Origin of the sequence: Acinetobacter sp. 1566109, from assembly GCF_000582255.1 — a bacterium.
Lineage (GTDB): Bacteria > Pseudomonadota > Gammaproteobacteria > Pseudomonadales > Moraxellaceae > Acinetobacter > Acinetobacter nosocomialis.
Map to the genome: position 1 here is coordinate 1 of NZ_JEYB01000001.1, position 57,671 is coordinate 57,671.

The 57,671-nt window shown below is 38.9% G+C and carries 59 protein-coding genes and 2 pseudogenes (1 of these 61 running past the window's edge); 18 read left to right on the forward strand and 43 right to left on the reverse strand.

The genetic code is table 11. From position 1 onward, the window contains the following. The coding region (gene rho / locus J582_RS05700; RefSeq protein WP_032047463.1) for a transcription termination factor Rho at window positions 1–1,077 on the forward strand (1,077 nt) is incomplete at its 5' end. A gap of 183 nt (window positions 1,078–1,260) precedes the next feature. On the opposite strand, the gene J582_RS25740 is transcribed toward rho, so the two are convergent. Then, window positions 1,261–1,395, reverse strand: coding sequence for a hypothetical protein (locus J582_RS25740; RefSeq protein WP_017393480.1), 135 nt, complete (start codon window positions 1,393–1,395; stop codon window positions 1,261–1,263). 93 nt (window positions 1,396–1,488) lie between these two features. Between J582_RS25740 and J582_RS05705 the strand changes: the two genes are divergently transcribed. Then, on the forward strand, window positions 1,489–1,752 hold the full coding sequence (locus tag J582_RS05705; protein ID WP_004698569.1) for a hypothetical protein: 264 nt from the start codon (window positions 1,489–1,491) through the stop codon (window positions 1,750–1,752). A gap of 169 nt (window positions 1,753–1,921) precedes the next feature. Here J582_RS05705 and J582_RS05710 read toward each other — a convergent pair whose 3' ends face one another. Genes J582_RS05710 through pheS form a run of 3 tightly spaced genes read right to left on the reverse strand, consistent with a single transcriptional unit; the run spans window position 1,922 to window position 5,609 of the window. After that, window positions 1,922–2,218 (reverse strand): integration host factor subunit alpha, encoded by a 297-nt coding sequence (locus J582_RS05710; protein WP_000126166.1) that lies wholly within the window; start codon window positions 2,216–2,218, stop codon window positions 1,922–1,924. Further along, window positions 2,215–4,596: a phenylalanine--tRNA ligase subunit beta gene (pheT, locus tag J582_RS05715; RefSeq protein ID WP_032047464.1), complete on the reverse strand. Its 2,382-nt coding sequence runs from the start codon at window positions 4,594–4,596 to the stop codon at window positions 2,215–2,217. The genes J582_RS05710 and pheT overlap by 4 nt, the downstream gene beginning before the upstream one ends. A 32-nt stretch (window positions 4,597–4,628) precedes the next feature. Continuing rightward, a complete protein-coding gene (gene pheS, locus J582_RS05720) occupies window positions 4,629–5,609 on the reverse strand; it encodes a phenylalanine--tRNA ligase subunit alpha (RefSeq protein ID WP_032047465.1) in 981 nt (326 codons plus the stop codon). A 157-nt stretch (window positions 5,610–5,766) separates the two neighbouring features. Here pheS and J582_RS05725 point away from each other — a divergent pair, with 157 nt between their 5' ends. Further along, the gene (locus tag J582_RS05725) at window positions 5,767–6,768 is read left to right on the forward strand and encodes a hypothetical protein (RefSeq protein ID WP_032047466.1); all 1,002 of its coding nucleotides are present in this window, start codon (window positions 5,767–5,769) and stop codon (window positions 6,766–6,768) included. 6 nt (window positions 6,769–6,774) lie between these two features. On the opposite strand, the gene J582_RS05730 is transcribed toward J582_RS05725, so the two are convergent. From J582_RS05730 to J582_RS27210, 5 genes and pseudogenes are all read right to left on the reverse strand, one after another. Then, on the reverse strand, window positions 6,775–7,278 hold the full coding sequence (locus J582_RS05730) for a GNAT family N-acetyltransferase (RefSeq protein WP_032047467.1): 504 nt from the start codon (window positions 7,276–7,278) through the stop codon (window positions 6,775–6,777). A gap of 59 nt (window positions 7,279–7,337) precedes the next feature. Continuing rightward, window positions 7,338–7,895: an NADAR family protein gene (locus J582_RS05735; RefSeq protein WP_020992366.1), complete on the reverse strand. Its 558-nt coding sequence runs from the start codon at window positions 7,893–7,895 to the stop codon at window positions 7,338–7,340. A gap of 91 nt (window positions 7,896–7,986) precedes the next feature. Continuing rightward, window positions 7,987–8,346: a 50S ribosomal protein L20 gene (rplT, locus tag J582_RS05740; RefSeq protein ID WP_000124858.1), complete on the reverse strand. Its 360-nt coding sequence runs from the start codon at window positions 8,344–8,346 to the stop codon at window positions 7,987–7,989. An 11-nt stretch (window positions 8,347–8,357) separates the two neighbouring features. Beyond that, window positions 8,358–8,552 carry a 50S ribosomal protein L35 gene (gene rpmI, locus J582_RS05745; protein WP_002054552.1) on the reverse strand — a complete coding sequence of 65 codons (195 nt, stop codon included), beginning with the start codon at window positions 8,550–8,552 and terminating at the stop codon, window positions 8,358–8,360. 11 nt (window positions 8,553–8,563) lie between these two features. Beyond that, window positions 8,564–8,671: pseudogene (locus J582_RS27210) on the reverse strand (hypothetical protein); the annotation flags it as partial. A gap of 129 nt (window positions 8,672–8,800) precedes the next feature. Between J582_RS27210 and nreB the strand changes: the two are divergent. After that, window positions 8,801–10,051 carry a nickel resistance MFS transporter NreB gene (gene nreB, locus J582_RS05750; RefSeq protein WP_032047468.1) on the forward strand — a complete coding sequence of 417 codons (1,251 nt, stop codon included), beginning with the start codon at window positions 8,801–8,803 and terminating at the stop codon, window positions 10,049–10,051. A gap of 40 nt (window positions 10,052–10,091) precedes the next feature. On the opposite strand, the gene J582_RS05755 is transcribed toward nreB, so the two are convergent. From J582_RS05755 to thrS, 4 genes are all read right to left on the reverse strand, one after another. After that, a complete protein-coding gene (locus J582_RS05755) occupies window positions 10,092–10,520 on the reverse strand; it encodes a YqaA family protein (RefSeq protein WP_032047469.1) in 429 nt (142 codons plus the stop codon). A gap of 52 nt (window positions 10,521–10,572) precedes the next feature. After that, the gene (locus J582_RS05760) at window positions 10,573–11,193 is read right to left on the reverse strand and encodes a glutathione S-transferase N-terminal domain-containing protein (protein ID WP_002054551.1); all 621 of its coding nucleotides are present in this window, start codon (window positions 11,191–11,193) and stop codon (window positions 10,573–10,575) included. Between the two features lie 210 nt (window positions 11,194–11,403). After that, window positions 11,404–11,955 (reverse strand): translation initiation factor IF-3, encoded by a 552-nt coding sequence (gene infC, locus J582_RS05765; protein WP_079377112.1) that lies wholly within the window; start codon window positions 11,953–11,955, stop codon window positions 11,404–11,406. Window positions 11,956–11,960: 5 nt separating this feature from the next. Continuing rightward, a complete protein-coding gene (gene thrS / locus J582_RS05770; RefSeq protein WP_032047470.1) occupies window positions 11,961–13,883 on the reverse strand; it encodes a threonine--tRNA ligase in 1,923 nt (640 codons plus the stop codon). A gap of 412 nt (window positions 13,884–14,295) precedes the next feature. On the opposite strand from thrS, the gene J582_RS05775 reads away from it, so the two are divergent. Continuing rightward, window positions 14,296–15,924, forward strand: a complete 1,629-nt coding sequence (locus J582_RS05775; protein WP_032047471.1) for an acyl-CoA synthetase — start codon at window positions 14,296–14,298, stop codon at window positions 15,922–15,924. Between the two features lie 60 nt (window positions 15,925–15,984). On the opposite strand, the gene yjgA is transcribed toward J582_RS05775, so the two are convergent. The 9 genes from yjgA to mazG form a co-directional block, all read right to left on the reverse strand. Beyond that, complete coding sequence (yjgA, locus tag J582_RS05780; protein WP_004710561.1) at window positions 15,985–16,521, reverse strand: ribosome biogenesis factor YjgA; 537 nt, start codon at window positions 16,519–16,521, stop codon at window positions 15,985–15,987. A gap of 2 nt (window positions 16,522–16,523) precedes the next feature. Next, window positions 16,524–16,793 (reverse strand): HPr family phosphocarrier protein, encoded by a 270-nt coding sequence (locus J582_RS05785; RefSeq protein ID WP_016804447.1) that lies wholly within the window; start codon window positions 16,791–16,793, stop codon window positions 16,524–16,526. Beyond that, the gene (gene rapZ, locus J582_RS05790) at window positions 16,790–17,641 is read right to left on the reverse strand and encodes an RNase adapter RapZ (RefSeq protein WP_002054547.1); all 852 of its coding nucleotides are present in this window, start codon (window positions 17,639–17,641) and stop codon (window positions 16,790–16,792) included. Before rapZ ends, J582_RS05785 begins: the two co-directional genes overlap by 4 nt. A 22-nt stretch (window positions 17,642–17,663) precedes the next feature. Continuing rightward, entirely contained in the window at window positions 17,664–18,512 is an 849-nt protein-coding gene (gene panC / locus J582_RS05795) for a pantoate--beta-alanine ligase (RefSeq protein ID WP_016804448.1), read from the reverse strand. 3 nt (window positions 18,513–18,515) lie between these two features. Then, window positions 18,516–19,325: a 3-methyl-2-oxobutanoate hydroxymethyltransferase gene (gene panB / locus J582_RS05800; RefSeq protein ID WP_032047472.1), complete on the reverse strand. Its 810-nt coding sequence runs from the start codon at window positions 19,323–19,325 to the stop codon at window positions 18,516–18,518. A gap of 43 nt (window positions 19,326–19,368) precedes the next feature. Next, on the reverse strand, window positions 19,369–19,851 hold the full coding sequence (folK, locus tag J582_RS05805; protein ID WP_006581366.1) for a 2-amino-4-hydroxy-6-hydroxymethyldihydropteridine diphosphokinase: 483 nt from the start codon (window positions 19,849–19,851) through the stop codon (window positions 19,369–19,371). Beyond that, window positions 19,848–21,311: a polynucleotide adenylyltransferase PcnB gene (pcnB, locus tag J582_RS05810; RefSeq protein WP_004710567.1), complete on the reverse strand. Its 1,464-nt coding sequence runs from the start codon at window positions 21,309–21,311 to the stop codon at window positions 19,848–19,850. Before pcnB ends, folK begins: the two co-directional genes overlap by 4 nt. A 125-nt stretch (window positions 21,312–21,436) precedes the next feature. Beyond that, window positions 21,437–21,847, reverse strand: coding sequence for a ComEA family DNA-binding protein (locus tag J582_RS05815; RefSeq protein WP_031982038.1), 411 nt, complete (start codon window positions 21,845–21,847; stop codon window positions 21,437–21,439). Continuing rightward, on the reverse strand, window positions 21,816–22,622 hold the full coding sequence (mazG, locus tag J582_RS05820) for a nucleoside triphosphate pyrophosphohydrolase (RefSeq protein ID WP_032047473.1): 807 nt from the start codon (window positions 22,620–22,622) through the stop codon (window positions 21,816–21,818). Before mazG ends, J582_RS05815 begins: the two co-directional genes overlap by 32 nt. 111 nt (window positions 22,623–22,733) lie before the next feature. Here mazG and J582_RS05825 point away from each other — a divergent pair, with 111 nt between their 5' ends. Continuing rightward, the gene (locus tag J582_RS05825) at window positions 22,734–23,507 is read left to right on the forward strand and encodes an SDR family oxidoreductase (protein ID WP_032047474.1); all 774 of its coding nucleotides are present in this window, start codon (window positions 22,734–22,736) and stop codon (window positions 23,505–23,507) included. Between the two features lie 42 nt (window positions 23,508–23,549). Here J582_RS05825 and J582_RS05830 read toward each other — a convergent pair whose 3' ends face one another. The 4 genes from J582_RS05830 to cysM are packed head-to-tail and all read right to left on the reverse strand — an operon-like array spanning window position 23,550 to window position 29,051. Then, on the reverse strand, window positions 23,550–25,856 hold the full coding sequence (locus tag J582_RS05830) for a RelA/SpoT family protein (protein WP_002054537.1): 2,307 nt from the start codon (window positions 25,854–25,856) through the stop codon (window positions 23,550–23,552). Window positions 25,857–25,886: 30 nt separating this feature from the next. Continuing rightward, window positions 25,887–27,278, reverse strand: a complete 1,392-nt coding sequence (rlmD, locus tag J582_RS05835) for a 23S rRNA (uracil(1939)-C(5))-methyltransferase RlmD (protein ID WP_032047475.1) — start codon at window positions 27,276–27,278, stop codon at window positions 25,887–25,889. 9 nt (window positions 27,279–27,287) lie between these two features. After that, complete coding sequence (locus J582_RS05840) at window positions 27,288–28,106, reverse strand: 3'-5' exonuclease (RefSeq protein ID WP_004710576.1); 819 nt, start codon at window positions 28,104–28,106, stop codon at window positions 27,288–27,290. 12 nt (window positions 28,107–28,118) lie between these two features. After that, a complete protein-coding gene (cysM, locus tag J582_RS05845) occupies window positions 28,119–29,051 on the reverse strand; it encodes a cysteine synthase CysM (RefSeq protein WP_002054567.1) in 933 nt (310 codons plus the stop codon). 172 nt (window positions 29,052–29,223) lie between these two features. Between cysM and J582_RS05850 the strand changes: the two genes are divergently transcribed. The 6 genes from J582_RS05850 to J582_RS05875 all read left to right on the forward strand — a co-directional run bounded on the left by J582_RS05850 (window position 29,224) and on the right by J582_RS05875 (window position 36,148). Then, window positions 29,224–32,031 (forward strand): ATP-binding protein, encoded by a 2,808-nt coding sequence (locus J582_RS05850; protein ID WP_032047476.1) that lies wholly within the window; start codon window positions 29,224–29,226, stop codon window positions 32,029–32,031. A gap of 96 nt (window positions 32,032–32,127) precedes the next feature. After that, complete coding sequence (locus tag J582_RS05855; RefSeq protein ID WP_032047477.1) at window positions 32,128–32,916, forward strand: crotonase/enoyl-CoA hydratase family protein; 789 nt, start codon at window positions 32,128–32,130, stop codon at window positions 32,914–32,916. 11 nt (window positions 32,917–32,927) lie between these two features. After that, the gene (locus tag J582_RS05860) at window positions 32,928–33,794 is read left to right on the forward strand and encodes an NAD(P)-dependent oxidoreductase (RefSeq protein WP_032047478.1); all 867 of its coding nucleotides are present in this window, start codon (window positions 32,928–32,930) and stop codon (window positions 33,792–33,794) included. A 16-nt stretch (window positions 33,795–33,810) separates the two neighbouring features. Beyond that, a complete protein-coding gene (locus J582_RS05865; RefSeq protein WP_032047479.1) occupies window positions 33,811–34,605 on the forward strand; it encodes a hydroxypyruvate isomerase family protein in 795 nt (264 codons plus the stop codon). An 81-nt stretch (window positions 34,606–34,686) separates the two neighbouring features. Beyond that, window positions 34,687–35,088: a ribosome silencing factor gene (gene rsfS, locus J582_RS05870; RefSeq protein ID WP_001047580.1), complete on the forward strand. Its 402-nt coding sequence runs from the start codon at window positions 34,687–34,689 to the stop codon at window positions 35,086–35,088. Window positions 35,089–35,326: 238 nt separating this feature from the next. Continuing rightward, complete coding sequence (locus J582_RS05875; RefSeq protein ID WP_032047480.1) at window positions 35,327–36,148, forward strand: SDR family NAD(P)-dependent oxidoreductase; 822 nt, start codon at window positions 35,327–35,329, stop codon at window positions 36,146–36,148. 51 nt (window positions 36,149–36,199) lie between these two features. On the opposite strand, the gene J582_RS05880 is transcribed toward J582_RS05875, so the two are convergent. From J582_RS05880 to J582_RS05890, 3 genes are read right to left on the reverse strand one after another with little or no spacing between them, the layout of a single operon-like run. Beyond that, on the reverse strand, window positions 36,200–37,654 hold the full coding sequence (locus J582_RS05880; RefSeq protein ID WP_000394402.1) for an NAD(P)(+) transhydrogenase (Re/Si-specific) subunit beta: 1,455 nt from the start codon (window positions 37,652–37,654) through the stop codon (window positions 36,200–36,202). 12 nt (window positions 37,655–37,666) lie between these two features. After that, window positions 37,667–37,981, reverse strand: coding sequence for a proton-translocating transhydrogenase family protein (locus J582_RS05885; protein WP_000230434.1), 315 nt, complete (start codon window positions 37,979–37,981; stop codon window positions 37,667–37,669). 11 nt (window positions 37,982–37,992) lie between these two features. Further along, on the reverse strand, window positions 37,993–39,120 hold the full coding sequence (locus tag J582_RS05890; protein ID WP_004883185.1) for a Re/Si-specific NAD(P)(+) transhydrogenase subunit alpha: 1,128 nt from the start codon (window positions 39,118–39,120) through the stop codon (window positions 37,993–37,995). 239 nt (window positions 39,121–39,359) lie between these two features. Here J582_RS05890 and J582_RS05895 point away from each other — a divergent pair, with 239 nt between their 5' ends. From J582_RS05895 to J582_RS05905, 3 genes and pseudogenes are all read left to right on the forward strand, one after another. Further along, entirely contained in the window at window positions 39,360–40,286 is a 927-nt protein-coding gene (locus J582_RS05895; RefSeq protein ID WP_032047481.1) for a DMT family transporter, read from the forward strand. A gap of 68 nt (window positions 40,287–40,354) precedes the next feature. Next, window positions 40,355–40,762, forward strand: a complete 408-nt coding sequence (locus J582_RS05900) for a RidA family protein (RefSeq protein ID WP_032047482.1) — start codon at window positions 40,355–40,357, stop codon at window positions 40,760–40,762. An 18-nt stretch (window positions 40,763–40,780) separates the two neighbouring features. Beyond that, window positions 40,781–41,971 (forward strand): annotated as a pseudogene (locus J582_RS05905) (MFS transporter). 343 nt (window positions 41,972–42,314) lie between these two features. Here J582_RS05905 and J582_RS05910 read toward each other — a convergent pair. The 12 genes from J582_RS05910 to cadR all read right to left on the reverse strand — a co-directional run bounded on the left by J582_RS05910 (window position 42,315) and on the right by cadR (window position 52,267). Beyond that, window positions 42,315–43,445, reverse strand: coding sequence for a beta family protein (locus J582_RS05910; protein ID WP_000975797.1), 1,131 nt, complete (start codon window positions 43,443–43,445; stop codon window positions 42,315–42,317). 2 nt (window positions 43,446–43,447) lie between these two features. Beyond that, window positions 43,448–44,671, reverse strand: a complete 1,224-nt coding sequence (locus tag J582_RS05915) for an ImmA/IrrE family metallo-endopeptidase (RefSeq protein ID WP_000394714.1) — start codon at window positions 44,669–44,671, stop codon at window positions 43,448–43,450. Beyond that, window positions 44,661–44,933: a type II toxin-antitoxin system HigB family toxin gene (locus J582_RS05920; RefSeq protein WP_000770669.1), complete on the reverse strand. Its 273-nt coding sequence runs from the start codon at window positions 44,931–44,933 to the stop codon at window positions 44,661–44,663. Before J582_RS05920 ends, J582_RS05915 begins: the two co-directional genes overlap by 11 nt. 407 nt (window positions 44,934–45,340) lie before the next feature. After that, window positions 45,341–46,159 carry a hypothetical protein gene (locus J582_RS05925; RefSeq protein WP_032047483.1) on the reverse strand — a complete coding sequence of 273 codons (819 nt, stop codon included), beginning with the start codon at window positions 46,157–46,159 and terminating at the stop codon, window positions 45,341–45,343. Between the two features lie 296 nt (window positions 46,160–46,455). Further along, window positions 46,456–47,523 carry an ArsO family NAD(P)H-dependent flavin-containing monooxygenase gene (locus tag J582_RS05930; protein WP_000080828.1) on the reverse strand — a complete coding sequence of 356 codons (1,068 nt, stop codon included), beginning with the start codon at window positions 47,521–47,523 and terminating at the stop codon, window positions 46,456–46,458. A 104-nt stretch (window positions 47,524–47,627) separates the two neighbouring features. After that, window positions 47,628–48,581, reverse strand: coding sequence for a thioredoxin-disulfide reductase (gene trxB, locus J582_RS05935; RefSeq protein WP_001191832.1), 954 nt, complete (start codon window positions 48,579–48,581; stop codon window positions 47,628–47,630). A gap of 18 nt (window positions 48,582–48,599) precedes the next feature. After that, window positions 48,600–49,304 carry an arsenical resistance protein ArsH gene (arsH, locus tag J582_RS05940; protein ID WP_001052988.1) on the reverse strand — a complete coding sequence of 235 codons (705 nt, stop codon included), beginning with the start codon at window positions 49,302–49,304 and terminating at the stop codon, window positions 48,600–48,602. A gap of 4 nt (window positions 49,305–49,308) precedes the next feature. Then, complete coding sequence (arsB, locus tag J582_RS05945) at window positions 49,309–50,349, reverse strand: ACR3 family arsenite efflux transporter (RefSeq protein ID WP_000068658.1); 1,041 nt, start codon at window positions 50,347–50,349, stop codon at window positions 49,309–49,311. Between the two features lie 7 nt (window positions 50,350–50,356). After that, window positions 50,357–50,830 (reverse strand): arsenate reductase ArsC, encoded by a 474-nt coding sequence (locus tag J582_RS05950; protein WP_000670223.1) that lies wholly within the window; start codon window positions 50,828–50,830, stop codon window positions 50,357–50,359. Window positions 50,831–50,836: 6 nt separating this feature from the next. Beyond that, window positions 50,837–51,160: a metalloregulator ArsR/SmtB family transcription factor gene (locus tag J582_RS05955; protein WP_000373080.1), complete on the reverse strand. Its 324-nt coding sequence runs from the start codon at window positions 51,158–51,160 to the stop codon at window positions 50,837–50,839. Window positions 51,161–51,215: 55 nt separating this feature from the next. Beyond that, window positions 51,216–51,650, reverse strand: a complete 435-nt coding sequence (gene arsC / locus J582_RS05960; RefSeq protein WP_032047484.1) for an arsenate reductase (glutaredoxin) — start codon at window positions 51,648–51,650, stop codon at window positions 51,216–51,218. 224 nt (window positions 51,651–51,874) lie between these two features. Beyond that, window positions 51,875–52,267: a Cd(II)/Pb(II)-responsive transcriptional regulator gene (gene cadR / locus J582_RS0104315; RefSeq protein WP_000480874.1), complete on the reverse strand. Its 393-nt coding sequence runs from the start codon at window positions 52,265–52,267 to the stop codon at window positions 51,875–51,877. Window positions 52,268–52,342: 75 nt separating this feature from the next. Here cadR and J582_RS05965 point away from each other — a divergent pair, with 75 nt between their 5' ends. The 3 genes from J582_RS05965 to feoB are packed head-to-tail and all read left to right on the forward strand — an operon-like array spanning window position 52,343 to window position 55,741. After that, window positions 52,343–53,650 (forward strand): cation transporter, encoded by a 1,308-nt coding sequence (locus J582_RS05965; protein WP_032047485.1) that lies wholly within the window; start codon window positions 52,343–52,345, stop codon window positions 53,648–53,650. A gap of 11 nt (window positions 53,651–53,661) precedes the next feature. Further along, entirely contained in the window at window positions 53,662–53,922 is a 261-nt protein-coding gene (locus J582_RS05970; protein ID WP_001048218.1) for a FeoA family protein, read from the forward strand. Beyond that, complete coding sequence (feoB, locus tag J582_RS05975; protein ID WP_001086233.1) at window positions 53,912–55,741, forward strand: ferrous iron transporter B; 1,830 nt, start codon at window positions 53,912–53,914, stop codon at window positions 55,739–55,741. Before J582_RS05970 ends, feoB begins: the two co-directional genes overlap by 11 nt. Before the next feature lie 71 nt (window positions 55,742–55,812). Here the strand turns inward: feoB and J582_RS05980 are convergent, their stop codons facing one another. Together J582_RS05980 and J582_RS05985 are read right to left on the reverse strand one after the other, a co-directional pair. Further along, window positions 55,813–56,175 (reverse strand): copper-binding protein, encoded by a 363-nt coding sequence (locus tag J582_RS05980; RefSeq protein ID WP_000911302.1) that lies wholly within the window; start codon window positions 56,173–56,175, stop codon window positions 55,813–55,815. A 33-nt stretch (window positions 56,176–56,208) separates the two neighbouring features. Beyond that, a protein-coding gene (locus J582_RS05985; protein WP_000561666.1) for an efflux RND transporter permease subunit crosses the window boundary here: on the reverse strand, window positions 56,209–57,671 show its final stretch. 1,684 nt of this gene lie beyond the right edge of the window; the window shows 1,463 of its 3,147 coding nt (coding positions 1,685–3,147); its start codon lies off the right edge, out of view; the stop codon is at window positions 56,209–56,211.

Here is a 57,671-nt window from a genome sequence, read left to right on the forward strand (position 1 = left end):
TTGCGCTCTGCCGCAGGTTCGTATTTAGCTGGTCCGGATGATATTTATGTGAGCCCCTCACAAATCCGACGCTTTAACTTGCGTACAGGTGATACCATCACAGGTACTATTCGCCCTCCGAAAGAAGGTGAGCGTTATTTTGCGTTGCTCAAAGTTAACCAGATTAACTATGACACGCCAGAAAATTCTCGAAATAAAATTTTATTTGAAAACTTAACTCCCCTTTTCCCAACCGAACAATTGGTTATGGAACTTGGTAATGGTACAACAGAAGACTTAACTGCTCGTGTTGTCGACTTAGTTGCGCCAATTGGTAAAGGACAACGTTCTATTATTGTTGCACCGCCAAAAGCGGGTAAAACAATGTTACTTCAAAACATTGCACAATCTATTGTGAGAAACAATCCGGAAGTGTTCCTTATTGTTTTACTTATTGATGAGCGTCCAGAAGAAGTAACTGAAATGGAACGTACCGTACGCGGTGAAGTCGTTGCCTCAACATTTGATGAAGCACCAGCACGTCACGTACAAGTAGCTGAAATGGTCATTGAAAAAGCAAAACGTCTTGTTGAACATAAAAAAGATGTTGTGATTTTACTTGACTCTATCACACGTTTAGCTCGCGCATACAACACTGTAATTCCTTCATCAGGCAAGGTATTGACCGGTGGTGTAGATGCACATGCATTAGAACGCCCAAAACGTTTCTTCGGTGCTGCTCGTAACATCGAAGAAGGCGGTTCTTTAACAATCATCTCTACTGCTCTTATTGAGACTGGCAGTAAAATGGACGATGTAATTTACGAAGAATTCAAAGGTACTGGTAACCAAGAAATTACACTTGATCGCCGTATTGCTGAGAAGCGTGTCTTCCCTGCCATGAATATTAAGAAGTCAGGTACACGTCGTGAAGAACGTTTAATGGATGAAGATAAATTACGTAAAGTCTGGATCCTCCGTAAACTCCTTCATCCTATGGATGAGTTGGCTGCTATGGAATTCTTACTTGACCGTATGAAAGAAACCAAAACAAATGATGATTTCTTTGATCAGATGAAACGTAAAGCTTCAACTTAATCATTATGTTGTTTCCAAAAAGCTACTCTCATGAGTAGCTTTTTTATTTGGTTGACATGCTTTACACAAAAATACATTTTGTTAAACCTTATGTAAGGATATATTTAAGTTTTTGAAAACAAATATTTTTAATATAAAAAAATTATGTTTTTTAGTAGCTTACTTATACCTTTTCCAATATATCTAATCTAATTGATTGTTTTTTTCTGTTAAAAAACAGGCTGTTTTTTCAATTTTTCTGCGCTTTTTTGACAGGTGACAGTAGTATTTCAACATTTGCAGTGATAGCATAGCGGCAGACCAGTTAGACTGCTCCATGCGTTGTTACCTAGCTACGTTTAGGAATAATAAAAGCAAAACAGCCTAACTTAGGTTTTTTTAATCTCAAATTTTTTTTGTGAGAGTGATGCCATGTTATTCAAAAAATTCGCTGTTGCTGCTGCTGTTGCCGCTACTTTAGCTTTCGTTGGTTGTTCTAAGAAAGAAGAAGCTCCTGCTGCTGCTGCTGCTTCTGAAGCTGTAGCTGCTGCTTCTGAAGCTACTGCTGCTGCTTCTGAAGCTGCTGTTGCTGTTGACGCTGCTGCTTCTGAAACTGCTGCTGCTTCTGACGCTGCTGCTTCTGCTTCTGACGCTGCTGCTGCTGCTACTGACGCTGCTGCTTCTGCTGCACACTAATCTAGAATCTAGATTAGATAAAAAGAGGACGTTATGTCCTCTTTTTTTATGCTTAAATTTTATGATTTAAACAAATATATATTCGATATATGATTTAAATGAATTTGATCGCTCCATAAAACATGTTAATTCTAAAGCTATAAAAAAATTATAAATAAAAAAAAGCAGATCAATCGATCTGCTCATTTCCAACGCGTTGTCTAAATTTCTGACCTGCTCTGAAGGTCACTACACGACGGGCAGAAATCGGAATTTCTTCGCCTGTTTTAGGATTACGTCCTGGACGCTCGCGTTTATCTCTAAGCTCGAAATTACCAAAACCAGAAAGCTTAACCTGCTCACCCGCGATAAGCGCTTGGCTAATTTCGTCAAAGAACAACTCGACCATTTGTTTTGCTTCACGGCGATTTAAGCTGGTTAACTCACTTAAATGATCAGCCATGTCTGCTTTAGTTAGTGCTGTCATGAGGCCCTCAATGTCGCTTGATAAGTGTTTTCCAACACTTGGATTATATTGTCCATACCAGATTTAATTTCAGCATCTTCAAGCGTACGTGAAGGATGTTGCCATAATAGTGCAAACGCTAATGAACGTTTACCTTCTTCGACACCCTGCCCCGTATACACATCGAATAACCAAGTAGAGTCTAAAAGCTCTCCACCAGTTTTTTCGATTAACTGCTGAATATCTCTAACATTTATATTATCAGAGATTAAAAGCGCAATATCACGTCTAACCGAAGGAAAACGTGATAATTCTGTAAAATTAGATACATAAGATTGCAAAACTGCTGCCTGATCAAGCTCAGCAACCCAAGTTGTGCTCAAATCGAGCTGATTTTCTAAAGATGGGTGCAAACGACCTAGGTAACCAATTGATTTACCATCAACTAAAATTTCAGCAGACTGTCCTGGATGTAACCATGAACGCTCTGAACGTACATATTCAACTTTGACACGTCCAGCAGCTAAAACTTCCTCTACTTCACCTTTAAAATCGAAGAAGTCCATTGGTTGTGGCTTAGCATGCCATGATTCTGGTTCACGAGAACCTACAGCAATTAAAGCTAATGTCGGGATTTGCTTTAAGTCTTGAATAGAATTGGCATCTTGATAATCAAAACGTAAGCCAAGCTCAAAGAAACGTACACGGCTTTGCTGACGATTTAAATTATATTGCACACAAGGAATTAAACTAGAAAGCAAAGTGCTACGCATTGCTGCCAAATCACTTGAAATTGGATTTGCCAGCATAAGTGGATTGACTTGCGGGTTTAACTGCTTTTCAAGTTTTGCATCAGCAAAGCTAAAGCTGATTGCTTCTTGGTAACCTAAAGTAACTACCGTTTGGCGTAGCTGTGCAATTTCAAAACGATCTTGGTACTTAGCAAGCTGAACATCCATGCTTGGTAAGCTGATCTGAATATTGTCATATCCATCAATACGTGCAACTTCTTCAATCAAATCTTGATAAATTGCCATATCATAACGATGTGATGGTGGAACTACGCTCCATTCGCCATCAGCCTTAACAGTTACTTCACAACCTAGTCGGGTTAAAGCATCTGTAATAAATTCAGCAGCAACTTGATATCCCAATAATTGGTCTACCTGAGCTTGATTAAGTTCGATCGCTTCACGTTTAGGAAGTAAATCAGATTTTTCAGCTATAGTAATTGGACCAAACTCACCTCCTGCCAACTCTTGAATAAGCTGGGAAGCACGGTTCATCGCAATCAAAGGTAATTCGAAATCTACACCGCGTTCATAACGTTGCGAAGAGTCTGTGTGTAAACCAAAACGACGAGCACGCCCGGCAATCGCAAGCGGAGCAAAGAATGCACTTTCTAAGAAAATGTCTGTCGTATCATCAGTTACACTTGACGCTAGACCACCCATAATACCGGCAATTGCTAAAGCTTTCTGGTCATCAGCAATAACCATCACATCTTCTTGCAATTCAACTTCTTGATCATTCAAAAGTTGCAACTTTTCTTGCGGCTTAGCTTGGCGAACTTGTACAGTACCTTCGATTTTAGCTAAATCAAAAGCATGCATTGGCTGGCCTAATTCCATTAGAACGTAGTTCGTTACATCAACTAAAATACTGTGTGTACGAATACCTGAACGTGCTAAAGCTTGTTCCATCCATTCAGGAGTAGCAGCTTTCACATTTACATTTTTAATGACACGTCCTAAATAGCGTGGAGCACCCTCTGTGCTGATAACAACCTTTTTCTCATCAGTGATTGTCGCATCAACCGATTTAATTTCAGGTTCATTCATTTGCAGTTGGTTAATCACTGCAATTTCACGTGCGATACCACGGATACTGAAACAGTCACCACGGTTTGGCGTAATACTAATATCGATGACGTTATCATCAAGTTTTAAGTATTCACGGATGTTTACCCCTACTGGAGCATCATCAGGTAGCTCAAGCAAACCATCGATTTTATCTTCAAGATCAATTTCAGAAGCGCCGCACAGCATACCTTGTGACTCGACACCACGAAGCTTACCTTTTTTGATTTTAAAATCGCCTGGTAATACTGCGCCAATAGTTGCCACAGGTGCTTTCATTCCAGCACGAACGTTAGGAGCACCACATACAATTTGTAGAGGCTCACCTGAACCAATATTCACTGTTGTTACACGCAGACGGTCTGCATCTGGATGCTGTTCAACTGTTAGAACTTCACCAACTACAACTCCGGTAAATGGCTTAGCAACAGGCGCTAGTTCATCTACCTCAAGACCAAGCATAGTCAACTGATCAGATAATGTATCACTATCAATTGCAGGGTTAACCCATGTGCGTAACCAATTTTCGCTAATCTTCATCTTTATAAACCTTATTTAATCCTGAAAAAATGTTAGGCAAATTGGCGCAAGAAACGCACGTCATTTTGATAGAACATACGCAAGTCATTAATGCCATAACGCAACATTGCAAAACGTTCTACCCCTAAACCAAAAGCAAAGCCTTTGTATTTATCAGGATCAATACCCGCAGCACGCAATACATTTGGATGCACCATGCCACAGCCTAATACTTCTAACCAACGTCCACGCTCATCCATGATATCTACTTCTGCACTAGGCTCTGTAAATGGGAAATATGATGGGCGGAAACGTACTTTTAAATCTTTCTCAAAAAACTCATTAAGTAGGTTAATTAATAAACCTTTTAATTCAGCAAAACTGGTGTTCTCAGCAACGTACAAACCTTCGATTTGATGGAACATTGGCGAATGCGTTTGGTCTGAGTCACAGCGGTATACACGGCCCGGACATACAATACGAATTGGCGGCTGACTTGTTTCCATGGTACGAATTTGCACACCAGAGGTATGCGTACGCAACAAATGGTTTGCATCAAAATAGAAAGTATCGTGCATGGCACGTGCAGGGTGATGCCCAGGAATATTTAATGCTTCAAAGTTATGATAGTCATCTTCAACTTCTGGCCCTGTTGCAACCGTAAAACCAGCTTTAGTAAAGAATTGGCAAATACGTTCTTGCACTTGAGTAACAGGATGAACTGTACCAATACGCTGTCCACGACCTGGCAAAGTAATATCAATGGTCTCATTTGCTAGTTTTTGTGCTAGCGCAGCTTGTTGTAATGCCGTTTGACGCTCAGTTAAAGCACTATTAATCGTTTCTCGAACAGCATGAATCGCAGCACCTTGTACTTTACGTTCTTCAGGGCCCATTTTCCCTAATGCTTTCGATTGTTCTGCAAGCTGGCTTTTTTTCCCTGTAAATTGCACACGCACCTGATCAAGTGCAACAAGGTCTTGAGCTGCTGCAATGGCAGCAAGCGCTTCTGTGGTCAGGGCTTCCAGTGACATATTAACTCTCAAAGCAACAAATTTAAAAATATAATAAAACACTGCATTCTAACAGTTTTTCACCGTATTGATGAAGTTTATCCATCATGAAAAATGTATTAGGCAACAAAAAGATAAAACGTATAAAATAATAGCATCGTCAATGAGATCAATTATTATGGCGCTCAATCAGATTTGGAAACAACAACTTACACTTGTGACCTACGGTAATGAATACCTTCGCCAGAATTTAAGCTTCAACCAATGGCGACAACATCATATTTTTGACCAGCATAGTTTTCAATTTCGCGACTTAATTTCACAGCATTTACTTGCTCAACATTTCCAAGTTTGGTTAGAAGCACTCAAAAAACAAGGGACAACTCAAATCTCTCTTCACCTATCTACTATTTTAAATGAAGAGCAAAACCCGAATAGTAATGTCGAGCTTTTACCTTATGCTCATTTTATTGTAAGCCACCAAAACAATAAAAAAATCGCATGGATTTTTGGTCATGAGCTTGCAGAGTGGTACAGTAGCGATAACGAATTTGAACCACCTTTAAATCAGCGTAGCGATTTACGCTTAGAAACTTTCTGGCGTTTTGAATTGAATGAAAAATTATCTAAGAAAGTTGAAGCTGACTTAAAGGCACCTCAATGGGATGAAATTGCTGACTTTATGGAAACCGAGTTATTTCGGAGTAAGTATACAGCAGGTTTTGAAGAACCCGAATTTCAGAAAAAATATTTTGATGGATCAACTCATCAAATTTCGGTAGATCATCAACCAACACTTTCACTTATACCTGAAAACTACCCAGCAGATTGCGCGCATCAACTCCTCTATCGCACCCAAGCTCTATCTGACTATTTAGAGCAGAAAAAACGCAGCGCAAATGATCCTTTAGGGGAAGACCTAGACCAAGAACAAATTATTAACTTAAGAAACTTTACCCACAAAACTGATGATCTATTTGCAAAGCTCATTGTGAAAGCAGCCAATCATTATCAAACTGCACAATTAAAACCAGTTGAAAAACCTTCTCCTTTTGATGCAACGAATGAATCCGCAACTCATTTAAAAACACCTCATCATAAGGCTGGAGGAACAGGTGTAATTAAGCTTATTGTACTAACGGTAATTATTTGTGCCTTAGCTTATTATTTTGGTCTTTAATCAAGATTAAACTTTCCATTGATAAAGTAATTCTGTTATTCCGAAGCCGAACTCTGGTAGTTCGGCTTCATTAATTAACTGTGCTCCCATTTTTTCATAGAAGAAACGGCTCGGATTTTTATTAAAGACCTCTAAACGAATAAAAGCATAACCTTGATTTAAAGCGCATTGATAGAACTTTTGGAATAATTCACGGCCTATGCCTTGCTTTTGAACTTCTTTTAAAAGATAAAAAGCTAGAATTTCAGCAATATTATTTTCTGGGTTTAAATAACCATCAAGAAAGCCTTTCACTACCCCATTTTCAGTATAGATAAATAACTTATGATCAGGACTTCTGCTTATCTCTTTCCATAACTGTTCTTTATCTAGTACGTTAAGCTCATCTAATATTTCTTGCTTAACCATACTGGCATAGGTTTCTTTCCAACCTTGCACATGTACTTCTGCAATAGATAATGCATCGTTAAATGATGCTATACGAATATCTGAATTATTTAATGACTTCAATTTGCTCCCCTCACCTTACTACTTTTTTAAAGTGAAGCATTGGTTGATCTCACACCAACCTATTCAGTTAAAAGCCGCTCTCGAACATGCATTAAAGCAAACCCCAACAAATTTAGACCTTGCCATAGAGATGGATCTTGGACATGTGGATGGTCTTGCGCCATACCAATACCCCAAATTTTATCGACAGGAGATGCTTCAACCAAAATACGGTCTTTCGTTGCTAATAAGAATTTTTTCAATTCAGAATGCTGTGAGAATTTCGCAAAATTCGCCTGCACCACTATGTCAAAACGATTTTCTTGCCATATCTGTTCATCATAGTTACGCACTTTACGACCGAGTTGCTTTGCTTCATTCGGATGTTTAACCTGCAAAATCTGTGCAAAAATTTCTTCATCATTAAATAATTTTGCTTTTTGCGCCATCATATAGTGTTCAGCAGTAAAATACTCGACACCTTCTACTTTGAATTGCGCTGGGAACCACTGGCTAAAACAGCTTTTATCAACAAGATCAGCTTGTTTAGGAGTATGTCCCCAAAAATATAAGTATTTATACTGGTGACCTTGCTGTACTTTTTGAATTAAGTCATTTAGAAATTTTTCATCTTTCATCATTTATCTCTGATTATTTTCTCTTTTTAAAATAGAACCATTAAAAATAAAAAAGACCGCTAAAAAGCGGCCTCTTTTTGAATCTCTAAGCTTATGCAGCTAATGCACCTTTAGCTTTTTCAGCTAAAGCAGCAAATGCTACTGCATCATGCATAGCGATGTCAGCTAATACGCGACGGTCGATGATCACTTGAGCTTTTTTCAAGCCATCGATCATACGGCTGTAAGACAAACCGTTTTGACGAGCACCAGCATTGATACGCGCAATCCATAGAGCACGGAATTGACGTTTCTTTTGACGGCGGTCACGGTAAGCGTATTGACCAGCTTTGATTACCGCTTGGAACGCTACGCGGTAAACGCGTGAACGAGCACCATAGTAACCTTTAGCGCGAGCAAGAATTTTTTTGTGACGACGATGAGCCACTACACCACGTTTTACACGAGCCATTTATAATCTCCTTAGATGTATGGGCACATACGACGAACTGAATTCATGTCAGAAACATGAACCATTACACAGCCTCGTAATTGACGGATACGTTTAGCAGATTTTTTGGTCAAGATGTGGCGCTTGAACGCTTGTTTACGCTTAAAACCGTTTGCAGTCGCTTTGAAGCGTTTAGCTGCACCACGGCGAGTTTTTAACTTAGCCATAGTAACCTCTTTTAGGCACCTGTTCGGCGCGATTGCACCATTGCAAAATCGACCTGCAGGTAAGGAAGCGCGTATTTTATAGTATGCTGACTAAAATTAAAACTACTCGTAGTGCTTTTTTAGATGAATGTCTTAACAAATTAAAAATTCATATCGTTTTTTTAGAGATTGGTCACTGCTAATAAATTCAACATTATGGCTTGTTTAGCTCTATAATATGTTCAAATTATCAACATACGATATTTCAAATGCAGAAACATGATGCATTAGCTGCACTGCGCTATAGAGATTTCTCTATTGTTACCATTAATCAATTTTGCTTAACGTTAGCAATTTTGATTCAAGAAATTATTGTTGCTTATTCACTTTATCAAATTACCAAAGATCCTCTAACTTTAGGTTTAATTGGACTAGCAGAAGCCATTCCATTTATTGCCCTATCCCTTTGGGGTGGCTATTTTGCTGATAAATTTAATAAACAGGTCATAATGAAAATCTGTTTATTTTTCTCGGTACCTCTACCTTTAGTTTTGTGGTTGCTGTTTCATTTGCATGGTTTAGGTCATATCAGTGTAAATTTCCTTTCGTGGGGTATTTACGCAGTCATCTTTGGCTTAGGTACGATACGTGGGTTTTATAATCCCTCTGCCACCTCGTTGAAACCATTCTTAATTCCACGCGAACTTTATGCCAATGGTGCAACATGGACAACAATTGGTTGGCAAAGTGGCGTGATTATTGGGCCTATGCTAGGCGGTTTTATGCTTGCTTACTTAGGCAGAGAAACCAGTCTTTTTAGTGTTGCTGCCCTACTCAGCATCTGTTTTATTCTTATTAATTTATTACAAAAACGAAGCTTTCCTAAAATTGAAACTGCGAATGTATTAGAAAGCTTAGGTGATGGTTTCCGCTTTATTTGGAAAACAAAAATCGTTCTCTGGACTATTTCTTTAGACTTAGCCTCCGTTTTATTTGGAGGTGTGATTGCCTTACTGCCGATCTTTGCTGAAGATATTTTAAAAGTAGGGCCAGAAGGCTTAGGTTATTTGCGTGCAGCGCCTTCTATTGGTGCACTTATTACCATGATTGCTTTGACCCGTTTTCCGCCAACTCAGCACGCATGGCGTAACATGCTACTTGCAGTTGCCGGATTTGGTGTATTTACGATCCTTTTCGCTTTCTCAAACAATATGTGGTTATCCCTATTTGCACTGGCCATGACAGGTGCTTGTGACAGTATTTCAGTTGTGGTTCGACAAACCATTTTGCAAATATTCCCACCAGAAAATATGCGTGGTCGGGTAGCGGCTGTAAATGGCATGTTTGTGTCATCCAGTAATGAGCTGGGTGCATTTGAATCAGGGTTGGCTGCTAAATATTTGGGGACTATTGCAGCGACTATTTTTGGTGGTTGTATGACGCTTGCAGTGGTCACGTTCTGTTGGTTAAAAACCAATGACCTATTTAAAGTCGACATTACCAAAAGCTCGGAAGACTAAATAAATAGTTTTAATATAAGCATCTTCGGATGCTTGTATTTTAAATAAAGTCTGTAATTACCCAATAAATGAAAATATAACGCCCAGCCTTAGCAATAAGAACCATAAATAAGAAGCGCCAAAAATTTTCTTTGAGTAAGCCAGCAACCAAAGTAATAGGGTCACCAATCACAGGTGTCCAACTTAAAAGTAGCGAATAAAAGCCATATTTATGATAAAAACGTTGAGCTTGTTCTAGACGTTTTTCAGAAACTGGAAACCATTTTTTATGTTTAAATTGTTCTATTTTTAAACCTAACCACCAGTTCACACATGAACCGAGTACATTTCCAAAAGTAGCAATCGAAATAAGAAGGAAAGCGGACTGTTGATTTTTTAATAATAAAGCAGCGAGTACAGCTTCTGATTGTAGTGGTAATAATGTAGCAGCCCCCAAAGCACTCAAAAAAAGTAAAAAGTAACTTAGCATTCTAATTAAACCAAACTACCTTTCACTTTATTCATTGTGCTACCAAGCAAAATTAGATAACTTTAATTGATAAAGCTTTTTGTACCGCAGGACGTGCTGTTAGGCGGACAATGTATTCTTGTACATAAGGATAATCCTCTAATTGAATCCCCTGCCATTCATAGCGCAGAATCCAAGGTAAAATTGCCATATCAGCAATTGAGTATTCCCCCGCAACAAACTTCTGACCAATAAGCTGTTTGTTTAATACGCCATATAAACGCTTAGTTTCATTCACATAACGTTCAATTGCATAAGGAATTTTCTCTGGCGCAAAGCGGTTAAAATGATGATTCTGCCCAAGCATAGGCCCTAGCCCACCCATTTGCCACATGAGCCATTGTTCAACTTCAACTCGCTCTTGTTCATCTGTTGGATAAAACAATCCGGTTTTTCGACCTAAATATTGTAAGATCGCGCCTGATTCAAATACTGAAATTGGCTCACCACGTGGACCGTCCTGATCAACAATTGCGGGGATTTTATTATTCGGGGAAATTTTCAGGAAATCTGGTTGAAATTGATCATTTTCTAAAATATTAATTGGATAAAGGGTGTAATCCAGTCCCATTTCTTCTAAGGCAATTGTGATTTTATGTCCATTGGGTGTTCCCCAATAATATAGATCAATCATTCTATTTTCCTATTCATCGTTATCATGACTGCGTCTTGCGTTATATCATGTTTTGACTAATACAATGATATGTCCAACACCAAAAAACACATAAAATTTGAGAATAACTTTGGTTTAAAAAGTTATTAAATCGCACTTTACTTTAAAGGAATTAAATCAAGAAATGACGGGCATAAAAAAGCACTGCGTTTGCAGTGCTTTTTTTGAGTATTACTTTTTCTTTTTCGGTCCAAGTAACATACCCATTTGTCGACCTTCCATTTTCGGAGCTTGCTCTACAATACCAAACTCAGCTACGTCTGCTTCAATCTTTTGCAATTGAGCTAAACCAAGTTGTTGGTGAGCCATTTCACGACCACGGAAACGTAAAGTGATTTTGACTTTGTTACCTTCTTCAAGGAACTTCAAAATAGCACGAAGCTTAACTTGATAATCACCTACATCAGTTGCTGGGCGTAGTTTGATTTCCTTCACTTGCACTTGATGCTGTTTTTTCTTGGCATCTTTTTGCTTCTGTTTCAGGTCAAACAAGTGCTTGTTGTAATCCATGATTTTACAAACAGGCGGCTCAGCGTTTGCGACAATCTCAACAAGGTCAAGATCTGCATCCTCAGCAGCACGCAGTGCTTCATTTAATGAAACAATTCCTTTTTGCTCACCATCAGCAGCGACGAGGCGTACTTCTTTTGCACGGATCTCATCGTTAATTGCTGGACGGTTACTCTTTGCACCTTGTTGTTGGTTACGGTCAGGCTGTTTAATCTTTCTTACTCCACAATATACCGGCCACGTTCGGCGACGGCAGATTTCACTAAGTCAATGAAAGCATCCACTGACATAGTACCTAAATTTTTTCCTGAGCGAGTACGTACATTCACTGTACCTTCTTCAACTTCTCGATCACCAAGAACTAACAGGTAAGGAATGCGCTCTAGAGTACGCTCACGAATCTTAAATCCGATTTTTTCATTTCTCAAGTCAGAAATAGCGCGAAGGCCATTTTCCTTGAGTTTTGCCACAACTTTCTCACTTGCTTCAGCTTGAGCATCGGTAATGTTCATGACACATGCTTGTACAGGTGACAACCAAGGTGGCATGAAACCAGCGTAGTGTTCAATTAGTATACCAATAAAACGCTCAAAACTACCAAGAATTGCACGATGCAACATTACAGGCTGATCACGTTCGTTTTCTTCAGTTACATAAGAAGCGTCTAAACGAACTGGCAAGTTGAAGTCACATTGAATGGTACCACATTGCCATACACGACCAAGACAGTCTTTTAAAGAGAACTCAATCTTTGGACCATAGAATGCACCTTCACCCGGCTGCAATTCCCATTTAAGACCAGCTGCATCTAAAGCATCTGCTAAAGATTTTTCAGCTAAATCCCAAAGAGCGTCATCACCTACACGTTTTTCTGGGCGAGTAGACAACTTCATTTGAACTTCTTCAAAGCCAAAGTCTTTATAAACGTCTAAAGTAAGTTGAATAAAATCTGCAACTTCTTTACCAATCTGTTCTTTAGTACAGAAGATATGTGCATCATCTTGTGTAAAGCCACGAACACGCATAATACCGTGTAAAGAACCAGATGGTTCATTACGGTGACAAGAACCAAACTCAGCTAGACGAATCGGTAAATCACGGTAAGATTTTAATCCTTGGTTGAACACTTGAACATGACAAGGACAGTTCATTGGTTTTACAGCATAGTTACGACTTTCTGAATGAGTCGTAAACATGTTTTCTGCATAGTTTGCTGCGTGACCAGATTTCTCCCAAAGCGTAAAGTCTACGATTTGCGGAGTTTTAATTTCTTGGTAACCATTGTCTTGCTGAACTTTACGCATGTACTGCTCTAGTACTTGATAAATAGTCCAACCGTTTGCATGCCAGAACACCATACCCGGTGCTTCTTCTTGCATATGGAACAAGTCTAACGCTTTACCAATTTTACGATGGTCACGCTTTTCAGCTTCTTCAATACGCTTGATATAAGCTGCTAACTGTTTTTTATCAGCCCAAGCAGTACCATAAATACGTTGAAGCTGTTCATTCTTCGCATCACCGCGCCAGTAAGCGCCAGAGATTTTGGTAAGTTTGAATGATTTTAAAAATTTAGTATTTGGTACGTGCGGACCACGACACATATCTAAATAATCTTGATGGTAGTACAAGCCCATTTGTGTTTCTTCAGGCATGTCTGCAATCAAGCGTAATTTGTATTCTTCACCACGAGCAGTAAATTCAGCAATAACTTCATCACGTGGAGTCATTTTTTTAACAACGTCGTAATCTTGATCGATGAGCTTTTTCATACGCTCTTCGATTGCTGCCATATCATCTAATGTAAAAGGACGTGGCATCCAGATGTCGTAATAGAAACCTTCTTCGATGACCGGACCAATCACCATCTTTGCTTCAGGGAAAAGTTGCTTTACTGCATGCCCTACAAGGTGTGCACAAGAGTGGCGAATGATCTCAAGACCTTCTTCATCTTTTGGAGTGATAATTTGTAAGGTCGAGTCTTCGGTAATTAAGTCACATGCATCAACTAAGCGATCATTTACTCGTCCAGCAACGGTATTTTTTGCTAAACCAGGCCCAATACTTTGAGCGACTTCCATAACAGATACAGGGTGATCAAAATTCTTTTGATCGCCATTTGGCAATGTGATAATTGGCATAGAAAAATCCTTAAGGAGTGATGCCCTATACGAAGGAGCATTTCACCGCGAGATTATGATCGAGGCAAGCCTCAAAATATAAAAACGGTGTAAATCAAAATTAAAAAACCTGAAAGATTTTACACTTGTTCAAGCCAAGTGAAAACCTTTGTACTCATAAAATCATAAATACATTTTGCTTATACGGTAAACAGCAATAAGTGACTTTAATAAGTGCTCTACCTAAATTTTAAGAAATACATAAATAGGATAATTATTCATCAGAACTGTTTTAAGATGTTGAAAATAGCATTTGTGCTCATTTCCTGACTGAGGGGTATTTCTGTTTAAGACTAAAGCATTAATGCTTTGATTAATATTAAGTCATATTTTCAAAGAATGAATTAAAAAATAGAACATGGAGTTATTTCACATGGTTAGTGCATACGATGAATTACCACGCACACCCGCAAACTTTGTTGCGTTATCCCCTCTGCGCTATTTAGAACGTGCAGCTTATATCTATCCAGACCAAGCGTCTATCATTCATGGTAATCGTCAGATTTCATGGAAAGAAACTTATCAGCGCTGCCGTCAATTTGCATCTCAGCTTCAACAATTAGGCATAACTAAAAACGATACCGTTTCAGTTTTATTGCCAAATGTACCAGCAATGATTGAAGCCCATTTTGCTGTCCCTATGGCAGGGGCCGTTCTTAATACACTAAACACCCGTTTAGATGCTAAAACCATCGCTTTTATGCTAGAGCATGCTGAGACGAAAGTGCTTTTGGTTGACCCCGAGTTTGTTAATTTAGCCCGAGAAGCCCTATCACTCATTCCAAACCAACATATCATTGTGATTGATGTAGCTGATGAAGAATATGAAGGTGAAAATCAATTTCTTGGTTCGTTTGAATATGAAGAATGGATAGCTCAAGGCGATGCTAATTTCGAATGGCTTTTACCGCAAGATGAGTGGGATGCAATTAGTTTAAATTACACATCAGGAACAACGGGTAATCCTAAGGGAGTGGTTTATCACCACCGAGGTGCTTATTTAAATGCAGCTAGTAATATTTTAGCTTGCGGTATGAAACCTCGAGCTGTTTATTTATGGACACTTCCTCTTTTTCACTGCAATGGTTGGTGCTTTGCGTGGAGTATTGCAGCAAGTGGCGGAACCAATATTTGTTTACGCAAAGTTGACCCCGAACTGGTGATGCAGCTTATTGCTAAACATAAAGTTGATTACTTCTGTGGCGCTCCAATCGTCTTATCCATGATTATTAATCTACCGAAAGAAAAGCAGCCAATCATAGAACATCATGTTGAAGTTATGGTGGCAGGTGCTGCTCCACCTGTCGCTGTAATTGAAGGTATGCGAAATATTGGGATTAATGTCAACCATGTGTATGGTTTAACCGAAACCTATGGACCATCTGCCCTTTGTGCCTCTCAAGCAGGATGGAGCGACCTGTCAATTACTGAACAAGCGCAACTGCATTCTCGTCAGGGTGTGCCTTATCCACTTCAAGATAGTATGCGAGTACTAGACCCTAAAACGATGCAACCAGTTCCAAATGACGGTGAAACCATGGGAGAAATTATGTTCCGTGGCAATATTGTTATGAAAGGATATTTAAAAAATCCAAAGGCAACCGAAGAAGCTTTCGCTGGTGGCTGGTTTCATACTGGAGATTTAGCTGTTTGCCATCCAGATGGTTACGCAAAAATTACTGACCGCTCTAAAGATATTATTATCTCGGGCGGAGAGAATATTTCATCTTTAGAAGTTGAAGATGTTTTATATAAACACCCTGCGGTTTTAACAGCGGCTGTTGTGGCAAAACCTGATGAACGTTGGCAAGAAGTACCATGTGCATTTATTGAATTAAAAACGGGTGCTACAGTGACTCCTGAAGAAATTATTGCACATTGTCAAAAAGAACTGGCGCGTTTTAAAGTCCCCAAAGATGTAGTGATTACAGAAATTCCAAAAACCTCAACAGGCAAATTGCAAAAATTCATTTTGCGTGAATGGGCAAAAGAACGCGTTTAAACAATATAAGAAATAAAAAAAGCGACGTATTAAACGTCGCTTTTTTTAGTTAAAACGAAATTAACCTTGATCTGACAATAAAGCGACTTGTTGCACGTAGTTAATAAACTTACCTTTAGATGCTTCAAGATCTGCTTCTGGAACTTGCTGAGTCTTATCACGGTTAATCCTTAACACATGCTGACGCAAAGTATGACGTTCTGATGCATTATAGATTTTACTAAACTCGTTAATTGCAGGATCACCTTGCTCGATCATACGATCTACCCAACGCATAAGTTGAGCTTGCTTTTTCGCACCTTGTTGAGGAGTCAAATAAGATAAAATGACTGTCTCATCTTCATTACGCAAGAGTTTACCAACACGTTGAAATTGGCGACGGCGTGCTTCAAACGAACTAATATTCTGGACTTCTAAAAGAGCATCAATTAAACGCTCATCAACCGGAAGTTTTTGAATCTGTTTGATAGAAAGTTGTGCTAACTGCTCACCTAAAGCAGCCATACGTTGAACTGCTTTTTTCTGTTCGGTTTTACTTGCACGTCCTTCTAAAGAATCAAAATCTTCTTCAGTATAACGCTGGGGACGACGTGCCACGATTAATCTGCCTCATAAAATTTTGCGGCGAATAACGCCTGTACTTCATTTAATGCCTGTTCTTCGTCAGTGCCCTCAATGACCAAACGTAAAGTGGTCCCTTTTCCTGCACCTAACATCAGTAACGACATAATATTCTTAGCATCTACTAAATGATCGCCCTTACCAATCTGAATTGACGAACGAAACTTTGTAGTGACCTCTATCAGTTTTCCTGATGCACGTGCATGTAAACCGAGTTTATTAATTACATCAACAGTTGTGTCTATCATGACCAGTGCTTCATTTCTCTGTGTAAGACCTGAACAGACCATTCTGCCTCAAGTGCTTGTTTTAGTCTATCTACCATATAAACTGAACGATGCTGGCCGCCAGTGCAACCTATTGAAACCGTCATATAATGACGATGCCCTTCAGCAAATGCCGGCAGCCATTTTCTTAAGAAGTGGTGTATATCCTCAAACATTTCATTTGCTTGCGGACTTGCTTCTAAAAACTGCTTAACTGGCTCGTCTAAACCAGAAAAGCGGCGTAATTCTAAATCCCAATGCGGATTTGGTAAATGCCGTACGTCAAAAACATAGTCAGCATCTAAAGGAATGCCATGTTTATAGCCAAATGACTGCAATATAACAATCAGATTATCTGACTGCCCTAATTTTGACAGCAAGATATGTTTTAAATCATGAACACTTTTATCAGTGGTATCAATATGAACCGTTGCTCGGAACTGAATTGGAATCAGTAACTGCTTTTCTTCATGAATACATTGCAAAAGGCTTTTGAAGCGATTCGCCAACGGATGTGGACGACGCGACGCACTAAATCGTGCAATCAAATCCTGATCTTGTGTCGTCAGATAAATCACATCAACCGTACCATGTTTTTGTAATTGCTCAAAAACATGGTCGAACTCTTGCATATCAGCCCGAGTACTTCGGACATCTACACCTAAAGCCAGCTGTTCAAGATTATTTTCATGATCTAGCTTTGCCACAATTTCAGGCAGCAATGCCAAAGGTAAATTATCAATACAGTAATAGCCCAAATCTTCTAATACTTGAAGAGCTGAAGATTTTCCTGAACCAGACTGTCCTGTCACGATAAGTATACGCTTCATGGCATGGCTGTCCTTTTATGTATTATTGAGGTGTAAAGGCAACTTGTAAATTATCAATTAAACGTGTTCCGCCCAACTTAGCCGCGACAAACAACACAATATCACGATCAAATTGAGACACAGCCAACAAGTTTGGCTGACGAGCTTCCACATAATCCACAACAAAACCATTGTCTGTCAACAACGTTTTTAAATCTGCCAAGACTTGTTGTAAATCTTTACCTTGGTGTAATTGCTCTTCAGCTTGCTTTAGACCTTGATAGATGACTGGTGCAGTTTGACGTTGTTCAGGAGTCAAATAACCATTTCTTGAACTCAGTGCTAAACCATCTGCTGCACGAACAATGGGTACGCCAATCACTTCTAATGGAATATTTAAGTCTTGTACAAATTGGCGAATCACCGCCAACTGTTGATAATCTTTTTGACCAAAAAAAGCATAATTCGGTTGCACAATATTAAAGAGTTTTGTGACAACCAGCGCTACACCGTCAAAGTGCCCAGGACGTGAACTACCGCATAAGTCATCTGTAATCTGGCTGACACTAATATTAGTTAAACGAGGTTGTGTACCGTACATTTGCTCAACTGAAGGCGCAAAAATAATATCACAACCAACATCAGCAAGTAGACGACTGTCCTGCTCTAAAGTACGTGGATAGTTATCAAAATCTTCACCTGGACCAAATTGGGTCGGGTTCACAAAGATACTCACAACTACTACATCACATAACTTTTTCGCTTCACGAACAAGTGTGAGATGTCCTTCATGTAGATTTCCCATAGTTGGGACAAAACCAATGATTTTACGTGCAGCTCTAGCAGGATTTAAAGAAGCAGCTAAGCCTTGTATAGTGGTTTCTGTTTTCATGAATTACAGCTCAACTTGGAAAGTATGTTCTTTGGCTGGGAACGACTGGTCCTGTACAGCAGCATGAAAAGCCTTAAACGCATCTAAAATTGCTGTTTCACCAGATTGTTCTTTCATAAAGTTACGCACAAAACGTGCAACCTTGCCAAATGTCAAACCTAACATGTCTTGTACTACAAGTACCTGACCATCAGTCGCATTACCCGCCCCAATACCAATTACAGGAGTATTCGGGAATAACTCAGCAATTTCTTGGCCCAATTGTGCAGGAACGCATTCAAGTAATAATACTGCCGCGCCCGCTTCAACTACAGCCGTACAGTCAGCAATAAGTTGATCAGCAGCTTCACGGGTTCTAGCTTGTAGTTTATAACCACCAAATACATGTACAGACTGAGGGGTTAAACCTAAATGTACGCATACAGGTACACCATTACGTGTTAACACTTGTACGGTTTCACTTAGCCATGCACCGCCTTCGATTTTGATCATCTGGGCACCAGCTTGCATAACTGTTTTCGCATTCTGCAAAGCATCGTTTAAAGTGGCATAACTCATAAATGGTAGATCAGTCATAATCAATGCATGCTGATTACCACGGCGCACCGCCGCTGTATGATAAGCCATGTCTTCAACAGTTACAGGTAAAGTTGAATCACGACCTTGAATTGCCATTCCAAGAGAATCACCAATTAAGATAGTATCAATTTCAGCAAGTTCCATTGCTTTTGCCATACTTGCATCGTAACAAGTTAGACAAGAGAACTTACGTCCTTCGGCTTTAAATTTTCTTAAGTCACTTAGACTAATCATGATGGTATCCTCTACAGGAGTTTGCAGAACGTATAAGTCAGGCTTAAGCCCAAGACTCATCAGCAAGTACAGTCAGCGTTGGCTGCTGTAAGAGTTCTAAATTCTTAAGTGGCTGATCATTGATATGTAAATCAGCGTCTAAATCTAATAAAGGAATCACAACAAAATCTCGTTGCATTATTCCTACATGCGGCACCGTTAAGCGCTCATTTTGTATTTTTTCATCACCATAAATCAGCAGGTCTAGGTCCAAAGTTCGCTCCCCCCAATGACGGAGTCTTACTCGCCCAGCTTCTTGCTCAAAACGCTGTAAATGATCGAGCAAGTCAAGCGGAAGTAACTCAGTTTTTAGCTGAGCTACTGCATTTAGATAATTGGGTTGATCTTGGGGACCCATTGGTGGGCTTTGGTACAGTTTGGATACCTTCACTTCACCAATAGTTTTAAGCTTGGCTATCGCTTCAGACAAAATCTGGCGTGAGTCACCTAGGTTACTTCCTAAGCCAATATATGTGGTTACTGTCATTGTGTCGGCCCAAAAATAACTTGGCTCAAATCACGTTGTACCCGCTTGCGCTTTAAAATTGGGTGATCGCTCGTCATATTGGTTTGTGATGTGGAAGATTTTTCCATAAAACGATCAACAGACTGCTCTTGTCGTGCACGTTCTTTCTTACCACGACGGCTTCGAGGCTCTGGAACATCCACCAAAGGCTCAATTTCTGCATCAGCTCTATTGTTTTCAATAGGTTCAACAGCAACCTTACGACGACTTTTAGCTTTTTGACGATTATATTGGCTAATCGCAGCTTCTTTTTCATCGTTTGACATTTCTTGGTAAGCATCCCACCAGCTTCCCATTCCTTGTGTTGTGTCATCTCCTGACTTTTCACGAAGTAATAAGAAGTCAAAGCCTGCACGGAAACGCGCATGGCTTGCCAATGCTTCAATTTGCTGTGGCTTTGGATTAAGCAATCGGGTTTGCATTTCCCAAACTTCACGAATAAAAGTTTCGGCAAAACGAGGAATGACTGTACGTGTCGCTTGACGTTTTAAAACATCTAAACCTGCTTGAGCACGTGCTTCGGCTGGAACAACGCCTTTTGATAAATAAAAGTCACAACGCTCTAAAAATGGTTGCCACAATAAAACTGCATAGAAAAATGCAGGGTTAATGGTTTTGCCAATTTGAATGCGTTGATCTGTATTTTTTGCAGCGCGTTGAATAAATGGGGTGAGATCTGGACGAATATCAGCAAAAAGCTGCTTCCACACGCCAAATTCAATTAGCATTGGTAATACACGTGCCAAATGACCCATTGTGAAAAGCTTCTGAGACTCATCGTATAAACGGTGCGGAGAAACATCACGAAGCAATTGTGTCATCTCAACATCAAAAATATCGAGAATTGCTGGATCAATTTTAAAATTTAGCTTAGCTGCAAAACGTAACGTCCGTAGCATACGCACCGGATCTTCTTCAAAACGTTGCACAGGATCGCCCAATAAACGCAAAGTCTTATTCTTGACATCATCAATTGCTTTACAAAAATCGAGCACAATACCCTTACGTGGTTGGTAATAAAGCGTATTGATAGAAAAATCGCGTCGAGCAAAGTCCTGTTCGATGGTTCCCCAGTTATTGTCACGCAAAATCATGCCAGAAGCATTGGTAACTGCTTTTTTAGGAGGAGCACGGAAAGTCGCAACTTCGATCAGCTCACGTCCTGAATAGACATGTGCCAATTCAAATCGACGACCAATAATTCGGCATCGACGACCAAAAACTTCTTTAATTTGAGAAGGTGTTGCATTGGTGACTGCATCGAAATCTTTAGGATTGAGTCCTAGCATTAAATCACGGACACCACCCCCAACAATATAAGCTTCATAGCCTGCTTTGGTCAGACTATCGATCACATCTAAAATCGAAGAAGGAAGTTGGGCTGTGGACAAACCACATTTTGACGCTCGCAAGGTTTGCAAAAGACGCTGTCTCCTACGTCAGGACGTAAATAACAAGTTGTCGCTAATCATAGCTCTAACACACACAAAGGGCAATTTGATTCTCTTTAGATTGCGCAGGAAATGATAATTGACGAACAGAACTTTTATAAGGCTAAACGTGATTTATTTTTTTCAAAAATAGCGGGGCCGATTCCTTTGACGTTTTTAATTTCATCAATATTTTTAAAACCCCCATTCTTTTGTCTGTATTCCACAATTGCTTGAGCCTTTTTCTCACCTATACCTTTTAGCTGCCGAAACTCATTTACAGTGGCCTGATTTAAATGAATCTGCCCAGTAGAATCATTTAAACTGTTCGTTTGAGAAATTTTAGAACCATAAGAATGAGAAGACTTAGAGACGTTTAACTTTTGGTCGTACATCTGCTGCTTAGCCTTCCATTCCTGAAAATTCTGATCAAACGATTGAGCAAAAACCGAAGGTGAAATCACACCTAAGCACAACATCATTAAAATAAAACAATTATTTTTCCAAAGTCTCATGCTGTATCGCATGTCGTTTTTCCCCTGAATGTAATTGTCGTTTTGCTTGGTTCCACAATTCATCCATCTCGGACAAGGTCATGTCTTCTAATGTTCTTTGCTGTTTTATAGCTTGCTCTTCAATAAAAGCAAAACGACTTCTAAATTTATGTATGGTTGATAAAAGTGAAGTTTCACTTGAAATGTTAAGTTTACGTCCTACATTGACTAATGAAAACAGACAATCCCCAAATTCGTCTTGAATTTCATCAATATTTTGATTTTTAAGCGCCTCTTTGAACTCACCTAATTCTTCTTCTAATTTTACATAAGCATCTTCTACTGTTTCAAAATCAAATCCGACTTTTGCAACATTCTTTTGAATTTCGTGTGCTTGAGTCAGTGCAGGACCATGTTTAATTTCATCTAATCTTGATTTCGGCTTGCCTTGCTTCTCTTGTTGTTTAATTTGTTTCCATAACTCGCTTACTTGTTCTGGTGTTAAGTTATTAAATTGATCAGCCTGGAAAACATGTGGATGACGTCTTATCAATTTTTCACTAATTGCCTCAACTACATCATGAAAATTGAACGCCCCTTGTTCGCTAAACATTTGCGATTGAAATACAACTTGTAATAACAAATCACCCAACTCATTTCGAATTTCATCAATATCGCCCTGACGGATAGCAGCTTCGACTTCATATGCTTCTTCAATTGCATATTTAGTCAGTGACATTGGGGTTTGCTCTTGATCCCACGGACATTTTTCACGTAGCTCTTGCATAATTTTAAGCAATTTATCCATGTAACCCTCAAGTTTAAAAAGTTGGTCAGTAAATTTAAAATCTTAATTTGCTATGATCAAAATTAAAGCGGCAAATCATTCGTCATATTGTAACGATAAAGAGAAAAAAAGATGAAACATAGCATTCTGATTAGTGGCGCAGCTCAAGGTATTGGAGCAGAAATTGCACGAGTATTTTACAACCAAGGATATAAAGTAGGCATTTATGATATTAACGAATCACTTGCTCAAAGCTTAGCAACAGAGTTAGGACCTAATGCATGCGCTGGCTATTTAGATGTTAGTGATTACAGCCAGTGGCAACTTATATTAAAAGAATTTACCGACTGGGCTGGCGAGCTTAATATTTTAGTGAATAACGCAGGGATTTTATATTCCGGAGCCTTTGAAAATATCGATATTCAATCACATCAAAGAACAATCAATATTAATGTAAACGGCGTCATCAATGGCTGCCATGCTGCTCTTCCTTATTTAAAGCAAGCTTCTTTTGCACGCGTCATTAATCTCTCTTCAGCTTCTGCAATTTATGGGCAAGCTGATCTCATTTCATATTCAGCCAGTAAGTTTGCAGTTCGCGGAATTACCGAAGGTTTAGATGTGGAATGGAAAAAATATGGTATTCGTGTTTTAGATGTGATGCCTTTATTTGTACAAACCGCAATGGTCAATAATATGGATGCAGGTAGTATTCAAAATATGGGCGTTGACTTAACTCCAAATGATATTGCTCAGCAGGTCCTTTCACTTGTCGAGAAAAAAGCTCATTTCTGGACTCCTACTCATACTCCTGTTGGCATAAAAACTAAATTGCTTTATCAACTCTCAACAATAAGCCCACAGTTTCTAAATCGTTTAACTAATATTTATTTATCGAGAAAATAGCTTATAAAAAAGGCCGTCAAATGACGGCCTTTTTTAATTTAATTAAACACCTTGAATCATACGTCGTGCGCTAATAATTCCAGGTTGTTGCTCTAAACGAGCTAACAAACGTGAAAGTTGAGCCAAACCTTTCACCTCAATAAGCAACTTCATATTGGCAATACCATCTGCCTCAGAAATTGTATTCACCTGACGGATATTAATTTGGTCAGAGAAAATCACTTGAGTTAAGTCTTTGAGCAAACCACGACGATCGTAAGCTTCAACCACAATTTGAACACTTTGACCACGAGTTGGCTGCATTTCCCAATCGGCTTCAACAGCACGTTCTGGTTCTTGCTTGATCATGCGTTGATAATCAGAGCACAAGACTTTGTGAATACTTACACCACGATTCAATGTGATATAGCCAGCAATTGACTCCCCGTGAACCGGTTGGCAACACTGCGCAATATGTAACTCAACATTGTCTAAACCATCAATTAGGATGCCATGCGCAGACAAAGTATGACTGGCGCGCGGATTTAATGTTGGTTTAAGTACCAGCTCAGGCTCATCCTGATCTAGATGCATTTGACGATTAATCTGATTAATCAAGGCATGCAAGCTGATATCACCGCTGACCAGACTAACTAAAATGTCGTCCCCTGTTTTCACATTAAAATGTGATGAGTAGTCGTTCAGGTCGATACTCTTAGGGTGAATCGCCAATCGAGACAATTCTTTGTTTAATAACTCACGGCCAACTTCAAGGTTCTTGCTACGATCTTGCTGTCTGAACCAATGACGTAGTTTGTCACGTGCACGAGCTGTCTTGATATACCCTAAAGAGTTCACCAACCAGTCACGGTTAGGCTCACGGTCTTTTTTGGTTAAAATCTCGACCTGTTCACCAGTTTTTAGCGTATAGGTTAATGGTACATAACGTTGGTTAACACGTGCCGCATAACACTTGTTTCCTACTTCTGTATGCACATGATAAGCAAAGTCTAAAACCGTTGAACCACGTGGTAATTCTTTAATATCACCATCACGGCTAAACACATAAATCTTTTCAAAACCTTCAAAGTCTTGAAGCTGATCAAAGCCTTCCGTCTCATCTTCGTTTTGGTGTACTGTGGTTTCATTACGTTCTTGGTAATGTTCCAAAACGGCACGAAGCGAATGTAAACGATGGTTAAAAGAATGGTCGGTATTCTTTGAGCCTTCTTTGTAGTTAAAGTGCGAACATACACCTAATTCTGCTTCATCATGCATCTCATGAGTACGGATTTGTACCTCTAAAGATTTATTTTCAGCAATTACAGCAGTATGTAATGAGCGATAACCATTGGCTTTCGGGTTGGTAATATAGTCATCAAACTGGTGTGGAATATGGCGCCAGATTTGATGAACAATACCTAGTGAGTGATAACACTCCGGCACGCTATTGACTAACACACGTAAGGCACGAATGTCATAAAGCTGATCGAAACTCAGGTTTTTACTTTTCATTTTTCGATAAATCGAATAAATGTGTTTTGCTCGACCTGTAATTTCCGCCTCAATACCGTAAGATGCCAATTCATTTTTTAAGCGGTCGATTACGAACTGAATATAGTGTTCGCGCTCAAGACGCTTTTCATTGAGTAATGAAGCAATCTCTTTATAACGGTCTGGTGCCAAATAACGAAAGGCTAAATCTTCTAGTTCCCACTTAAGCTGTGCAATACCAAGGCGATGCGCCAATGGCGAATAAATAGTAAGAATTTCACGCGCCACACGCTCTTGACGTTCACGTGACGAGTTTGCGAGCTCTCGTAAAGAATAAGTACGCTCAGCTAACTTAATTAAAACAACACGGACATCTTCAGTCACTGAAATCAGCATTTTATAAATGCCGCTTAAATGTTCCCTCTGGTTGTTATTAAAATGGTCTTCTAGTCGTTTATTTTTTTCAATGAGTTCTGAAAGCTTACCCATTGCCAAAGTACCTTTGACAAGGTTATAGACTTGCTCACCAAACTTGCGCTTTACTTCTTCTATATCAGTAATGTCTTCACGAACACTACGATAAAGCATTGCAGCAGATAAAGTATCTTCATCTACATGTAAATGCGCCAGAATATCCGCCATTCCAACACCAGTAGCAAATGTATTGGAACGATGATTAACCGTTGAATCTAACTCTTTTTGCAGGGTTAAATGCGCAACCTCTTCGAGTTGTTTAAGCTCTGCCCCATCTAATATTTCACGAACCCGATCCAACCATGAGGCTAAACCGACTTGTGTTTCGGCGGCATGCTCTACAGTCGTTTCCTCTGACAACTCAGTTAGTTGTTCAGGTAACTGTTCACGTACTGTGACCATACCATTCTCCTGGATATGTAACTCATGTTTTTAATCGTTTATCTCTTGAATTTTTTCAAATAAAGCAATTGATTCAACATGTTCTGTATGCGTAAACATGTCCATAACCGCTGCTTTTTTTAACTGGTACCCATGTTGAGCCAAAACACCTGCATCCCTTGCTAGTGTTGCTGGATTACATGATACATAAACGATTCTTTTTGCTCCAAAGTTTGGTACATACTGCATAATTTCATATGCACCAGCACGAGGAGGATCAATCAATAATGCATCAAATCCTTGATTTGCCCAAGAATGATGCGAAAAATCTTTTGTTAAATCTTGTGAAAAGAAGCTCGCTTGCACCAGATTGTTACACTTGGCATTATCCGTTGCTCGTTGCACCATTTCTTCACTTGCTTCCACACCCACAACTTGTCCATTTGCACCAACACATCGTGCAAGTGGAAGCGAAAAATTACCTAATCCACAAAACAGATCCAGTACCCTTTCGCCCTGCTGCAATTGAAGCAATTCACATGCCAATTGCACCATTTGTTCATTTACTGTGCCATTGACCTGCGTAAAATCCAATGGCGAAAAAGCAAAATTTACCTCAAATGCATTTAAAGCATAATGTAACCGCATAGCGCCTTGCTCTTCATCAATACGACGAAGACTTTCAGGCCCTTTTGGTTGCAAATACAATTGCCAGCCTTTGTGTAACGCGAATTGTCTTAATTGGTTGACATCAGAATTGTTTAATTTTTCTACATGGCGAACCAATAAAGAAGTTTCCTCATCACCTTTTGCTAATTCTACATGACCAATATGTGCTTTGCCTTTTAGACTTTGGAGTAAAGTACGCAATTCTGGCAGGCTAGCTGATAACTTTTTATCCAAAACACTACAGGTATGGATAGAAGTTAAACGATTACTATGATGCTCACGGAAACCTAAAATCAAACGGTCCTGTTTTGGCAAATAGCGCACACCAATACGCGCTCGACGGCGATAATCACTTTGTAAAGATCGAATTGGCTCTAACCACTGTTCAGGTTGAATACCCGCAAAGTGTTGTAAATGTGACTGGAGTACATTTTGCTTTAAGCGAATTTGCTCATCTGGATGAATGTGCTGCATGCTACAGCCGCCACAAATACCATAATGAGGACAAACAGCCTCTACGCGATTTGACGAAGGTTCTGCTAAAAGCTCAATCATTTCAGCTTCTTCAAGGCGCTTAGCCTCATGCGTAATTTGAGCCTTTACTGTTTCTCCAGGCAACGCATAACGGATAAATACCTTTTTACCATGCTTATCTGCCGGATGATCCGGATGAGAACCATAGTGCGCAATTCCTCGCCCCTCATGAGAAAGAGTTTCAACCTGAAAAATATATTCAGGTTGCTGAGCTTTGCGAGATTTGGCTTGCTGTTTCAAAGAATGAACCTAAAAATCTAAAGGATTAAAATAATGGGATGTAAAGTCGGTATGTTTCGACGTACGTTGCCACACTTCAAGAAAATCGGCCTGCTGAGGCATAGTCTGTAAATATTCAATACTAGAACTAATCCAATGATTATGTTCATCTACATTGATTTGACCTTTAAGTAACAACCAACGCAAATAAATAAACCATGTATTGAGTACATCACCCTCACAATAACTGGTTAACTTTAACCATTGCTGAGCACGTACATATTCAGGAACATGATACCCCGATTCACCACGCTTACCTGGTAAACCTAAAATACAGGCAACCTCATCAAGTTTCTGGAAATTACGGCCATTAAACATTGCCATCACATCCATTAAATCAATATGACGGTGGTGATAACGGTTTTGGTAATTATTAAAACGCTTCTGGCTATCAAGCTCACCTTGATCGAACAAGCCCGGTGCAGAAAGACCATGATACATGGCACGGAACAAGATAACCGGCAAATCAAATTGTGAGCCATTCCAACTCACCAAAGTGGGATGGCGCTTGTCAAAAATAGATAGAAATTTCTGTAAAATTTCAGCTTCTGAATAGTGCTCTCGACTAAAAGAAAACAGTCTAAAGCCCGATTCATCAATCCATAAACCAGAGATACAAACGATTTCATGCAATGGCAAACGCTGAAAATCCATACCTGATTCTTGGCGGCGGATTTTTGTGAGTGCCTGTTCAACATCTGCCTCTGGCAAATCAAGATGATATAAATGCGCTCCCGCTTTTAAATCAGTTAAAGTTTCAATGTCAAAAACTAAAGTTGGGAAACGCATTCTTTCTCTCAATTATGAGTTATCGTCCTGTACTGAGAACAAACCTGTAGACAAGTAGCGGTCGCCACGGTCACAGATAATGCAAACAATAACAGCTTCTGGATTTTCTTCTGCAATCTTAATTGATGCCCAAACTGCACCACCTGAAGATGTACCTGCACTGATACCTTCCATACGAGCCAATTTACGCATGGTTTTTTCCGCCTCAATTTGAGGAATATCAATAATTCGGTCTACACGACTGCTATCAAAAATTGTTGGTAAGTATTCTTTTGGCCAGCGGCGAATACCAGCAATACTTGAACCGTCTGCTGGTTGTAAGCCCACAATCTGAATGTCTGGATTTTGTTCTTTTAAATATTTAGAAACACCCATAATGGTACCGGTTGTACCCATTGAGCTTACAAAGTGAGTAATTTTACCACCCGTTTGCTTCCAGATTTCAGGACCTGTCGTCAGGTAATGAGCTTCAACATTATCAGGATTACCAAACTGGTTTAAAACATGACCTTTGCCGTCTTTTTCCATTTGCAAAGCTAAATCACGTGCGCCTTCCATACCTTGCTGTGGAGTCACTTCTATCAGCTCTGCGCCATAAGCCAACATCGCATCTTTGCGTTCTTGGCTCATGTTATTTGGCATGATAAGTTTCATTTTATAGCCGCGCATTGCCGCAACCATAGCCAAAGCAATACCTGTATTGCCGCTAGTTGCTTCAATTAACGTATCACCCGGTTTAATTTGACCACGCTTTTCTGCCTGCATAATCATGTTATATGCAGGGCGATCTTTTACAGAACCTGCCGGATTATTACCTTCCAATTTTGCTAAAACCGTTGCCTGCGTGTGACAAGCCAAGCGCTGCAAACGGACTAGAGGTGTTTTACCTACATAGTGATCTAACAAAAATTCGTCGGCTAAAAAATCAGGTTGTGTATTACTCATGATCAACACCTAAATCGGGGTGGCACTATTGTATGAAAAAATGATCGGTACTGCACCCATTTCACTATGCTTTTTAATTAAAGTGATTAAAGCCCAGTCAGTTATAAAATGCCGTCTGTTTTAAAATAAAGCGTGATAATATGCCCTACAGAGAGATCAATCCGATGTAGCCATGTCTAATTTCAATAAAACCTTATCGAAACGCTTACGTCTGAATCATGCATATGGGCAATTGATTGCTCTTATTTTTGTGCCCATGATGATTTTAACTGGTGTTGGTGCTTTTCTGGTTTTAACTGAAACATCTTACTCTGCAAAACAACAGCAACTGCATCATGCCTCAGCTATTTTGGCGCGTTATAATCAAATCGCTAAAGATCTCTATACATTAGTAGAACTCAAACCCGATGAATATGACCATGCTCAACATATTATGCAAAGCATGTTCAGTGAAAAAAATCTCAAGCGTGCTGCTTTAATTGACAGTAATGGTCAGACTTACTTAAGTGTAGGCTATCGAGATAATCGTTATTGGCCTAACTTTACGCAAAACAATAGTTTTTTTGGCCCGATCTCTTATAACAATAACAATATTTATGGGGTTCGCATCAGCAGTATCACAGGTAAAACCCCTGTCTGGCTAGTGATTGAAATGGATAATCAACCACTAGAATTAGCACGTTATCGTATTCTGATCGCTTTAGTTATTACGAGTTTAATGACGCTGCTCTTACTTTTGCTCTGTCTAAATTTCTTCTCTCGTCGTTGGGTTGCACCAATGTACGAAATTCGGATGCAACTACAGCGACTCAATGCAGACACATTAGATCAGCATATGGTCATTAACAGTACGGGTGAATTACGCTTACTCCAACGTGATATCGCAAGTGTGGTGAAAAGACTACATTTTAGTTTTTTAGAGCTTAAAGAACACACCGAACAAACCGAAGAAGACTTACGTAGAACATTAGATACCCTCGAAGTTCAAAACATTACTTACCGTCAAGCACGTGACCAAGCGATTTCATCAAATCAGGCAAAATCAGTTTTCCTTGCCAATATCAGTCATGAGCTTCGTACCCCACTTAACAGTATTGATGGCTTTATTCATTTACTACTTCGCCAACAAAATCTAAGTAATGAGCAAAATCTCTATTTACAGACTATTCGAAAATCTTCTGCCCATCTATTAGCATTAATTAACGATGTATTAGATTTCTCAAAAATTGATGCAGGTAAATTAGAGCTTGAAACAGCGCCGTTTGATTTAGAAGAAGCTATTTTCGATGTGATGGATATGTTGTCACCTTTGGCTGCGCAAAAGCATATTGCCATGGCATTTTATTATGCAGAGAACATTCCTCAAGAAGTCATTGGAGATGCTTTACGGTTTAAGCAAATCTTGACCAACCTAATTTCAAATGCCATCAAGTTCACGCCAGACGGAGAAATTATTGTTCGTGTCCGTATGGAACATGATGACATTGGTCAATGTTTGCTGCATTTTAGCGTTCAAGATAGTGGTATTGGTTTGAGTGGTACTGACCGTAAAAAGTTATTTGAATCATTTTCACAAGGCGATGCATCTGTTACCCGTCAATTTGGTGGTACAGGCTTAGGCCTTGCAATTTCCAAACAACTGGTTCATCTCATGCATGGACAAATTGGTTTTGAAGATAACCAAGAACGTGCACCAACAGAAAAAGGTTCAACATTCTGGTTTACTGCACAGTTTGCTGTAGATGAAGAGCATGAGATAGAACACCCTCACTTCGAACACTTACAAGTGGTGTCTTATTTAGCACACCCTGCAACGGCAAGTGTATTACGATACTATCTTGAAAATTACCAAGTTCCACACATTGAAACTCAATCAATTTTAGACTTGTTTAGCCGCCTAAAACACCTCGACCAGAAAGATAATACATGGCTTATTGTTGATCATAGTGGCGATACAGAAGCTCTGCTTAAAGAAATTCGTAGCCGCTATCAGGGCAACTTAGCAGTTTACGGATATCAAATGACCCTTGAGCCAAACATGCTCACTGAATATCGTGCTCGCCCACTTTACCAACCATTAAGCCGTAGCGGACTCATTCAATTATTAAGTGACCAACCTATTTTTGAAGAGGAACAACAAGACTTTAATGGTCAGGGTTTACATATTTTAGCGGTCGATGACCATTTACCGAACTTAATTGTTTTAGAAGCACTATTAGGTGAGTTAAATGTCAAAACTACTAAGGCTTTAAGTGGACAAGAAGCGCTCAATATCATTCAAGAAAGAATTGATCAGAAGCTCAAACCATTTGATTTGGTATTTATGGACATTCAAATGCCGGTTATGTCGGGCATTGATACCACACGTGCGATCCGATCTTTAGAATCCACTTTAGATGGGGAAATGCAACTTCCAATTATTGCGCTAACAGCCCATGCCCTTGCTGATGAAAAACAAAAGCTTCTGAAAGTTGGTATGAATGACTATGTCACCAAACCAATTCAAATGGAGCAAATCATTCAGATTTTAACGCAATGGACTAAAAACAATTTCACTGCACAAGCTTTAGATAAAGATCACCATGTTGTTGCCGAGGCACTCGACCCAGAAATATTAAACTGGCAACAAAGCCTACAATTGGCTGCAAATAAAGAAGATCTTGCCCAAGACTTATTGAAAATGTTGGTAGACAGTTTCTCAACCGAGCTAGATGAAATGCAGCAACTCATTGAGCTTGAAGACTTTCCTCAACTCGAACATGTATTGCACCGCCTCTATGGTGCAACTCGCTATGTAGGCACACCAAAGCTTCAACAAGTTACTGGTGACTTCGAGCAATTTGTTTCAACATTACGTAAAGAGCGCCGCAGAGCTGACGATGGCTTCATTGAAGAAGTCATGAGACGTTTCGATGAATTAGGTCTTGTTATTAAAGAAGTTGAAAGTGCAGCTCATCAAATTTTAGTTATACCCGACTAAACAAGAACCTGTAAAAAGGCATGACTGACCTGTCATGTTTCCAATTTCAAGCCATGTTATGCTCCGTTTATCGATAAAAAAATAAGCGGGAATTTCATGGCACTTTTACGTATTGAAAAAAATAATGGTATTGCAACAGTTTATCTAAACCGTCCTGATAAACGTAATGCCATGAGTTTTGCCCTCCTCAAAGAACTCGTTTCAACGGCTAAAGCCATACAAAAAGACCGAAATATCCGCTGTGTAATTTTGACTGGTGAAGCACAAGTATTTAGTGCTGGTATTGATTTATCTGACCTTAACAACCCTAAAAACTCCGCATTTGCGATTTGGGAACTTGTAAAGCCGGGACAAAGCCTTTTCCAAAAAGCCTTTCTGATTTGGCAGAACTTACCTGTACCTGTGATTGCAGCACTTGAAGGTTATTGCTTTGGTGCGGGGATGCAACTTGCGCTGGCTGCCGATATTCGTATTGCCCACCCAGAGACAAAAATGTCGATTATGGAAAGTCGCTGGGGATTAGTACCCGACATGGGACTTACCCGCTCACTCAAAGGTTTGATAGGTGTTGACCTCGCCAAAGAACTCACCTTAACTGCTCGTGTGTTTGACGGAAACTATGCAAAAGATATTGGCCTTGTAACTCACCTAAGCGAGAACCCTTTAGAAAAAGCGAATGCAATTGCCTCAGAAATGCTACAACGCTCACCTGATGCATTGACTGCTGCAAAACGTGTATTAGATGCAATGGAGCACCAGCCAGAAAAATCATTGCGTCTAGAAAAAATCTGGCAACTTAAATTATTACTTGGTAAAAATAGCAAACTTGCTCGTAAAAAAGACAAACATCCGGAAGTTAATTTTTTACCACGCCAATATAGATAAGAGCTTTGAAGATGAATTTTGATCGTAATACACCCATAGCTTTTTTAGGTATAGGACTTATGGGAAGCCGTATGGCTAGCCGCCTTATTCAAGCTGGTTTTCAAGTTGCTGTCTGGAACAGAACAGCATCTGCTTGTGAAGAACTTATCGATATTGGCGCACATGCTCTCGATCTTTCAAACATTGGACAATACCCTATAGTTTTAACTTGCCTAGCTGACGATAAAGCTGTGAAAGCCGTATTTGAGCAAATTCAGCCTCATTTAAAAGCAAATCAAGTTATTGTCGATTTCTCAAGCCTATCTGTTGCTGCAACAAAAGCACTTGCTCAGGGTGCTGCTTTACAAGATGTGATATGGATTGACTCCCCTGTTTCAGGCGGTACAGCCGGGGCAGAACAAGGCACGCTAGTCATTTTTGCAGGTGGAGATGCTCAAACTATTGAAGCTTTGAGTCCTGTTTACAATGTACTTTCTCAACGTGTAACACGTATGGGCGATATTGGTACAGGCCAAGCCACTAAAATTTGCAATCAGCTGATTGTGGCAGCAAATAGTGCTCTTATTGCCGAAGCTGTAGCACTAGCAGACCACGCAGGTGTAGACACGACATTACTGGCTCCCGCCCTAGCAGGTGGATTTGCTGACTCAAAGCCTTTTCAAATACTTGCACCACGCATGGCGACTCATACTTTCGAGCCTATTCAGTGGAAAGTTCAAACATTATCCAAAGATCTTAACAACGCGGTAACATTGGCTAACAATGTTAATTTAGACATACCTGTTGCACAAAAAGCTCTATTACAGCTACAAACTCACCAAAAAAATGGCTTTGCTGAGAAAGATTTAGCTACTATCATTCAACTAGTAGAGCAATAATAAACGGAGTTTGTGTATGGGTCGTCTTGCCGTTAACTTATCCATGATTTTTACCGAAGTTTCTTTAATTGATCGCTTTGCATTAGCCCATGCAGAGGGCTTTGAACATGTAGAAATTCAATTCCCATACGAACTTTCCATTGCCGATATTCAAGACCAACTTGAACGTTACAACCTAAGTTTATGTTTAATTAATGTTCCTGCTGGCGATCTTATGCAAGGTGGAAATGGTTTAGCAGGCATACCTGGCCAAGAAGCAGCATTCCGTGAAGCACTAGAGTTAGCTATTCGCTATGCTACTGCCTTAAAAGTGCCTCGTGTTAATATTTTGGCAGGTAAGCAACCTCAAGATTCTGACTTACTTCCTTGCCTTAAAACACTTGCAAGCAACTTAAAGTTAGCTTGTGATTTACTTACAGAACACGGCATTGAACCTGTATTTGAAATGATTAATGGCACAGATATGCCACGCTTTTTAGTACAGAACATTGCCCAAGCCCAAGAGATGCTTGAAGCAGTCAACCACCCTGCTTTAAAAATGCAATATGACTGTTATCACATGGCAATGATGGGTGAAGATGTACTTGAAGGGTTACAAGAAAATATTCACCAGATTGGCCATATTCAGTTTGCAGACTGTCCTGGACGCCATGAACCCGATACGGCTCAAATCCCTTATGAGCAAATTTTTTCATGGATTAAACAAAGCACGTATGACGGTTACATTGCAGCAGAATATAAACCTAAAAACGGGTCAAATCAGTCATTTACATGGAAAAAGAAATATTTTTCGGATGATGTAAATATATAAACTGTTACTAGTTTTGTTTGAAATTCTGAGTGAAAACCACTATATTAGATAGTGAGTAATTGTCAGGAAAATATACCCTATATGAATTTAGAACCATCGCCCAGCGTGTCTAATTCTCACGATTTCGCAATGAACACCTCAAATAAAGACGTACAAGCTTGTCTCAAAGTCGTCCATGACGCTTTAGTTGATGTAAAAGCAAAAGATATTCTACAGTTAGATGTTAGTTCTATTAGCAACGTTGCGGATGCTATTGTCATTGCGAGTGGTACATCTACTCGTCACGTCAAAGCACTTGCTGACAATGTTGCAGAAGAAGCTCGAAAAGCTGGTTTCCGCCCGATTGGCGTTGAAGGCGAACGAGATGCCGAATGGATCTTAATTGATCTTGGTTTTGTTGTAGTACACGTGATGCTACCAACTGCCCGCAAATTCTATGATTTAGAAAGCTTATGGCGTACTGCCCCAGAGTCAGTCGCATAAAATTTTTGCTTTTAAAAAAAGCGGCTCTTTTGAGCCGCTTTTTGTTTATATAACCAAACAAAATTTTATTTAAAAAAATTATCTTTTATAGCCTCAGATATCCTCATCAAAGTTTCAACAGCACTTACGAGCTAGTCATCAATCTTACTTAAATTTGACATGACAAATTGTCAGAATTACAGCACTATAACCACTCTTATAGTCTCATCAATAAATAGCATAACCGGAGCACTAAAAAGTGAAAATACTCATTACAGGCGCCAACACAGGTATTGGTTTTGCCACAGCAGAAAAACTTGTACAACAAGGACAACATGTGATTTTGGCATGCCGAAATCCTCAAAAAGCACAAGAGGCACAAAACAAACTACGCTCACTCAACCAAGGACAAGTTGATGTCGTTTCTCTTGATCTGAATAGCCTTGAGCTAACGCGAAAAGCTGCTGATGAAATTACAGATAAATATGGCAGCCTTGATGTGCTTATTAATAATGCCGGGCTATTTGCAAAAACAAAACAGCTCACCGCAGATGGTTTTGAGCAACAATTTGGCGTTAATTATTTAGGTCATTTCTTACTTACTCAAAAGTTACTTCCGGCTTTAAAACAGTCACCTAAAGCACGCATTATTCATCTTGCTTCTATTGCTCATTGGGTTGGCTCAATTAAACCTAATAAATTTCGCGCAGAAGGTTTTTACAATCCCCTGTTCTATTATGGACAATCCAAGCTTGCAAACTTACTCTTGAGCAATGCACTAGCTGAACAACTTGCTGATAGTACAATTACAAATAATGCATTACACCCCGGCGGTGTTGCTTCTGATATTTATCGTGATTTACCAAAACCAGTTTATGCAACCATGAAAGTAGGTTTAGTTCCAACATCAGTTCCTGCAAAGCTCATAACAGAGATGGCGATTGGAGAATCATGGCAAAACCGCAACGGCGAATATGTCAGTGCGCATATGCCTGACTGGAAATCGTCACATGCCAAAAACCAGCAACTGGCACGCGACCTCTACCAACAATCAATGGACTTAGTAGAAAAGTTTCTTTAAATCCCAAAAAGCAAAAAACCACCCGAAGGTGGTTTTTTATTTCAAAGCAACTTAGTGGCCTGTACCGTTAATTGCTTTAGTCATATCTTCAACAACTTTCTTAGCATCACCAAAGATCATCATTGTTTTTTCGTTATAGAACAAGTCATTATCAAGACCTGCATAACCTGTTGCCATAGAGCGCTTAATCACCATGATTGTACGTGCTTTATGTGCTTCAAGAATCGGCATACCATAAATTGGTGAACCTGGGTCATCTTTTGCAGCAGGGTTCACAACGTCGTTTGCACCAATAACAAGTACTACGTCAGTTGCCGGGAAGTCAGAGTTAATCTCATCCATTTCCAAGATGTCTTCATATGCTACGTCTGCTTCAGCAAGCAATACGTTCATGTGACCAGGCATACGACCAGCAACCGGGTGAATTGCGAAACGAACACGAACACCTTGCTCTTTTAGAATTTCACACAGCTCTTTCACAGCATTTTGTGCACGACCTTGCGCCATACCATAACCTGGTACAATCACAACACTGTCTGCATTTGACATCAAGAAGCCAGCATCATCAGCAGAACCTGAACGGTAGTTACGTTGAACTTGTTCACCTTTGGCCGCTGTAGAAACTGCCGCACCACCCATTGCACCACCAAACAATACGTTGATGATTGAACGGTTCATTGCTTTACACATGATGTATGACAGAATCGCACCAGATGAACCTACAAGCGAACCTGCAACAATCAACATGTTATTTTCAAGGGTAAAACCAATACCTGCTGCTGCCCAACCAGAGAACGAGTTAAGAAGCGATACCACCACAGGCATATCACCACCACCTACCGGTGCAATCCATACCCAGCCAAATGCAAGTGCAAGTGCTGTCATTGCCCAGAAAGCAGTCATATTACCAGTTGTGAAGAAGTAAAAACCACAAGCCAACATCGCAACAAAGATAAGCGCTTGAACAGGTTTAACCCATGCACCAGAAATTGTTTTAGCCCATTTTTTCGCAGCTAATTTACCGTAAGCAAATACAGATGCTGTGAAGGTAATCGCACCAACGAAACAGCCCACAAACAATTCAAATAAATGAACTTTGCTCATGTGCGCATGTTGTACGCCAGCAGCTGTTAATGCCGCCTCGTTTTGAGCAAACAATGCTGTAAGCTGGTTGTTATGTAAAATTGCAGCAACTGCAATTAAAACTGCAGCCAAACCTACCAATGAATGCATAAGTGCAACAGTTTCAGGCATTTGAGTCATTGGTACAGTACGTGCACGTGCAATACCCACAATCGCGCCAAGCACCATTGCACCGCCAATCATCCAGATCACTGGATTGTTGGCAACAAAGAAGGTTGTTACAACTGCAATCGCCATTGCGATCATACCGTAACGGTTACCTTGAATTGCTGTTTTAGGACCAGACAGGCCGCGAAGCGTCAAGATAAAGAGAATTGCGCCTACAAGGTACAACCAGTTTGCATTTGCTTGAATAAATTCCATGTCAAAGCCCTCTTATTTCTTTTGCTTAGGCTTGAACATTTCCAACATGCGTGCAGTTACTGCGAAGCCGCCGAAAATATTAATGCTTGCCAAAAATACCGCAATCGCACCAAGTACGCTTACAACATTCACACTTTGAAATGCAACATTTGCATCTACACCAAGTACAGGCAGCCCGACTGTTTGCAACATCGCACCAACAACAATAATTGATGACAATGCGTTAGTTACCGCCATAAGTGGCGTATGTAAAGCTGGTGTAACACCCCAAACTACGTAATAACCTACGAAGATGGCAAGGACGAAAATTGTAATAGTTTCAACCATGAGAAATCTCCTTAACCACGCTTAAGCAGCACTTGACCGCCATGAGTGACCAATAGGGCTTTTTGGATTTCGTCTTCTTGATTAATCGCAAAGTTTTTCTCTTTGTCGAATAAAGTCTCTACGAAATTGAAAACGTTACGTGCATATAATGCAGAAGCTTCTGTCGCAACAGTGGCTGGAATATTTGGAATACCCAAAATTTTCACGCCATTTTCAGTCACAACAGTTTCGCCAACTTTAGAACCTTCAACGTTACCACCAGTTTCAACTGCCATATCTAAAATGACAGAGCCCGGCTTCATTTTGGCAACAGTTTCAGCTTTAATCAGACGCGGCGCATCACGACCCGGCAACAATGCTGTTGTAATCACGATATCGGCATTCGACACAGCTTTATCTACAATCGCAGCTTGGTCTTTGATGTATTGCTCACCCGGCATCCAGCCATAACCATTTTTTGCTGCATCTGCTGCACGTTGCTGTTCTTCTTCAGACATTGGTACGTCTAACCACTTACCACCTAAAGACTCAACTTGATCTTTAGCTGTTGGACGTAAATCTGTTGCTTCAACAACAGCACCCAAACGTTTTGCTGTAGCAATCGCTTGAAGGCCCGCAACCCCAACACCCATAATCACAACACGTGCTGGCTTTACAGTACCAGCAGCAGTCATCAGCATTGGGAACATGCGTTGATACTCGGCAGCTGCAAGCAAAACTGATTTATAACCAGCCAAGTTCGCCTGAGAAGACAACACATCCATGTTTTGTGCACGAGAAAGCGTACGAGGAAGCAATTCCAGAGCAAAAGCAGATACTTGCTGATTCGCAAACTGATCTAGCTCGGTATTACGATAAGGATCAAACATTGCTACAACAGCTGTATTTGCTGCAAGTTTTTGAATTTCCCCGCCTTGTGGCGCACGAACTTTCAAAATAATTTGACTACCCGTATAGGCATCATCCGTAATGGTTGCACCGACCTGTTCATAAGCACTGTCAATGTACGCAGCCTTTACACCAGCACCACGTTCAATCACAACGCTATGACCAGCGCTAATCAACTTCTTTACTGTCTCTGGCGTAGCAGCTACACGATTTTCACCGACGACAGTTTCGGTTGGGATTCCGATCTGCATGAGCGTTCCTCAAGCTAATTTCTCATTGTCAAAAACATTGCAACCCGCAATGTTTCCCCCATGTGTATTCTTTGTACAGAATTTGGATTCTAATTGAACTTTTTGAAAATACCACCCACTATTTATTTAATAAATACCCATATTTTGAACTGATGATTCACGATATTTGACTTGAGGTGTAATATAGGAAGATTTTTCTTTTTTTTGCAGACAATAGTCTCTCTTATACAGTCCTGTATATGAAAATTTCTTTATCTTCGTTTCAAATTGGGTCTTTTTTCGCGCTTTGTTCTGCTTTTCTATTCAGCACAAAAGCAATCTTTATTAAACAAACTTATGCCCTTTCTCCATTAGTAGACGGTACAGTCCTGATGGCTTTACGTATGCTAAGCGCCTTACCGTTCTTTCTATTAATTTGCTGGTTCAATAGGCATCATAATCAGGGCATAAAAAAGAAGGATTGGCTAATTTTAATTTTTGCCGGTCTATTAGGCTACTACTTTGCCAGCTGGCTTGATTTCATGGGCCTTATGTTTATTAGTGCTTCTTTAGAGCGAATTATCTTATTTTTATATCCAACACTTACCGTGATTGCATCAAGCCTGCTCTACAAACAAAAATTAGATATAAAAAGTTTAATCGCCATTTTTCTTAGTTATGGTGGAACCGTGCTAGTGATGCTCCAAGAACACAACAACGCACCAATTCAGGGCAATTTCTGGCTAGGAACAAGTTTTGTATTTGCAAGTGCTGTAGCATTTGCTGGTTATTTACTGTTAACCCCACCATTAATTAAAAAATTTGGTTCTTGGAATTTCACAGGTTTAGCGTTAACTGTGGCCTGTATTGGGGCATTAACACATTACATACTAAGTACTCCTCACCCTATTCAACTAATATTACAACTCCCCTCAAGTGTAATTTGGTATGGAATCGGCTTAGGCTTTTTAGTCACTGTCTTACCCACCGTTATGCTCATACAAAGTATTGAACGTCTTGGTGCATCACAATCTGCAATGATCGCTTCAATCGGACCAGTTCTAACGATTTTACTTGCCGTTGTTTTCTTAAATGAACATCTTAATATATGGCAATGGGTGGGCTGCCTACTCAATATTGTAGGGGTAATGATGATTACGCTTAGAAAGAAAAGACTAAAACATTAAATTCTCTTGACCTCAACTTAAGTTGAGGTTGGATACTCATCTAAATTTTACTGAAAGGTTGAGTTCCAATGAATAAAGAAGCTTTTAGAATCATAAATCCCTCTACTTTATATAACCCAACGCCAAATGCTTATAGCCATATTGCTGTAGTCCAAAATTTTAAAAATATTATTCATATTGCAGGACAAGGCGGTGAAGATTCGAAAGGGGAATTAAGCCCAAATTTTGAAGAACAAGCCACTCAAGTTTTTAATAACATTCAAAATGCATTAACAGCAGCAGAAGCAAAAATCTCAGATATTGCTGTTTTAAGGGTTTTAATTGTTGACCACTCAGATGAAAAACACCAAATTTTAATTAAAATCATGCAAAATCTATGGAAAAATCATCCTTTTCCAGCCTGTACGCTCATTCCTGTACCACGCCTTGCATTAGAGCGCATGCTCATTGAAGTTGAAGCAACAGCATACACCTAATAAAACCGAGAGAATATCATGTCTACCCCTGAAGATATCAGTCAAAATAAACCTTTGCTTTGGTTGATGGCAGCAGCATGTGGCTTATGCGCAGGTGTGAATTATTACTGTCAGCCTCTAATTCATTCTATTCAGCAAGAGTTTGCTGTAACTCAAGCACAAGCCGCTTTAACAGTGACATTTGCTCAGGTGTCTTATGCCCTTGGTCTACTCTTTATTGTTCCGATGGGTGACATCGTCAATAAAGCCAAAGCTATTCCGTTTTTGATGGTGCTTTGCGCAGTTGGTCTATTTACTTCTGCCTTTGCTGTTAACTTACCTATGCTCTGGATTGGTACAATTTTAGCGGGCTTGTTTTCTGTTGCAGCTCAAGTATTAATTCCATTAGCTACTATGACAGTCAAACCTGAAAAAACAGGCGAGATTATTGGTTTTTTAATGAGTGGCTTATTGGTCGGGATTTTACTCTCCACCAGTCTGGCTGGTTTATTTTCCAATCTTTTCCACTGGAAAGTCGTTTATGTGGTAAGCGGCGTATTAATGCTATTACTGGCATTTACTTTAAAAAGCCGTCTACCTTACGTCTTGCGTATGAAAATGAATTATGGGCAAATTTTTGTTTCCATGGCTCAGCTTTTAAAGCAGGAAAAGCGACTATTACTAAGAGCGCTTACAGGTGCTTTCGCCTTTGCAGCAGTAAGTACTTTATATTCCACTATCGCCTTACTACTGACCTCAGCACACCGTTTACCAGACCTGTTTATCGGACTCGTTCCTCTAGTTGGTATTTTTGGTGCATTATCAACCCGCTATATTGGTAAATACGCCGACCAAGGCTACACAAAATTACTTACTTGGATGGGCTGTGGACTATTCTTAGTCAGTTGGGTTTGTTTCTATTTTGGACAAACTCTACTTTCTACATATGTCATTGGGTTTGCGTTAATTCAATTAGCACTTGCGCTCGTTCACACCAGTAACCAAAGTATTATTTTCCGTCTACGTCCAGATGCCAAGTCCCGCATTAATGCCATCTATATGACCACTTACTTTATTGGTGGCGCAGCTGGTTAGGCATTAGGAATTTTTGCTTGGAATCATGGTGGATGGGCCATGACTTGCCTTGCAGGGGTTGGACTCGTTCTGTTTTGTATTTTATTTAGTGTGATTGATGCCTTCTTACAAAAAAAGCAGTTGGCTCACTCATAAGGTAATTTGTTAAAAATCATCTTTCTACATTCATCATAAGGGCGGTTATAAATTACGCGATTAAATGTCTCTGTCGATTCAGAGCTAAACCCCGTATAATGCTGCCCTTTCTTTAATTTAGCGACTTTTGGGTCTATTGATTATGCAATCACTTCAATCGTTACAACCTCGTATTTCAGTTGCCCCAATGATGGATAGGATCAACTAAAATAAAATATCATTTATTATTAAAAACTTAGAAACAAAAATAAAATTCATGGTGTAAATTTAGTGTAAAAATTTAATTACTGAAAAATAATTTAAAAATCCAGCCCATTTATGAATGGCTGGATTTTTATTTGATCTATTTTTGATAAGCTAGCTCAAAAGATCCTATTTCCTCTAAGACATACCGAATGTGGTGGCTCGTATCAATTGCAACCCATTGCGTAGGATTTCCTATAAAATTATTAATACCGTGCGCACATTCAAAGATTTTATTGTCTCCCCAACTAAAGCTTACATCTTCATAATAGATAGAATTAATTAATCTCATTGCTAGCTGCTTTCTATGCCCATGACTTCCACCATCTCTAGAAAATGGATGGCCTCTTACGACATAGTAATTTTTATCTATAGTGTAGATAATTTTTCCATTCGTATGTTGATTAATAATCTGCTTTTCTGGAGCTGGATGTCTTGCTCCATGATCTGCAAACTTCAATTTAACATTAGGGAACATGTTTCTTAAAGTCTGCCATACAACCATTTCTTTTCGAAGTACTGGACCATCCGTATCATGATCTTCAATGGCTTCTGCAACGCTTGAAGGATATGAAGCTCCACTGATAGAAATGTATTTAAAATCATATTCAGTTAATACTTCTAAAAAGTCTCTAGACTTGCTTAGCATCTGTTCAATTGTTATACGATTGACACTTACATCCCCAAAATCTAATAATATAGAACAATTATTTTCTGCTAATTTTAAATCAGAAATAATTGATTCTAGTTGTTCTTTGAAAAAATCAGGTTCATCAATATCATACATTGCCTCACCATCTAATCTAATACAAAAATAAGGAGCCTCTGGATAATTTAAATTTTTCATTGTTTGATGATAAAGACTGCTCATTTGATCAAACCAACGGTCATAACCAATTACAGGAACTACCTTTACTCCTAATGCAAACAATTTGTTATACGTATAGGTTAGGAAATGCTCACCATTCTCCAATAAAGCTTCAGATGGTTTCCAAAAATAACCATCCACTAAAGCAATATTTCCACTCCATAATTTCCCTATTTTCTCGCAACGGCTATTAATATCAACAAGTCTTGAAACCCCTTCTTTATAAATATTAGGCATTTCAAATAAAGGGTGGAAAGTTGGCTGTATTTGATATTCTAACTGCTCAGACCTAATAGGTTTTATCGCATCAAATTCACCTTGCTTCGCTTTCATGATTGGGACATATTCTGGAATTTTCATCATCTCTACTCCTCAACACTTAATAAATGAGAATTGGTTAATAATGCCTTGACCTGATATTGACCAACCAAGTCTGAAAATAAGGTGTAATTTCCCAACTCTTTTCGAATACGCCCTGCAATGATTGCTGGATGAACTCTCAACTCTTTAGCCAACTTTTCAATAGATTCTTTACTTGGTGAGATAAATGCCTCTGTACGTCTCAAAACTCCTCTTGGTATAAATGCCTCTCTTGCCAATCGATTTGCTTCAGCCTCCCTCCGATCCTCCATACTTGATGAATCTAAATCATCGAGAAATGCTTCTGTTTCATCAACATGCTTCCAAATATGTGCGCATTCATGTAGTAACGTAAACCAAAAATTATCCAATCGGTCATATCGTAAACTTAGCCCAATAATAGGAGTGCCGTCACTGTCCTTCAATGCCGCTCCATCAAGATGCGTACCCTTAAGATGAGGCTCAATGACTACAGCAATTCCATGCTTTTCTAAGTATTCAATTGCTAATATTGGCCCATGCTCAAACCAGCTTAATTGAGCTAACTCTCTTAAAAAATTACTATTTATTAAATTAGGGTCATATTTTCCTAGACTATCTTTCTTATCTCTAGCTTGGAGAATGACTCTAGCTAGCCACGCATACAGTGCATACATCGTATTAGGTGTTTGGGCATCACCAGACAACTTTCGTTTAAAAGAAGCTGAGCCGATTTGTAACCCTGATTGAGCAATATATTTTTGGATAATACTCTCAGTTGATGCTGCCGTATCAGCAAGAAATGTTTTTAACCACCCCCTATTTTTCATCTCTTTAACAGGAAATTTAGACCAATCAATATTATTTTTATCTAATGTATTCTTTGAATTTGATAAACCAATTAATGTCTCTACCGACAGTCCCAACCCTACAGATAATGCTCGGATCATATCTACGGTTAAAGCTCTTTTTCGATTAAGAACTTCAGAAACTCTACTAGTAGTACCAAAATATGGGGCCAAATCAGCTTGTTTTAACCCTTTCTCATGCATCCTAAATAGAATTGCATCAATAGGATCAGGCGCCTCTATCGGATATTGTTTATTTTCATAATCTTCTATTAAAACCGATAATAATTCCAACCGATCACTCTCAGGACTTCCTATAGCCGGATTTTGCATAATTAAAGAATGCACTTCGTCAAGATAAGCTTGATACTGCTCTCTTGTACGAATAACTTTAAATTCCATTGTTAGCACCTTTAATGTTTACAGCTTTAATAATCGCTATTCTTTGAGAAAACGCGATTTGTAGACAAATAACCCATTTAGAGTTATGTATCGAAAATTCGAAACATTGATTTTCCAAAATAGATACTTTTGGAAATTGTTTCAGAATATCTTCCGCGCCCCGCCAATGAGCATCACGTATTTCAGAGATCCAACTTATGAGCCATTTTTTAGCAAACTCACACTCAATCACTGTTATTTTTTCAAGACCTAAAAGCTTCATTTAAAAATATTCCCAATTTGGGAATAAATTACACCATTTCAAAATACAACTCAATTCCCATTTTGGTAATTATCATAAACTAATTATTGAGAACTACTTTAATTGCTTAAATATTTATCAGTGATATGGTCTTTGTTAGATTTTTTTGAAATAAAAGAATAAATTTAATTAAATAAATCAATATTTAAAGTTTGATATGTTAGATATTGAATTGACATAAGCTGCCCATAATTCCTTCATTCAAAACCTAATTTAGTCACGGTCTTTCTAACAGAATTACAGTCTGACTAACCTCTAATGATCTTAAATAATAAATAACAGTAAAAATACTTTCTGTTATAGGGATAGGTAGTCTATAGATTGTTTTATGTATGTGGACAAATCCAGACTTGTCCACATATTTAAAATTAGGAGTCACTACCTATGCGTTTGCGTTCACGACTTCTAAAATTTTTCACATATAGGCCATCAATCATTTCTTTTGGCTCTAAAGCTAAGGCGCAATTAGCTAAAGTAGCAATTGTATTATCTGTTAACTTAAAGTCATTAGGTAAGAAACCATATTCTTTCTGACGATTACATTCAATAGCTTCAAATAAAGCTCTAAAATAATCAACTAAGGAAGCTCTCTCACCTCTTGTTGCCACTTCAGTAATAGAATCAATAGCAATAGGTACGGCCATTCTTGCATCTTCAGCGATAACTTTCATTACATCATCTAACCGAGGCCAATATTTAAGATCAAACCGACCTTGGAGTTGCTTTAATTTATCTAGCAAAGATGTTCTAAAATACGGATTATTCTGAGATGCTTCACGAATTACATTACCAATGTGATAATGGGTATCTGTCATAAAGCCAGAAGTATTTATTAACTCGGATCTAGTTTCTAGGAGAGCTGCTAATTCATGAGCTTTAATAGAAATTTGCTGATTAATCTCATTCAATTTTTTCTGAGCAGCTCTAGACTTTATTACTTCCTCTGGACTATGCATTGAAGTAATTTCTACTAACAAATCTAAAAAATTTGTGAGGGCTTGATGATATTTCCCTAGTTTTGAATACAACTCACTATAAGCATGTTGTAACTCAACTTTACGCTCACGTAACCTATCAATGATTATATTTTCACTAGGAAGTATCTTGGCTTGCGTATTAGTAGCTTTTTTATCTAATAGAATAGCTACACATACCTCTTGAGCTTTTATTTCATCTATAGACTTCATGATTTCATCTCTGTAATTGGTTCTGCTTACAGTGTAATTAGCTCAATTAAATCTGTCGGTATCTGAGTAATAACAACTTTTGTAGTACTCAGATACCTCCTTACTCATGAAAGAGTATATAAACAGTAGACTAGTTTTATTGGGAATTATATTAAGCAACTAGAGTCTAGTTAAAATTTTCCAGTTATTGATCACTAACTAAATTAGAACCAATACCACCAAAAAAAAATATAAGTGTTTGATATAAAAAATATATAAACCTTCTATATCTTTAGCCATCCTTTATTTAAGAATTTTTAATCTATAGCTAAGTAAACAGCTATTTCATCGACTACTGCTTTGGCTGTTCTAGAAACCCCAATTAATGTTGCCGATGCCATGCCTGTCCATTCACCATAACCAACTAGCCAAAGGTTGTTTATTTTTATTGAACGCCCATCATTGACAGCAACAGTCTGATTAGGTTCTATCACTCCTAGACTCCTTAAGTGATTTAGGGATGCTTTGAAGCCTGTACACCAAATCACAGCATCAACCAATTGTGTTGAACCTTCCTCCCAAACAACCGAATATTCTTTAAATGCTTTAAAGGGTTCTCTGCTATGTAATACCCCACGTTCACGTGCATCTTTGACACTATCAATCATGACAATATCCCCTAGACCACCAATGGGTTGATCAACTATTCGTCCCTCCTGTTGTGCCTTCAAACGTTCTGTTGCTCGAAGGAATAAAACACGCCCATCAACATCATCCGATAAAAATTGAGGAGGATTTACTGTGATCCAAATAGTGTCTGCAACTTCTGAAACTTCAGCAAGAATTTGAGCACCAGAGTTACCTCCTCCTATCACTAGAACCTTTTTATTAATAAAAGGTTCTGGATTAACATAATGTGCTGAATGGGTTTGTATTCCTTTAAATCTTTCTAATCCTTCGTAATGTGGAATATAAGGCTGACTCCATGTACCTGTAGCACTGACAACGGCCTTTGCTCGCCAATATTTATCACCCGCATATACATCTAAGCAGTCATTTTTTTTCTCAATATGATCAACATGTATAGGTCGAATGACAGGAAATTGATAGCGTTGTTCGTATGCAGATAAGTATTGAATCACCTCATTCCGCGTTGGATAAGTTTGTTCAGTTTTTGGCATCATCCAGCCCGACAACGAACTCCAAGTATTTGGAGAAAAAAGACGTAAAGACTCCCAAGCATGTAACCATGCACCACCTGCCTGATTTTGGTCATCTAAAATCACAAATGGAATTTTCTTACGTTTTAAAAAATAGGCTGTAGCAAGAGCTGCTTGTCCACCACCAATAATGACTACATCTACTTCAGCTTGTAATTGAGACAAATTATCTCTCCCTCTTCTTTATTGTCATAAACAAAATCAAAAGCCCAGCCTGTTTAACAGACTGGGCTTATTTCTTAAAACTTTCAAGTGATTGAATTAGCTTTTCAATCGTTCAATTGATCTAGATATTTTTCAGCATCTAGAGCAGCCATACAGCCTGACCCAGCTGAAGTAATCGCTTGACGATAAATGCTGTCAGCGACGTCACCAGCAGCAAAAACACCAGCTACAGAAGTTGCTGTTGCATTACCAGAAGTACCGCTTTGTACTTGGATATAGCCATCACGTAAGTTTAATTGACCATCAAACATTCCAGTATTTGGTTTGTGGCCAATTGCAACGAATAGACCATGAACCTCTACGTCTTGCTTAGACTCATCTTGAGTTGATTTAAGGCGAACACTTGTTACACCAGTATTGTCACCCAATACTTCTTCAACTTCGTGATTCCAGATAATGCTGATTTTGCCTTCTTTTTCTTTAGCAAATAAATGATCTTGCAAAATCTTTTCAGAACGTAAGCTATCACGGCGGTGTACTAGCGTTACATGTGAAGCAATATTTGATAAATAAAGCGCTTCTTCAACAGCAGTGTTACCACCACCTACAACCATTACTTTTTGGTTTTTGTAGAAGAAACCATCACATGTTGCACATGCGCTTACGCCTTGTCCCATAAAGTTTTGTTCAGACTCTAGGCCAAGATATTGAGCTGTAGCACCAGTTGCAATAATCAAAGCATCACATGTGTACTCTTCCATATCACCTTTTAGAACAAAAGGACGTACGTTTAAGTCCACTTCGTTAATATGGTCATAGACGAGTTCTGTACCAAAGCGTTCAGCATGTGCTTGCATACGATCCATTAATGCAGGACCAGTTAAACCTTCAGGATCGCCCGGCCAGTTGTCAACTTCGGTTGTTGTTGTAAGTTGCCCACCTAGTTGTAAACCCGCAATTAAAGTAGGTTTAAGGTTTGCACGCGCTGCATAGACAGCTGCACTATAGCCCGCAGGGCCAGAACCGAGAATTATCAGACGTGAATGTCTACTTTGCATTTAGTTCTCTCCAATGTGTTACAGACTACGCTGGTTAACACGTTTAGATAATTCTTCAGCAGATTCTTTACGCTCAGAATATCGATCAGTTAGATACAGGCTTTGTCCACGCGTAAGTAATGTAAACTTATAGAGTTCTTCCATCACATCTACTATACGATCGTAATAAGAAGATGCTTTCATACGTCCATCTTCTTCAAACTCTAAAAAGGCTTTAGGAATTGAAGATTGATTCGGGATTGTAATCATCCGCATCCAGCGCCCCAAAATACGCATCTGGTTAACGCTATTAAAAGATTGTGAACCACCACTAACTTGCATAAGTGCTAAAGTTTTACCTTGCGTCGCACGTATTGCACCACCAGCCAAAGGAATCCAGTCGATTTGGGATTTAAAAATAGAACTCATAGAACCATGACGCTCAGGTGAACACCAAACCATACCCTCTGACCAAGCCAAAAGTTCATGCAATTCTTTTACTTTTGGATGTTCAGTATCGGCATCTTCTGGCAAAGGCAATCCTTTCGGATGAAAGATTTTCACCTCAGCACCAAACTCCTCCAAGATTCGTCCTGCTTCCATCACCGCTAAACGACTATAAGAACGTTCACGATTCGAGCCATATAACAATAAGATGCGTGGTGCATGATCCAGTGCTTTAGCTTGAACTTTCTCTAAAGTAGGTCGATCAAGAAGATTCATATCAACATTTGGGAGATTCATAGATTTACACCGATTCAAAATACTTTTTTCTTAGCCATAAAGAGACACTGACCAAAGCAATCAAAACTGGTACTTCAACTAATGGCCCAATGACTGTAGTAAATGCCACAGGCGATGCTAAACCAAAGGTTGCAATGGCTACAGCCAGTGCTAACTCAAAATTATTACCCGCAGCAGTAAATGAAATTGCTGTAGTTTTTGGGTAGTCATTACCCATCCACTTACTCATAAAGAAACTAATGAAGAACATTACGATAAAGTAAATTGTTAATGGAATCGCAATTCGAATTACATCCAAAGGCAGACTCACTACATCTCCACCTTTGAGACTAAACATAGCAACAATAGTAAACAGTAATGCCAATAGACTTAATGGACTGATCTTCGGTAAAAAGACATTTTGGTACCACTCTAAGCCTTTGGCGTTGACTAAGATCAAACGGGTCAAGAAACCAAGAAAAAAAGGAATACCCAAGTAAATTAATACCGCGTGGGTAATCGTCCAAAAATCCACATTGATTACTTGCCCAGCAATACCAAAATAAGGTGGTAAGAAGGTAAGAAATAACCAAGCATAAGTACTAAAGAACAAAATCTGAAAGATACTATTGAATGCAACCAATGCTGCTACATATTGGTTATCGCCGCAGGCTAAACCATTCCAAACTAAAACCATTGCAATACAACGAGCTAATCCGATCAGGATTAGTCCAGTCATATACTCTGGATAGCTATGCAAAAAAATAATTGCTAATGCAAACATTAATACAGGAGCAATAATCCAGTTCTGTACTAAAGACAAAGTTAATGTTCTTTTGTCTTTAAATACTTGTGGTAGAGCTGCATAGTCCACTTTGGCTAACGGTGGATACATCATCAGAATCAAACCAATCGCAATTGGAATATTGACAGAATCCACACTCATTTTGTCTAAAGTAACGGAAGCTTGAGGTAAGAAGACACCTATCGCAATCCCCAACCCCATCGCAATGAAAATCCATAGCGTCAGGTTACGATCTAAAAATGACAGTCTTTGTTGAGCCATGATTTTCTCATTCAATATCTGATATGTGATTGATTGCAGCAATTAATTCAGGACGAGACATATTTGCTGTATCAAGTGCAAATAAAGCATCTAAACGACGGTTGATATGGTCTACTGTCACTTGGAAAGCTTTTAATTTTTCCTCTTTAGGCAAGTCTAAATGTGATGGATCAGCCAAGCCCCAATGTGCCTTGATCGCTCCCCCCAAATAAAGAGGACAAGCTTCTTGAGCTGCTGAATCACACACAGTAATCACTACATCAGGTTTATATTGCTCACAGTCATCAATGGTTTTACTCCATAAACCTTCTGTTGAAAGACCAAGGTTTTCCAAAGTTTCAATAGTCAATGGATGCACCTGTCCTGATGGCTTACTACCTGCACTGTATGCTTTCCAGTCATGAGGAGCACGACTGTTAAAAAGCACTTCAGACAAAATGCTACGACAACTATTTCCAGTACACAAAAAAAGGAATTTCATAATCTATTACTCACAATAACTATTTATAGAAAGCGTGTTGGTATTGCTTACAACTTGACTAGATGATGTTTTTTTTAAAGTATCTAGAATTTCAAAACACCATGCTGGAAGTTGTTGATTAATGCTGTAGTACACCCATTGGCTTTGTCGTCTGTCTTGTAAGAGACCAGAAGAGCGTAATAAAGCTAAATGCCTAGAAATCTTTGGTTGACTCAGTTGTAGCTTTTCTGTCAGATCACAAACACAGAGTTCTTTATTCTCAGCAATTAAAGTGACAATATTGAGACGGGTTTCATCTGATAAGCATTTAAAAAAATTAACTTGATCCATCTTTGCTACCTATAAATTTGGATATGCAGATAATCACATACAAGAACTAAATTTTTTAATTTACTCTCTGACCATTTTCGTCGATCACTTGTTCACCATCTTCTTTAGTGAAAGCACCTTTTTGTGGTAATGGCAGAATATCCAAGACAACTTCTGAAGGACGACTTAAGCGAGTACCTAATTCAGTAACAACAAATGGTCGATTAATCAAAATAGGATGTTCAAGCATAAAACTGAGTAGTTGTTCATCACTCAACTCACTACGATCAAGCTGTAAATCCCGATAAGGATCTACATTCTGACGAATAGCCTCTCTTACTGTTAAGTTTGCATCCTGAATCAATTTAACTAATTCGTCATGACTAGGTGGTGTAATGAGATATTCAATAACGGTTGGTTCAATTCCTGTATTGCGAATCAAAGCCAAAGTATTCCGAGAGGTGCCACAAGCAGGATTGTGATAAATCTTTACATCTAATGAAGTTGTCATGAAACTGGGACCTCTAATATATTAATATCTTTATATATGAATTAGCATATATATGCAACTTCATATATGATGGTCTGCAAAATACAATCCATTAAATAAGCTAGTTAAATTTGAAAAACTGCTGTAAACAATTCATTTTAGATTAAGAATTTAGCAATAATATTAAATAAGCCAATATACGTATCAGTAAGTTTGAGAAACAAATGTGATCACTAACTTTTTATTCAGGCTAACTTCTTCAGTACACCACATTTGTCCACTGTACATAACCCATCACAAGTCTTTCTTATTTCTAATAGCTGCTGTATGAGTTTCTGCTGATTCCGAATATTTTCCTCTACATCGTTAATATGTGAATCGATAAGCTCATTCACATCAGAACAATTTAGATTAGGCAGATCCTTATAATTTAGTAATTTTTTGATTTCAATTAAGTTCATATTCAAAGAACGACAATTCACAATGAATTTCAACCGATCAATGTAATCTTCAGTATATAGTCTATAGTTACCTTGAGTTCGATCAGGTTGCGGGATTAAACCTTCTTTTTCATAAAACCGTATTGTCAGTACTGAGCACGACGTTTTCTCAGAGAGCTCTCCTATCTTCATAAACATTAGAAATACTCAAAATCCAACTTGACTCTATAGTAGCTATAGAGATTTTAATATGCAATAAGTAAAGATATGACTATGGGCACATCAATGAGTGGTTGCGGTTGTAATAAAGAAAGTTCTTGTGAAGACACTAAGCAAAATCAAAATGAATCAGAAACAAATTCTGGTAACAGTAAAGATTTAACTGCTGAAGAAAGTAAAAGCTCTTGTTGTGGTAATGAAGTACCACAACAATCTAAGCCAGATGAAAAAGATTCTTGTGCTAGTATTCAGCCATGTTCTACGCAGTCAAACTCATGTTGCACCCCAGATTCAATAAGTTCACCTGAGATAATCAGTGATAATGAGGGTGTAGCGACTTTCATCAGTGACTATAAAATCCCTAAAATGGATTGTTCCGCAGAGGAACAAATGGTTCGGATGACTTTATCTTCTTTGGTAAATGTTAAGAGGCTAGTTTTTGATTTGCCGAATCGAAACCTAAAAGTTATGCATAATGGTGAAAGTAATGAAATCACTGCAAAACTTGAAGCTCTTGGGTTTGGCGCTAAATTAAATAAAACTGAAGCCTATGTAAATAAAGAGCATGCAAAAGAAATCAGTACGTTTCTGATTCCGAAAATGGATTGCTCTGCTGAGGAGCAAATGGTTCGTATGGCATTGTCTCCAGTGAGTGAGGTCAAAGGACTAATATTTGATTTACCTAATCGGAAATTAAAAGTTTTTCATAATGATGGTCTTAATGAAATTACTAGCAAACTTGAAGCACTTGGTTTTGGAGCCAAACTTGAAAGTACCGCTGCCTCTGTGGGTGAAATGCCTGAAAAAGCAGATACGTCTGAACAAGCAAAAGTTTTAAAAATTCTTTTAGCGATTAATCTCCTATTATTCTTTATAGAGTTTATCAGTGGTTTGGTAGCTGCCTCTACAGGCTTGATTGCTGACTCATTGGATATGCTTGCTGATGCCACAGTGTTTGGTATAGCACTGTTTGTTGTTGGTAAAAGTGTAAAAAAACAATTAAAAGCAGCGCATCTTTCAGGCTGGTTACAGTTAATTCTCGCTACTTCTGTAATTGTAGATGTTGTGCGTCGGTTCATTTATGGTAGTGAGCCAGAGTCTTTCTTGATGATTGGAATTGCTGCTTTAGCGCTAATTGCCAATTTTTATTGTATATACCTAATGTCTCATCAAAAAAATGATGGTGCACACATGAAGGCTAGTTGGGTCTTTTTATCCAATGATATCATAGTCAATTTTGGTGTGATTTGTGCAGGGATACTAGTTGCTTTGACAGGTTCCGCATATCCAGATCTTGTTATAGGAATAATTGTTTCACTTTTCGTACTTAACGGTGCTCGAAAAATTTTGGCATTGAAATAAGAGTATTAAAAATGAATTTATTCCAAGTTAAACCAAACGAATTTGTCAAAATTGTTGACCTAAAAAAAGGTAACCAATATTTAGATAAAAATGATCCAGTTCTCGAACGACTTGAATTGTTAGGTTTCAGAATTGGTGAAACTTTACAAGTTCTAGCTAAGGGACTTTTCGGTGGTGATCCAGTATTGGTTCAAATTGAAACTTCTCGATTTGCGTTAAGAAAGAATGAAGCTGAACGAATTTTTGTAGAGATTGTTTCAAATGAACAGTAAAAATATTGCACTTATTGGTAACCCAAATTGTGGGAAAACATCTCTCTTTAATACTTTAACAGGTACTCGTCAAAAAGTAGCTAATTATGCTGGTGTTACTGTTGAGCGGAAAGAAGGTTTTTTTAAACTACCTTCTGGTGAATCAGTTCGAGTTTTAGATTTGCCCGGCACATACAGCTTAAAGCCTACGAGTCTAGATGAAGAGGTAACAAGGGCTGTATGCTTAGGTGAGCTTGAGGGTGAGGTTCTACCTGATATATATGTATGTGTGGTTGATGCCACTAATTTACATTTACATTTAAGTCTTGTGCTTGAAATAAGGGCATTGAATCGACCAATGCTTCTTGTTTTAAATATGATGGATGAGGTCAAAAAGCGTGGTATTTCGATAGATATTAATAAGCTATCAGAATTGTTGGGTATCCCTGTTATTGAGGCTGTTGCCGTTAAAACTAAAGGCGTGCAAGAACTACTAAATCAATTAGATCAAAAAAATCTATTTGTCACTCCTTATCATTCTGATCTGAATCATTTTGATCAGATTAAAAATATTACTAAACAGGTAATTTTAAAAAATGATAACGGTGATGCAAGAACAGCTTTCTTGGATAAAATTTTCTTACATCCTGTACTTGGTTTAGTCATCCTAACGCTTACCATGTTTGTCATGTTCCAAGCCGTTTTTATCTGGGCACAACCTTTTATCTCATTAATTGAAAATGCAATTGCTTGGTTAGGTAATACAATTGGCCCGCTTATTACTCATCCATTACTTAGAAGTCTTATTGTTGATGGGGTAATCGCTGGATCGGGTAGTGTTTTGGCTTATATGCCGCAGATCCTTATCTTATTCTTCTTTATTTTAATTTTAGAAGAATCAGGTTATTTGCCACGAGCAGCATTCCTTTTGGATAAATTAATGTCCAAAGCTGGTTTAAGTGGACGTTCCTTTATTCCACTATTGTCTAGTTTTGCCTGTGCTATTCCTGGTGTCATGGCAACACGAAGCATTAGTTCGGAAAGAGATCGTCTAGCAACCATTATGATTGCGCCATTAATGACTTGTTCTGCAAGATTACCTGTTTATGCTTTGCTAATTGCGGCATTCATTCCAAACAAATTAGTTTATGGTTGGTTGAGCCTACAAGGTTTAGTTCTTTTTGGACTATATATGGCTGGAATTGTTTCAGCATTATGTGTTTCTTTATTTTTGAAACTAGTTAGAAAAGATAAAACAGAAAGTATTTTTATCTTTGAGTTGCCTACTTATCGATTGCCAGATATTCGAAACGTTGCATTAGGACTTTATGATCGAGCTACGATCTTTCTAAAAAGAGTTGGTGGTATTATCGTAGCATTATCTATATTGCTTTGGGTGTTGGTTACGTTCCCTCAACCACCTGAGCATGCCACGATGCCTGCTATCAACTATAGTTTAGCTGGACAACTTGGACACATTATTCAGCCTATATTTGCACCTATTGGCTTTACTTGGGAAATCTGTATCGCATTAATTCCTGCTATGGCTGCAAGGGAAGTTGTCATTGCTGCTTTAGGTGTAATTTATGCTATGTCTGGAGATGAAGATACTGTAACTCAAACATTGTTGAGTCAAATCTCTGGTCCTGATGGTTGGGGGCTAGCTACAGGGATGTCATTATTAGTTTGGTACATTTTCGCACCACATTGTCTTGCAACATTAGCGACCATTCGTCGTGAAACTGGTAGCTGGAAACAGCCTGTTATTATGGCGACTTACTTATTTGGGCTTGCGTATTTCTTTGCCTTCATTACATATCAGCTTATTAGTAGACTTTAATCAAAATAAGAATATTTCATAAAGAAAAATGGATGCCTTCGCATCCATTTTTCTTTTAAGTATCAAACTGATTATGAGCTTTTTTTCACAGCAACAATAATCTGACTCTCACCCTCTATTTTTAATTCGAAGTCAACCTTTTCCCCTACAGTTAAACCATTCAATAATGCTGGATCTGCAACTTTAAAGCCCATGGTCATTGCAGGCCATTTAATTGCAGGAATTGCTTCATGGTCGAGTGTTAGAATATTTTCTTTCGTATCAATAGCAGTAATCACACCAACAGCTTGAGCTGTTGCAACTGTAGATGACTCTTTACTCATCTGCTCCATCGGTGCTTCCGCTTTCTTTTGCTCTGATGCCTCATTTTTGCTACATGCACTTAACGCAGCAACAGTTGCAACAAGAGCCACAATTTTCATAAATTTCAACATAATAAAACCTCTTTTGACGAAATAATAAAACTATCAATTCTTTGATAGTTTTCTTTTGATTAAAAGCTGATATGCCGCAGGGATAACAAACATAGATAAGAGAGGGGCTGAAATCATCCCCCCAACCATAGGTAAAGCAATACGACTCATTAATTCAGAACCTGTTCCAGTCCCCAACAGAATAGGGATTAACCCCGCCAAAATGACAGCGACTGTCATTGCTTTAGGGCGAACACGTAGCACGGCTCCTGTATGAATTGCCTTATTGAGTTGTTGCTCTGTTAAGGATGCCGTTGAAGAAGATAGGCTTTGCTGTGCATGCTCAATTGCTTGCTTTAAATAGAACAACATGACTACACCAAACTCTGCGGCAACACCAGCAAGTGCAATAAAACCAACAGCAATCGCAACCGAAAAGTGATAATCACTCAAGTACATAGCCCAAATACCACCAATCAAGGCAAAAGGTAGTGTTGCCATAATCAGAACAGCATCTTGTACTTGCCTAAAAATCAAATAGAGCAATAGAAAAATGATCATCAAAGTAATTGGAATAACAACTTTTAAGCGAGCATTCGCACGCTCCATGAACTCAAACTGTCCTGAATAGCTAATGCTCATGGCAGAAGAACGTTTTACTTTTTGGTCTATGGCCTGCTTCAAATCTTGTACAACCGAAGCTAAGTCACGTCCTTGTACATCGACATAGATCCAACCACTTGGACGGGCATTCTCACTTTTAAGCATTGGCGGCCCATCTGTAATTTGAATATTAGCAACACTACTCAAGACTATTTGTTGACCAGATTCAGTTAGAATCGGTAAATTTCTTAAGGCTTCCAGTGAATCTCGAATCTCTCGTGGGTAACGTACATTAATGGGATACCGTGCCAAGCCTTCAACAGTTTCACCAATATTTTCCCCGCCAATCGCTGATGAGACGATTTGCTGTACATCTTTAATATTGAGACCATATCGCGCAGCCTGCATACGGTTAATATCAACATCAACATATCGACCACCTGTGAGCCGTTCAGCTAAAGCTGAACTAACACCGGGCACCTGTTTAGCCACTTGTTCAATTTGCTGTGCTACCCGATCAATATCTTGCAGATCATTTGCTGAAACCTTAATCCCGATTGGACTTTTCACCCCAGTTGCCAACATATCAATCCGGTTACGGATAGGTGGCACCCAAATGTTTGTTAAACCCGGTACTTGGACTGCCTTATCTAGTTCTTTTATCAATTTGTCAGGTGTCATACCTGAACGCCATTCAGACCGTGGTTTGAACTGAATCGTGGTTTCAAACATTTCTAATGGTGCAGAATCTGTGGCTGACTCTGCGCGACCAGCTTTACCGAATACTGTTGCAACTTCAGGAACGGTTTTAATCATTCGATCAGTCTGTTGGAGTAGCTCAGAAGCTTTTGCTGCGGACAATCCCGGTAAAGCTGAAGGCATATACAGTAAATCACCTTCATCCATATTGGGTA

What these genes read in the sequence shown, in the direction of transcription:
- J582_RS25740 (WP_017393480.1), bottom strand. Translation starts at nt 1,395, where the DNA reads ATGGAGCAGTCTAACTGGTCTGCCGCTATGCTATCACTGCAAATGTTG.
- J582_RS05705 (WP_004698569.1), top strand. Translation starts at nt 1,489, where the DNA reads ATGTTATTCAAAAAATTCGCTGTTGCTGCTGCTGTTGCCGCTACTTTA.
- J582_RS05710 (WP_000126166.1), bottom strand. Translation starts at nt 2,218, where the DNA reads ATGACAGCACTAACTAAAGCAGACATGGCTGATCATTTAAGTGAGTTA.
- pheT (WP_032047464.1), bottom strand. Translation starts at nt 4,596, where the DNA reads ATGAAGATTAGCGAAAATTGGTTACGCACATGGGTTAACCCTGCAATT.
- pheS (WP_032047465.1), bottom strand. Translation starts at nt 5,609, where the DNA reads ATGTCACTGGAAGCCCTGACCACAGAAGCGCTTGCTGCCATTGCAGCA.
- J582_RS05725 (WP_032047466.1), top strand. Translation starts at nt 5,767, where the DNA reads ATGGCGCTCAATCAGATTTGGAAACAACAACTTACACTTGTGACCTAC.
- J582_RS05735 (WP_020992366.1), bottom strand. Translation starts at nt 7,895, where the DNA reads ATGAAAGATGAAAAATTTCTAAATGACTTAATTCAAAAAGTACAGCAA.
- rplT (WP_000124858.1), bottom strand. Translation starts at nt 8,346, where the DNA reads ATGGCTCGTGTAAAACGTGGTGTAGTGGCTCATCGTCGTCACAAAAAA.
- rpmI (WP_002054552.1), bottom strand. Translation starts at nt 8,552, where the DNA reads ATGGCTAAGTTAAAAACTCGCCGTGGTGCAGCTAAACGCTTCAAAGCG.
- nreB (WP_032047468.1), top strand. Translation starts at nt 8,801, where the DNA reads ATGCAGAAACATGATGCATTAGCTGCACTGCGCTATAGAGATTTCTCT.
- J582_RS05755 (WP_032047469.1), bottom strand. Translation starts at nt 10,520, where the DNA reads ATGCTAAGTTACTTTTTACTTTTTTTGAGTGCTTTGGGGGCTGCTACA.
- J582_RS05760 (WP_002054551.1), bottom strand. Translation starts at nt 11,193, where the DNA reads ATGATTGATCTATATTATTGGGGAACACCCAATGGACATAAAATCACA.
- thrS (WP_032047470.1), bottom strand. Translation starts at nt 13,883, where the DNA reads ATGCCAATTATCACATTGCCAAATGGCGATCAAAAGAATTTTGATCAC.
- J582_RS05775 (WP_032047471.1), top strand. Translation starts at nt 14,296, where the DNA reads ATGGTTAGTGCATACGATGAATTACCACGCACACCCGCAAACTTTGTT.
- J582_RS05785 (WP_016804447.1), bottom strand. Translation starts at nt 16,793, where the DNA reads ATGATAGACACAACTGTTGATGTAATTAATAAACTCGGTTTACATGCA.
- rapZ (WP_002054547.1), bottom strand. Translation starts at nt 17,641, where the DNA reads ATGAAGCGTATACTTATCGTGACAGGACAGTCTGGTTCAGGAAAATCT.
- panC (WP_016804448.1), bottom strand. Translation starts at nt 18,512, where the DNA reads ATGAAAACAGAAACCACTATACAAGGCTTAGCTGCTTCTTTAAATCCT.
- panB (WP_032047472.1), bottom strand. Translation starts at nt 19,325, where the DNA reads ATGATTAGTCTAAGTGACTTAAGAAAATTTAAAGCCGAAGGACGTAAG.
- folK (WP_006581366.1), bottom strand. Translation starts at nt 19,851, where the DNA reads ATGACAGTAACCACATATATTGGCTTAGGAAGTAACCTAGGTGACTCA.
- J582_RS05815 (WP_031982038.1), bottom strand. Translation starts at nt 21,847, where the DNA reads ATGCGATACAGCATGAGACTTTGGAAAAATAATTGTTTTATTTTAATG.
- mazG (WP_032047473.1), bottom strand. Translation starts at nt 22,622, where the DNA reads ATGGATAAATTGCTTAAAATTATGCAAGAGCTACGTGAAAAATGTCCG.
- J582_RS05825 (WP_032047474.1), top strand. Translation starts at nt 22,734, where the DNA reads ATGAAACATAGCATTCTGATTAGTGGCGCAGCTCAAGGTATTGGAGCA.
- J582_RS05830 (WP_002054537.1), bottom strand. Translation starts at nt 25,856, where the DNA reads ATGGTCACAGTACGTGAACAGTTACCTGAACAACTAACTGAGTTGTCA.
- J582_RS05840 (WP_004710576.1), bottom strand. Translation starts at nt 28,106, where the DNA reads ATGCGTTTCCCAACTTTAGTTTTTGACATTGAAACTTTAACTGATTTA.
- cysM (WP_002054567.1), bottom strand. Translation starts at nt 29,051, where the DNA reads ATGAGTAATACACAACCTGATTTTTTAGCCGACGAATTTTTGTTAGAT.
- J582_RS05850 (WP_032047476.1), top strand. Translation starts at nt 29,224, where the DNA reads ATGTCTAATTTCAATAAAACCTTATCGAAACGCTTACGTCTGAATCAT.
- J582_RS05855 (WP_032047477.1), top strand. Translation starts at nt 32,128, where the DNA reads ATGGCACTTTTACGTATTGAAAAAAATAATGGTATTGCAACAGTTTAT.
- J582_RS05860 (WP_032047478.1), top strand. Translation starts at nt 32,928, where the DNA reads ATGAATTTTGATCGTAATACACCCATAGCTTTTTTAGGTATAGGACTT.
- J582_RS05865 (WP_032047479.1), top strand. Translation starts at nt 33,811, where the DNA reads ATGGGTCGTCTTGCCGTTAACTTATCCATGATTTTTACCGAAGTTTCT.
- rsfS (WP_001047580.1), top strand. Translation starts at nt 34,687, where the DNA reads ATGAATTTAGAACCATCGCCCAGCGTGTCTAATTCTCACGATTTCGCA.
- J582_RS05880 (WP_000394402.1), bottom strand. Translation starts at nt 37,654, where the DNA reads ATGGAATTTATTCAAGCAAATGCAAACTGGTTGTACCTTGTAGGCGCA.
- J582_RS05885 (WP_000230434.1), bottom strand. Translation starts at nt 37,981, where the DNA reads ATGGTTGAAACTATTACAATTTTCGTCCTTGCCATCTTCGTAGGTTAT.
- J582_RS05890 (WP_004883185.1), bottom strand. Translation starts at nt 39,120, where the DNA reads ATGCAGATCGGAATCCCAACCGAAACTGTCGTCGGTGAAAATCGTGTA.
- J582_RS05895 (WP_032047481.1), top strand. Translation starts at nt 39,360, where the DNA reads ATGAAAATTTCTTTATCTTCGTTTCAAATTGGGTCTTTTTTCGCGCTT.
- J582_RS05900 (WP_032047482.1), top strand. Translation starts at nt 40,355, where the DNA reads ATGAATAAAGAAGCTTTTAGAATCATAAATCCCTCTACTTTATATAAC.
- J582_RS05910 (WP_000975797.1), bottom strand. Translation starts at nt 43,445, where the DNA reads ATGATGAAAATTCCAGAATATGTCCCAATCATGAAAGCGAAGCAAGGT.
- J582_RS05915 (WP_000394714.1), bottom strand. Translation starts at nt 44,671, where the DNA reads ATGGAATTTAAAGTTATTCGTACAAGAGAGCAGTATCAAGCTTATCTT.
- J582_RS05920 (WP_000770669.1), bottom strand. Translation starts at nt 44,933, where the DNA reads ATGAAGCTTTTAGGTCTTGAAAAAATAACAGTGATTGAGTGTGAGTTT.
- J582_RS05925 (WP_032047483.1), bottom strand. Translation starts at nt 46,159, where the DNA reads ATGAAGTCTATAGATGAAATAAAAGCTCAAGAGGTATGTGTAGCTATT.
- trxB (WP_001191832.1), bottom strand. Translation starts at nt 48,581, where the DNA reads ATGCAAAGTAGACATTCACGTCTGATAATTCTCGGTTCTGGCCCTGCG.
- arsH (WP_001052988.1), bottom strand. Translation starts at nt 49,304, where the DNA reads ATGAATCTCCCAAATGTTGATATGAATCTTCTTGATCGACCTACTTTA.
- arsB (WP_000068658.1), bottom strand. Translation starts at nt 50,349, where the DNA reads ATGGCTCAACAAAGACTGTCATTTTTAGATCGTAACCTGACGCTATGG.
- J582_RS05950 (WP_000670223.1), bottom strand. Translation starts at nt 50,830, where the DNA reads ATGAAATTCCTTTTTTTGTGTACTGGAAATAGTTGTCGTAGCATTTTG.
- J582_RS05955 (WP_000373080.1), bottom strand. Translation starts at nt 51,160, where the DNA reads ATGGATCAAGTTAATTTTTTTAAATGCTTATCAGATGAAACCCGTCTC.
- arsC (WP_032047484.1), bottom strand. Translation starts at nt 51,650, where the DNA reads ATGACAACTTCATTAGATGTAAAGATTTATCACAATCCTGCTTGTGGC.
- cadR (WP_000480874.1), bottom strand. Translation starts at nt 52,267, where the DNA reads ATGTTTATGAAGATAGGAGAGCTCTCTGAGAAAACGTCGTGCTCAGTA.
- J582_RS05965 (WP_032047485.1), top strand. Translation starts at nt 52,343, where the DNA reads ATGGGCACATCAATGAGTGGTTGCGGTTGTAATAAAGAAAGTTCTTGT.
- J582_RS05970 (WP_001048218.1), top strand. Translation starts at nt 53,662, where the DNA reads ATGAATTTATTCCAAGTTAAACCAAACGAATTTGTCAAAATTGTTGAC.
- feoB (WP_001086233.1), top strand. Translation starts at nt 53,912, where the DNA reads ATGAACAGTAAAAATATTGCACTTATTGGTAACCCAAATTGTGGGAAA.
- J582_RS05980 (WP_000911302.1), bottom strand. Translation starts at nt 56,175, where the DNA reads ATGTTGAAATTTATGAAAATTGTGGCTCTTGTTGCAACTGTTGCTGCG.